The organism is Dysgonomonas sp. ZJ709 (assembly GCF_011039195.1).
Lineage (GTDB): Bacteria > Bacteroidota > Bacteroidia > Bacteroidales > Dysgonomonadaceae > Dysgonomonas.
This window is the reverse complement of sequence record NZ_JAAKEM010000023.1, coordinates 1-57,671: the sequence shown is the minus strand read 5'-3', so window position 1 is coordinate 57,671 and position 57,671 is coordinate 1. Positions and strand designations below refer to the sequence as shown.

41 protein-coding genes (1 of these 41 running past the window's edge) are annotated in these 57,671 nt (G+C 37.9%); 15 read left to right on the top strand and 26 right to left on the bottom strand.

Going from position 1 to position 57,671, the window contains the following annotated elements; genetic code table 11:
- The 4 genes from G7Y56_RS14150 to G7Y56_RS14135 form a co-directional block, all read left to right on the top strand.
- Positions 1-356, top strand: the final stretch of a protein-coding gene (locus G7Y56_RS14150) for an NADP-dependent oxidoreductase (protein WP_165044421.1). It extends 637 nt beyond the left edge of the window; 356 of the gene's 993 nt are visible here — the last part of the coding sequence; its start codon lies beyond the left edge, outside the window; the stop codon is at positions 354-356.
- A 437-nt stretch (positions 357-793) separates the two neighbouring features.
- Complete coding sequence (locus G7Y56_RS14145) at positions 794-1,390, top strand: hypothetical protein (protein ID WP_165026505.1); 597 nt, start codon at positions 794-796, stop codon at positions 1,388-1,390.
- Between the two features lie 20 nt (positions 1,391-1,410).
- Complete coding sequence (locus tag G7Y56_RS14140; protein ID WP_165044419.1) at positions 1,411-2,847, top strand: DUF5723 family protein; 1,437 nt, start codon at positions 1,411-1,413, stop codon at positions 2,845-2,847.
- A 55-nt stretch (positions 2,848-2,902) separates the two neighbouring features.
- On the top strand, positions 2,903-3,511 hold the full coding sequence (locus G7Y56_RS14135; RefSeq protein WP_165044417.1) for a nitroreductase family protein: 609 nt from the start codon (positions 2,903-2,905) through the stop codon (positions 3,509-3,511).
- Between the two features lie 83 nt (positions 3,512-3,594).
- Here G7Y56_RS14135 and G7Y56_RS14130 read toward each other — a convergent pair whose 3' ends face one another.
- The 6 genes from G7Y56_RS14130 to G7Y56_RS14105 all read right to left on the bottom strand — a co-directional run bounded on the left by G7Y56_RS14130 (position 3,595) and on the right by G7Y56_RS14105 (position 13,926).
- Positions 3,595-5,244, bottom strand: a complete 1,650-nt coding sequence (locus tag G7Y56_RS14130) for an amino acid permease (RefSeq protein WP_165044415.1) — start codon at positions 5,242-5,244, stop codon at positions 3,595-3,597.
- Between the two features lie 162 nt (positions 5,245-5,406).
- Positions 5,407-6,864 carry an amidohydrolase gene (locus G7Y56_RS14125; protein ID WP_165044414.1) on the bottom strand — a complete coding sequence of 486 codons (1,458 nt, stop codon included), beginning with the start codon at positions 6,862-6,864 and terminating at the stop codon, positions 5,407-5,409.
- A 345-nt stretch (positions 6,865-7,209) separates the two neighbouring features.
- Positions 7,210-8,214, bottom strand: a complete 1,005-nt coding sequence (locus G7Y56_RS14120; protein WP_165044412.1) for a TlpA disulfide reductase family protein — start codon at positions 8,212-8,214, stop codon at positions 7,210-7,212.
- Between the two features lie 4 nt (positions 8,215-8,218).
- Positions 8,219-9,700 carry a RagB/SusD family nutrient uptake outer membrane protein gene (locus tag G7Y56_RS14115; RefSeq protein ID WP_165044410.1) on the bottom strand — a complete coding sequence of 494 codons (1,482 nt, stop codon included), beginning with the start codon at positions 9,698-9,700 and terminating at the stop codon, positions 8,219-8,221.
- Between the two features lie 12 nt (positions 9,701-9,712).
- The gene (locus G7Y56_RS14110; protein ID WP_165044408.1) at positions 9,713-12,901 is read right to left on the bottom strand and encodes a TonB-dependent receptor; all 3,189 of its coding nucleotides are present in this window, start codon (positions 12,899-12,901) and stop codon (positions 9,713-9,715) included.
- 95 nt (positions 12,902-12,996) lie between these two features.
- Complete coding sequence (locus G7Y56_RS14105) at positions 12,997-13,926, bottom strand: hypothetical protein (protein WP_165044406.1); 930 nt, start codon at positions 13,924-13,926, stop codon at positions 12,997-12,999.
- A gap of 182 nt (positions 13,927-14,108) precedes the next feature.
- Between G7Y56_RS14105 and G7Y56_RS18660 the strand changes: the two genes are divergently transcribed.
- Complete coding sequence (locus G7Y56_RS18660; RefSeq protein ID WP_255498765.1) at positions 14,109-14,234, top strand: hypothetical protein; 126 nt, start codon at positions 14,109-14,111, stop codon at positions 14,232-14,234.
- A gap of 243 nt (positions 14,235-14,477) precedes the next feature.
- On the opposite strand, the gene G7Y56_RS14100 is transcribed toward G7Y56_RS18660, so the two are convergent.
- Complete coding sequence (locus G7Y56_RS14100) at positions 14,478-16,412, bottom strand: heavy metal translocating P-type ATPase (protein WP_255498764.1); 1,935 nt, start codon at positions 16,410-16,412, stop codon at positions 14,478-14,480.
- A gap of 269 nt (positions 16,413-16,681) precedes the next feature.
- On the opposite strand from G7Y56_RS14100, the gene galA reads away from it, so the two are divergent.
- A complete protein-coding gene (galA, locus tag G7Y56_RS14095) occupies positions 16,682-19,501 on the top strand; it encodes a beta-galactosidase GalA (protein ID WP_255498763.1) in 2,820 nt (939 codons plus the stop codon).
- Between the two features lie 26 nt (positions 19,502-19,527).
- Positions 19,528-21,951 carry a glycoside hydrolase N-terminal domain-containing protein gene (locus G7Y56_RS14090; RefSeq protein ID WP_165044404.1) on the top strand — a complete coding sequence of 808 codons (2,424 nt, stop codon included), beginning with the start codon at positions 19,528-19,530 and terminating at the stop codon, positions 21,949-21,951.
- Positions 21,952-22,027: 76 nt separating this feature from the next.
- Here the strand turns inward: G7Y56_RS14090 and G7Y56_RS14085 are convergent, their stop codons facing one another.
- Together G7Y56_RS14085 and G7Y56_RS14080 are read right to left on the bottom strand one after the other, a co-directional pair.
- The gene (locus tag G7Y56_RS14085; RefSeq protein ID WP_165044402.1) at positions 22,028-22,738 is read right to left on the bottom strand and encodes a trans-aconitate 2-methyltransferase; all 711 of its coding nucleotides are present in this window, start codon (positions 22,736-22,738) and stop codon (positions 22,028-22,030) included.
- A 70-nt stretch (positions 22,739-22,808) separates the two neighbouring features.
- A complete protein-coding gene (locus G7Y56_RS14080) occupies positions 22,809-23,711 on the bottom strand; it encodes a LysR family transcriptional regulator (RefSeq protein ID WP_165044400.1) in 903 nt (300 codons plus the stop codon).
- A 111-nt stretch (positions 23,712-23,822) separates the two neighbouring features.
- Here G7Y56_RS14080 and G7Y56_RS14075 point away from each other — a divergent pair, with 111 nt between their 5' ends.
- Together G7Y56_RS14075 and G7Y56_RS14070 are read left to right on the top strand one after the other, a co-directional pair.
- Entirely contained in the window at positions 23,823-24,431 is a 609-nt protein-coding gene (locus G7Y56_RS14075) for an NAD(P)H-dependent oxidoreductase (RefSeq protein ID WP_165044398.1), read from the top strand.
- 55 nt (positions 24,432-24,486) lie between these two features.
- Positions 24,487-25,308 (top strand): aldo/keto reductase, encoded by an 822-nt coding sequence (locus G7Y56_RS14070; protein WP_165044396.1) that lies wholly within the window; start codon positions 24,487-24,489, stop codon positions 25,306-25,308.
- Between the two features lie 269 nt (positions 25,309-25,577).
- Here the strand turns inward: G7Y56_RS14070 and G7Y56_RS14065 are convergent, their stop codons facing one another.
- The 11 genes from G7Y56_RS14065 to G7Y56_RS14015 form a co-directional block, all read right to left on the bottom strand.
- Complete coding sequence (locus tag G7Y56_RS14065) at positions 25,578-26,423, bottom strand: endonuclease/exonuclease/phosphatase family protein (RefSeq protein ID WP_165044394.1); 846 nt, start codon at positions 26,421-26,423, stop codon at positions 25,578-25,580.
- Between the two features lie 15 nt (positions 26,424-26,438).
- Positions 26,439-28,229 carry a RagB/SusD family nutrient uptake outer membrane protein gene (locus G7Y56_RS14060; protein ID WP_165044392.1) on the bottom strand — a complete coding sequence of 597 codons (1,791 nt, stop codon included), beginning with the start codon at positions 28,227-28,229 and terminating at the stop codon, positions 26,439-26,441.
- A 13-nt stretch (positions 28,230-28,242) separates the two neighbouring features.
- Positions 28,243-31,791, bottom strand: coding sequence for a TonB-dependent receptor (locus tag G7Y56_RS14055; RefSeq protein WP_255498762.1), 3,549 nt, complete (start codon positions 31,789-31,791; stop codon positions 28,243-28,245).
- Between the two features lie 309 nt (positions 31,792-32,100).
- Positions 32,101-33,252 (bottom strand): FecR family protein, encoded by a 1,152-nt coding sequence (locus tag G7Y56_RS14050; RefSeq protein ID WP_165044390.1) that lies wholly within the window; start codon positions 33,250-33,252, stop codon positions 32,101-32,103.
- A gap of 91 nt (positions 33,253-33,343) precedes the next feature.
- The gene (locus G7Y56_RS14045) at positions 33,344-33,949 is read right to left on the bottom strand and encodes an RNA polymerase sigma factor (RefSeq protein ID WP_255498761.1); all 606 of its coding nucleotides are present in this window, start codon (positions 33,947-33,949) and stop codon (positions 33,344-33,346) included.
- Between the two features lie 278 nt (positions 33,950-34,227).
- The gene (locus tag G7Y56_RS14040) at positions 34,228-35,436 is read right to left on the bottom strand and encodes a cofactor-independent phosphoglycerate mutase (protein ID WP_165044388.1); all 1,209 of its coding nucleotides are present in this window, start codon (positions 35,434-35,436) and stop codon (positions 34,228-34,230) included.
- A gap of 144 nt (positions 35,437-35,580) precedes the next feature.
- The gene (gene thrA / locus G7Y56_RS14035) at positions 35,581-38,022 is read right to left on the bottom strand and encodes a bifunctional aspartate kinase/homoserine dehydrogenase I (RefSeq protein ID WP_165044386.1); all 2,442 of its coding nucleotides are present in this window, start codon (positions 38,020-38,022) and stop codon (positions 35,581-35,583) included.
- A gap of 12 nt (positions 38,023-38,034) precedes the next feature.
- The gene (locus G7Y56_RS14030) at positions 38,035-39,507 is read right to left on the bottom strand and encodes a S41 family peptidase (RefSeq protein ID WP_165044384.1); all 1,473 of its coding nucleotides are present in this window, start codon (positions 39,505-39,507) and stop codon (positions 38,035-38,037) included.
- Between the two features lie 95 nt (positions 39,508-39,602).
- Positions 39,603-40,211, bottom strand: coding sequence for an L-threonylcarbamoyladenylate synthase (locus G7Y56_RS14025; RefSeq protein WP_165024097.1), 609 nt, complete (start codon positions 40,209-40,211; stop codon positions 39,603-39,605).
- An 86-nt stretch (positions 40,212-40,297) separates the two neighbouring features.
- Complete coding sequence (locus G7Y56_RS14020) at positions 40,298-41,116, bottom strand: enoyl-ACP reductase (RefSeq protein WP_165024095.1); 819 nt, start codon at positions 41,114-41,116, stop codon at positions 40,298-40,300.
- Positions 41,117-41,217: 101 nt separating this feature from the next.
- A complete protein-coding gene (locus G7Y56_RS14015; RefSeq protein WP_165044382.1) occupies positions 41,218-42,114 on the bottom strand; it encodes a DMT family transporter in 897 nt (298 codons plus the stop codon).
- Between the two features lie 175 nt (positions 42,115-42,289).
- Here G7Y56_RS14015 and G7Y56_RS14010 point away from each other — a divergent pair, with 175 nt between their 5' ends.
- Entirely contained in the window at positions 42,290-43,180 is an 891-nt protein-coding gene (locus tag G7Y56_RS14010) for a bile acid:sodium symporter family protein (RefSeq protein WP_165044380.1), read from the top strand.
- A 19-nt stretch (positions 43,181-43,199) separates the two neighbouring features.
- Here G7Y56_RS14010 and G7Y56_RS14005 read toward each other — a convergent pair whose 3' ends face one another.
- From G7Y56_RS14005 to G7Y56_RS13995, 3 genes are all read right to left on the bottom strand, one after another.
- Positions 43,200-44,315 (bottom strand): hypothetical protein, encoded by a 1,116-nt coding sequence (locus tag G7Y56_RS14005; RefSeq protein WP_165024088.1) that lies wholly within the window; start codon positions 44,313-44,315, stop codon positions 43,200-43,202.
- A gap of 202 nt (positions 44,316-44,517) precedes the next feature.
- The gene (locus tag G7Y56_RS14000) at positions 44,518-45,012 is read right to left on the bottom strand and encodes a GtrA family protein (protein ID WP_165044378.1); all 495 of its coding nucleotides are present in this window, start codon (positions 45,010-45,012) and stop codon (positions 44,518-44,520) included.
- 9 nt (positions 45,013-45,021) lie between these two features.
- Positions 45,022-46,803, bottom strand: coding sequence for a glycosyltransferase family 39 protein (locus G7Y56_RS13995; protein WP_165044376.1), 1,782 nt, complete (start codon positions 46,801-46,803; stop codon positions 45,022-45,024).
- A 179-nt stretch (positions 46,804-46,982) separates the two neighbouring features.
- Here G7Y56_RS13995 and G7Y56_RS13990 point away from each other — a divergent pair, with 179 nt between their 5' ends.
- Positions 46,983-47,570: a bifunctional nuclease family protein gene (locus G7Y56_RS13990; RefSeq protein WP_165024080.1), complete on the top strand. Its 588-nt coding sequence runs from the start codon at positions 46,983-46,985 to the stop codon at positions 47,568-47,570.
- Between the two features lie 56 nt (positions 47,571-47,626).
- Here G7Y56_RS13990 and G7Y56_RS13985 read toward each other — a convergent pair whose 3' ends face one another.
- Entirely contained in the window at positions 47,627-50,269 is a 2,643-nt protein-coding gene (locus G7Y56_RS13985) for a glycoside hydrolase family 2 TIM barrel-domain containing protein (RefSeq protein ID WP_165044374.1), read from the bottom strand.
- Positions 50,270-50,397: 128 nt separating this feature from the next.
- Between G7Y56_RS13985 and uvrA the strand changes: the two genes are divergently transcribed.
- Together uvrA and G7Y56_RS13975 are read left to right on the top strand one after the other, a co-directional pair.
- The gene (gene uvrA, locus G7Y56_RS13980; RefSeq protein ID WP_165044372.1) at positions 50,398-53,184 is read left to right on the top strand and encodes an excinuclease ABC subunit UvrA; all 2,787 of its coding nucleotides are present in this window, start codon (positions 50,398-50,400) and stop codon (positions 53,182-53,184) included.
- Between the two features lie 10 nt (positions 53,185-53,194).
- Entirely contained in the window at positions 53,195-53,611 is a 417-nt protein-coding gene (locus G7Y56_RS13975; protein ID WP_165044370.1) for a hypothetical protein, read from the top strand.
- Positions 53,612-53,619: 8 nt separating this feature from the next.
- Here the strand turns inward: G7Y56_RS13975 and G7Y56_RS13970 are convergent, their stop codons facing one another.
- Positions 53,620-53,994 carry a DMT family protein gene (locus G7Y56_RS13970; protein WP_165024070.1) on the bottom strand — a complete coding sequence of 125 codons (375 nt, stop codon included), beginning with the start codon at positions 53,992-53,994 and terminating at the stop codon, positions 53,620-53,622.
- Between the two features lie 214 nt (positions 53,995-54,208).
- On the opposite strand from G7Y56_RS13970, the gene G7Y56_RS13965 reads away from it, so the two are divergent.
- Both G7Y56_RS13965 and G7Y56_RS13960 read left to right on the top strand, forming a co-directional pair.
- Positions 54,209-55,636, top strand: a complete 1,428-nt coding sequence (locus G7Y56_RS13965) for a tol-pal system YbgF family protein (protein WP_165044368.1) — start codon at positions 54,209-54,211, stop codon at positions 55,634-55,636.
- Positions 55,637-55,927: 291 nt separating this feature from the next.
- Positions 55,928-56,797 (top strand): OmpA family protein, encoded by an 870-nt coding sequence (locus tag G7Y56_RS13960; protein WP_165024063.1) that lies wholly within the window; start codon positions 55,928-55,930, stop codon positions 56,795-56,797.
- A 96-nt stretch (positions 56,798-56,893) separates the two neighbouring features.
- Here the strand turns inward: G7Y56_RS13960 and G7Y56_RS13955 are convergent, their stop codons facing one another.
- On the bottom strand, positions 56,894-57,487 hold the full coding sequence (locus G7Y56_RS13955; RefSeq protein WP_255498760.1) for a hypothetical protein: 594 nt from the start codon (positions 57,485-57,487) through the stop codon (positions 56,894-56,896).
- Between the last annotated feature and the right edge of the window lie 184 nt (positions 57,488-57,671).

Here is a 57,671-nt window from a genome sequence, read left to right as displayed (position 1 = left end):
TAGACTGCTATTACGATAATGTGGGTGGAGATATTACCGATGCCGTAATCGCTCATTTCAATAAGTATGCCCGTATGGCTCTTTGCGGACAAATATCATTATATAATGAAACATCCATTCCGATGGGACCACGTATCCTAACAAGTATACTCAAAACGAGTGCTTTAATTAAGGGATTTATTGTGAGTGATTATCAAACACGTTTTCCTGAAGGAATTGCACAATTGGTGCAATGGGTAAAAGAAGGTAAATTAAAATATACAGAAACAACAATAGAAGGTTTCGATCAATTGCCAAAAGCCTTCCTTGGTCTGTTTGATGGCTCTAATACCGGTAAGATGATTGTAAAAATATAAACAATAAAAAAAAGAGTGTGTCATAAATAAAAATACACTGTAAAAGTGTTACACTCTTTTGTCATTCTGAACGAAGAGAAGAATCCCAGCTTTCCATAAGAGATCCTTCTCTCCGTTCAGAATGACAGAATCGTACGAAAATTTACTTATGACATACCCTCTTTTTTACTTAATACATAAACTAAGACAAACTGACCCTTTATATAGTATTTCTACCTCCATCTAAAAAGACCTTCTCATCACAAACTATTATCAGGATACAAATAAAGAATAACACGATTAACAACTATTTACTAAATGAGATTGTTATTAATAAAATGATGATGAAATTGTCACATTTATTAGAAAAGCTTATAAAACAATATTTATTAGAGATTTATAAGTAATTTTATATCAAAATCAACACAGCCCATCGTAAAGAATAAGGAATCAGATATATGAAAAGGAATATTTACTATATAGTCGGAATATTTATTTTATTGCTTTCTATACAATCATGTGTAGAAGAAGAATACGATTCTGACAATTTAAATACTAATATAGAACTTAATATTCCGCCCGTTCCTCTCGGCGGTCTGGACACATTTCATATAAACTTCTTGCCATCAATTCCACCCGAAATAGTTATCGGGGCAAGAGTTGCTTTAAGCGATACTGTCAGGGGACTATTCAGTAATTCTACTATTTCGAGATTCTTTTATGAAGGTTCGAGCGGTGTGGTGTTCTCCGCCAAAGTAGATGCAATGGTTATGCCTCAGGAGTCAGGTTTAGAAATAGAGGTTATACTAAACATCATAAATGCAGACAAGACAAGAAACGAATTTGTCAAAATACCTCCGCAAAGACTGGTATCTGCAATGAATCAGAATTTTGAAATCAGGATAGGACCCGAATATATGAAATATATGAAGGATGCACGCGACTTGCAATTCATATTTGGGATAAGAGTCGCAGCTATTAATTTTACACGGCAAGACTATATCTATTTAAGACAAGTCACTCTTTTTGCCGGAGGTTTACAACTTGAACTTTAATATAATGCCCAACAAACAGAATGAAATTACATTATATTATTAACGGTTTTACCATTGTTATAATAGCCTGTGTTCTGTCTTTAGATGGATTTGCACAGTCTTCCCGTTCTTCATATTTCATGAAGACCTCTTATGCACGGACTAGCCTCAATCCTGCCCTCAGGCCAGACCAATCATATATTGGTGTGCCATTCCTGTCGAATATCCATACCGAAATTAATACTAACACATTAAACTTAAGCAATCTGACATTCCCGTTGAACGGAGAACTTGTTACATTTATGCACCCTCAGGTTTCTGAAGCCAGAGCTTTAGCCAATATTGAGGATGATAATTATATAACAGGAAATGCCGCTCTTGATATATTCTCTGTAGGGCTGTTCAAAGGTGATTCGTACTGGAATTTCAATTTTGGGCTAAGAACTTATGCCGATGCAAATGTGCCTAAATCGTTATTTGAACTATTGAAAGTAGGATTTAATGAAACGGAAACAGTCACACACGATCTCTCTAAGATAAGTCTTACTCAAAGTGCATTTGCCGAAATAGGTTTAACTAATTCGCGTACATTTCTAAATAACAGTCTCACAATAGGTGCACGAGCCAAATTTCTTCTTGGGATTTCTTACGCTGATTTAGATGCTAAAAGCTTAAATATAACTGCGGGGAGAGAGTTTTGGACTGCCAAATCGCAAGTGATATTGAAAGGTGCAGGTCCCGGTATAACTACCCGATACTCGCAAAGCGATTATGACCCCGATAGAAATAATTTTGACGGATTCGATTTTGGTAGTTTTAGTATTCCGGGATATGGACTCGGCTTAGATATAGGGGGTGTATATGATTTTAAAGATTCGCCTGTCAATTTTCTACGAAGTCTAAGAGTATCTTATGCCTTAAACGATATAGGTTTTATTTCATGGACAAAAAAAAATGTTGTGCAATTAAGTTCCCAACAAACGGCAGTAACTATATCACCGAATGATTATACCATACACACTGATGGAAGCACATCGATAACCGATATATTCGACAATGCAGTGGATGACATAAAACAAGCGATCAACCTGCACGAAGACGCGACAGAAAGCGGTTATACAACAACCCTGCGAGCAAATATGATTGTAGGACTGGAATATGAAGTATGGAAAAATAAAATGACAACAGGTTTTCTATATTCAACTCGATTCGGAAAATATTTTACAACAAACGAATTTACTCTATCTGCAAATTACATGCCTAAATCATGGCTTGCAACAAGCTTAAGCTACTCTTTTGCCCACAGCCAATTCAAAACGTTCGGCTTAGCCGTACACTTAGCCCCATCCCGGGGAATTAACTTTTTCTTAGCCAGCGACTACACTTTAATTCATATTTCGCCCCAATTTCTACCAACATCGAGCAGAGCCTTAAGCCTTCAGTTGGGCTTATCAGTCCCTTTTGGAGGAAAGAGATAATGTAAGTTCAAATATCTTTCTCTATCTTTGAAAAATCAGTATAATAGAACCATGTATGAAGAATAGAGTTAAGATTTGCCAATTAGCCTGTGTATTAATAGCCACTATTAGCTTGTTATCCTGTACACAAGACAAAGGTTCGGAAGAAGTATCACGTAAGGACGCAGCACTTTCAGTTATATATAACAGGAAAAGTGTACGCGACTTCATTAAAGAGAGACCTGTAAGTAAAGAAGATATAGATGCCATCCTAAAAGCCGCCATGTCAGCTCCCTCAGGAAAAGACACCCGCCCGTGGGAATTTTTAGTAATCAACGACCGTGAAACCCTCGATAAAATGGCTGCTGAATTGCCTACGGCTAAAATGCTCGCCAATGTACCCATGGCTATTGTGGTATGTGGAGACTCTGTACGTTCCTCGTATTGGTATCTGGACTGTTCAGCAGCGACAGAAAATATATTATTGGCTGCCGAAGCTCTGGATCTGGGTGCTGTATGGACGGCAGCATATCCTTACGCCGATAGAATGGAAATAGTTATTAACGCAACGGAACTACCTGCAAATATACTTCCATTGGTAGTTATCCCTATTGGTTATCCTAAAGGTCAACAGACCGTGAAAGACAAGTACGATGAGAAGAAGATTCATTATAATAAGTGGTGAAATCAATCTTTTATTAGAATAACAAAATACAAAGGGTCGTCAACATTGGCGACCCTTTCCTTTTAAAATAAACTAAACAATTACTACCTATTCCTAATAACCAAAACTCCGTATCCGACAACATGAACAACAGCAAGCGATAACGATAATATAAACAACGCTATTCCATTATCCCAACCTTCGATCAATTGGTGTATGAAAGCAATACTACCCAAAAGAATCGCAATACCAATAGTAATCAGATACAGTGTAGTTTTTTCTTTATCTGTCGCACCTTTTCCCTGCTGCTGTAATTTGCTATTTTTCAGACCATAACGAATATAAATATCTAATCCGAGGAGCATCCATATAATCAATCTGATCCAAGTATCAAATGGTAGAAACACCATCATAAACAAGCATGTAGCAATACCCAGAATAGGTATAAGGGGAACCCATGGCACTTTAAAAGCTCGGGGTAAGTCAGGCATTTTTCTTCGCATAATCAATATCCCGGCACATACAATTATGAATGCAAACAGTGTACCTATACTAGTTAATTCGCCTGCAACCCTAGCCGGAACGAAAAGGACAAACACACTCACTACTATAAGAAAGAGCAAATTACTCTTGTATGGTGTTTTGAATTTACTGTGTACTCCTGAAAAGACTTTAGGCAACAAACCGTCCTTACTCATACTATAGAAAACACGGCTTTGCCCCAATAACATAACAAGAATAACAGATGAATAACCTGCCAATATAGCGAGTATAATAGCTTTATTCAACCAAGGATAGGCCGGTTGAATAACTCCGTCTGCACCCATTATACCCATATTCTCTATCGCTACCGCAACGGGTGCAATACCATCGTGCCCTTTGAAAGATGTATAAGGAGTAACTCCCGTCATAACATGAGCGAAAAGAACATATAAGACACTACAAATAGCTAAAGAGCCTAATATTCCAATCGGCATATTCCGTTTCGGATTCTTGGTTTCCTGCGCAGCAGTACTTACGGCATCAAAACCGATGAAAGCGAAGAATACGACCGCTGCCGCTCTGATTATACCACTAAAACCATATTCGCCGAATGTACCTGTATTCTCCGGTATAAAAGGAACATAATTATCTGTGTTGATAAATTTCCATCCTAGAATGATAAAAACTAGAACAACAGCTATTTTCAATGCAACAATTATTGTATTCACAAGAGAACTGTTACCTGTACCACGTATTAGTAATAAACTCATTAATATAATTATTACCGCTGCCGGAAGATTAATTATGCCTCCATCCCACGGACAAGCCGTGAGTTCGACAGGAAGATAAACATCGAATCCTTCGAGTAATTTGACTACATACCTACTCCAACTGATACTAACCGTAGCCGATGCGACTGCATATTCAAGAACCAAATCCCAACCGATAATCCAAGCAACAAATTCACCCATAGTTGCATAAGAATAGGTATATGCACTCCCTGCAACAGGAATCATAGAAGCAAATTCAGCATAGCATAGCCCGGCAAAGCAGCAGCCAGCCGCAGCTATGATAAACGATAATGTAATGGCAGGACCAGCATAATCGGCAGCAGCATTTCCTGTTATCGAAAATAGTCCGGCACCTATAATGGCACCTAAGCCTAAGGCTATCAAACGGTATGGACCGAATACTTTCTTCAATGTATGTGCACCGACTTCATTTGCTTCAGCCTGCAAAACACTTACCGCTTTTGTTGAGAATAATCCCATCTTTCTATTTTAATTAATTGTTAAAAGGTAACAAAAGTGACATTTTTTATCCTCTTTTTAATTGTAACCTTCTTCTGTTTTATCTCCTTCAATCATATAACTTACTCTGTATAGATAAAGTTCAGAACAATTGACATTCTGTCCTTTAGAATCTAATATGATTTATTTCTTCACACGATAATCTAACGCAGGGGCTCTGTCTCCCAACAAAAGAGTATATTCGAAATCGGGTCCTCTCCTCTTTCCAAATTCATCTTTTATATCTTTTAAAAGTTGTGGATCGGTATAAAGATCTATTGCCGAAAGAGAAAATACTTTAGCTGTATTGATCAGTGATTTCGTTCCGATAGTAGAACCACCCGAAGCCACATTCTGCCAGCTATGACCCGAACTGCCCGGAACAAACGTTGCCGTATTGAATGTAACAGTAGGAACTACCCAACTTACATCGCCCACATCGGAAGAACCACCGCCGAGAGAAGGCTTTTCGTTTTCGAGCGGTTTTACAGTTTCTGCCTGCTTCAATGTGGCAATATCTTTATTAAGACCTTTTACAATCTCTTCTGCAAAAGCTCTTTCGCGTGCATCGTAATGAACCCCTCCTACTATTTCAAGATTTTTCTGAACCAATTCCGCTAGTTTACGGTTATTCAATTTTTCGTAAAACCCTGATATAATTTCAGACTTTACTTTGGTTTGAGTACCTAAGGCCGCACCTTCTGATGCCTGTCCTACCCACTCTACAAGGTCTTTCAGGATTTCTCTTTTAGGACTGCGGATATAGTAAGATACCTTTGCATAGTCGGGTACAACATTCGGTGCCTCGCCTCCATTTGCTATCACATAGTGAATACGCGATGAAATAGGAACATGTTCGCGAAGCATATTAACCATATAATTCATTGATTCGACACCATCGAGAGCCGAACGTCCCTTATCGGGGCTACCTCCTGCATGAGATGCTATTCCGAAGAAACTATAATCGACCATCAATATAGCTGTGCCTGTATCGGTTGTTACCTGATTACCTGTACCCGGATGCCAGTCCAGCACAACATCTACTCCATTAAATAAACCATCACGAACAAGATACACCTTGCCACCGCCACCTTCTTCGGCCGGTGTTCCGTACACCTTAATCGTTCCCACATGATTATTTGCGGTGAGCCATTGTTTGATGGCAATTGCTCCGGCTACTGCGCCTACTCCGAAGGTATTATGTCCGCAACCATGACCACTACCGCCTTCTATCAATGGTTTGCGGTATGGAACTGTATCTTGCGACAATCCGGGAAGTGCGTCATATTCAGCCAGTACAGCTATTACAGGGCTACCCGAACCATAGCTTGCTACAAAAGCGGTCGGCATACCAGCCACTCCTGCCTCTACTTTAAAGCCGTTTTCTTGCAAATGTTTTTGCAAAAGAGCCGAGCTGTTTGTTTCTAAAAATCCTAATTCGGGATTAGCCCATATAGTCTTCTGCAACTTGTCATAAACAGCGAATGAATTGTTTAAGTATTCAACGGCAGCATTATTTAACGGATTCTTTTTATCCTTCTTTTGGGCATATATATTATGACATAAGATTGTCAAGACACATATAAATAATATTCTTTTCATCGTTAGTATATTTATATTTAAGTAATTTAATTTGAGTTCAATACAAGAGAAAAATAACTAATAAAATCTTTTAGAAGAACCTGTCATTCCGATAGATTAACCCCTCGCAGCCTCCTTAAAGGAAAAATCTAAAAAGGGATTCTTGTCATCCCGAACTGAAAGGAGGGATCTCGACTTCTCTTTGCTATAGGATAATAGATCGCTCCTTTCAGTTCGGGATGACAGAGATAAAGAGATTAGCTAATTGTACATAATTATTTCGCAAAGCCCCTCTTAGCTTCTATCTTCGAGAAGTTATGGCGAACTTTCGTTCCTAAGCATGACGGAGAGAAAATAAATCATTAATTATAGCTTTTCTTTTGATGTCAAAAATTCGTTTAATACTTTATCCAATTCTTCACCTCTAAGGTTTTTGGCAACGATCACTCCATCTTTGTCAATTAAGAAATTAGCAGGTATAGCTCTTACTCCATATAATTTAGCAGGCTGACTATCCCAAAACAAAAGATCGGAAACATGAGTCCATGTAAGATTATCTTTCTCAATAGCTTTCAGCCACCCATTTTTATCCTTATCCAGCGAAACGGCAAAAATATTGAAGCCTTTATCTTTGTATTTATCATACACCTTTACCAGATTTGGATTTTCTCTGCGACAAGGACCACACCATGATGCCCAGAAATCGAGCAGAACATAACCTTTACCCAATTGATCGGAGAATTTTATGGGATTACCTTCCGTATTATTCGCTGTAAAATCAGGAGCCGCCTTTCCTACGGACACTATTTCAAGTGTTTTGGTTAGGTCTTCAAGCGTTTTTACATAAGGAGTATTCCATAGAGAAGAATCGAGCAAAGCGATATTTGATTTGATTTCTTCGGGAGATAACCTATATGAAAAATCACGATACAGAACATAAGCAGAGACTAAAGATTTTGGATTTTGCTTGATAAAATCAGAGATTTCAACGCCTTTTTGTGCCTTATATGCAACGAACAAATCTTGTAACTCTGACCCGGTTACTGTACTATTACGATAATATGACGATGAATCTAATTTGATTGTCACCGGATTATTATCAAGGAATAATAGTAACGAACTTTTAATGGTATCAAGTGATAGGGCATAGATCTCGGGTAACGCTACCTCTTTAGAAAAACTGAATTGCCCGTTTTCGATTTTAGCCGAATCAATTACATGATACATCTTATTATTAAACTTCTGCAAGTAGACTGTTCCCGAAGGAATGTTCTCTACTACACCACTAATTGTCAACCCACTTTTTGTTTTTTCTCCGCACGATGCTAATGCTAAAGAAAATATGATTGCTGATAATATATACTTTCTCATTATATTAATTATTTAAATTCGGATTGTTATTAATCTCGGTCACAGGTATTGAGAAAAGATAGTAAGGACTATTAGGAACCAATTCTGTTTTGTTAGGAAAAGTCCATACATAATGCCCTCTTAATACGATAGTGCCGTTTCCTGTATCGTATGTCTCCGTAGATTCGTTCCTTAGAGGAGCACGTTGAAGGCGCAGAATATCTTGTAAGCGGAAACCTTCACCCCAAAGCTCACGACGTCTTTCGAGTAGGATTTCTTCGATCAATTGGTTTTCATTCAAACTGGCAGTAGTTAATGCTGACAGGTTTCTATTCTGACGTATCTCATTCAATGTCGTTACAGCACCATTCAGATCGTGGTTGCGAGCTTTACTTTCTGCTTCGATAAGAGCCATTTCAGAAGAACGCATTAATACGATATGTGCCGATTTATCGGATTTATTTACAAATTTCTTATATTTCAACCAGCGAAACAATGGATCTGAACTATTGGTTACTGCTTCGAAAAGTGAAGCTCTGATATCGTTCTTTTTATCGAACAAGTTATAGAAATACGGATCGGGCATAATGCTGCGATACCCTGTACTAGGTGTCACATCGAGATAAGCAAAATAAGATGCTCCGCCTAAATTCTGATCGGCTGTTTGAGGGTGTCCCCATATCCATTCCACATTGCTCACATCGTTAAATCCTTGAAGGTATTGTGCTGCCTGCATAATCGGATATCCCGTTCTTGCTTTAGCGGCATATTGAGCGGCCAAAGTCCAGTTTTCCATCGTAAGATAGGTGCGGGCAAACAGTCCGTTGACTACGTTTATATCGGGACGGTTCTTTACCGAACGTTTAAAGCCTGTCAATAATTTTTCAGCTTCTGTAAGATCATCGATCACACGGTTATAGACATCTTCGACAGATGCTCTCGATTTAGATACCGAACTTGGAACAGTAGGTTCTGTGTAGATAGGTACAGCTTTAGCTGCTTTATCTTTAGCATACGTAAACTGATATTGACGAACCAAATTTAAATACACAAATGCACGCAAAGCATAAGCCTGTCCCTTTATATATTTTTTCTGATCCTCTTCGCCTTTTGCAGCATCTACTTTTGCAATAATATTGTTACAGTTGTCAATCACTTTATATTGTAGCGTCCAGAAAAACAAAGCTCTACGCGTGGTATTATCATACGGATCTCTATATGGATAAGAATCTCTGAACCCATAGACTCCATCACGAGCAATGGCATCATCGCCCATCACTTCCTGAGTCAGCATAATGGCCGCATATCCGGGGTTATCCTGCGATGTGGCACTTTCCATCAGATAGCGTAATGTGCCGTTTACAACAGCATCTACATTCGAGACAGTCGAGTATGTTTCATCACCTGTCAGATCGTCCGAAGGCGAGGTTTCAAAGAACCCATCACTACAAGAATTGAGCGTAAATAAAGAGATAAAAACGAGGTATATAATTATTTTCGATTTCATGACTGTTCTTTTTTAAAATGTTATATCTAAACCAAATGAGAATGATTTCTGTGCCGGATATCGGTAATATGTTACACCATCGACAGATTGCTCCGGATCCATTCCTTTATGACCGAACCATGTTAAGAGATTCTCTCCATTTACCCGCAGCCTCACATCTTTCAATCTCAATTGTGATAATATCGAGTTAGGTAGAGAGTAGACGAAATTTATATTCTTCAAACGTGCATAAGAAGCATCGTATAAGAAACGGGACGAAATAGAGTTCCAATTGGTTGTAGTTGTTGTCAAACGAGGATAGTTGGTCTGTGTATTTTCGGGAGTCCAACGATTAAGAGCTTCCTCTGTCCATGTACGCCCAAGATTATTACCGGTATGGGCAATCATCACCTCATCCAAATCCAGCACTTTACCTCCTATACTATACGAAATAAGAAATGACAATTCAAAATTCTTGTATCGCACGGTATTGGTCACACCTCCATATACATCGGGCAGAGAACTTCCTTGAAAATACTGGTCAGCATCGGCATATACATTTGTAGTGGTACGACCCGTAATACTTTTATTTCCATTGCCATCCGTGGTATATTCGTTTTTGTACCACAACGGATCACCATTTGCAGGGTCTACTCCTGCCCATTCTCTGATAAAGAAATCGTAAACCGATCCACCAACAGTCATTTTCTTAGTTGAACCTAATTGACCGATAGATCCCGATATAATTTCTTTTTGAGGCAGTTCTGTTATTTTATTTTTGAAATGGGCAATATTGAAGTTTACATCCCATTTCAAATCTTTATTTATGACAGGTACTACTATTATCTGAGCTTCAATACCTCTGTTGCGAAGAGCCCCAATGTTGGCATCTATTTCTCCAAATCCCAGTGAGGGCGCTAATGGTCGGCTAAACAACAAGTCTCGTGATTTTCTTTCGAAAACATCAATAGAGGTAATAAGTCGGTTATTGAAAGCTGCAAAATCAAGACCGAAATTCAAGTTTAAGTTAGTCTCCCATTTCAAATTGGGTGTTGGTAGTCTGGAACTAACCAATCCGGCTTGCCCTAAACTATTATAGATAGAATATAAATCCTGATAAGCATAATAAGTACCGAGATTGTCGTTGCCCTGCGCTCCGTAACTTATTCTTAAATCTAAGTTGTCAAGCCATTTTACATTCGACAGAAATGATTCTTTCTTCGCATTCCAAGAAGCACCTACCGACCAGAAATTACCCCAACGCGACTCTTTACTGAATCGTGACGATCCATCGCGGCGATAACTGGCAGATAAATAATAACGATGTAGGTAATCGTAATCAACTTTAGCAAGGAAACTAGATAGTTTATAATTGTCGGCAATACCTGTAAAGCTATTAAGCAACGAAGCAGCAGCAGGTTCTTCTTTTCCCAAGAAACCGAAATTGCTACGACTTCCCGATAATGTAGAAACATTGTAGCTGTAAACTTCGGGACCGGCTAAGATATTGAAAAAGTGAGTTTCATTAAATTTAGCGGTGTAATCGATAAAACTGTTTACTGTATACCCTATAGACCTGTTTGCACTTTTACTTACCGATCCACCGTTACTGATACCGGAACCATATGCCGGATTTGTATACGAATGAGTTGAACGGTTGCTATAATCGGCATTTGCACTGTTTCTTAATTTTAACCCATCAAGGAATGTAATAATAGCACTGGCACGGAATGAAACTATATCCTGCTTATTATCATATGTATTATACTTAGAAGAGCCTATCAGATTATTTCCTGTTGCGGCAGAACTCGGACGATAGTTACCAAAATCATACACCTTGTTTCCATCGGCGTCGAATATGTAAGAACCATCGGCATTGCGTTCAAATACAGGATATATATTGGCTACCAAACGCTGGAAGTTCGCATAGTTACCTTGACTACTGTCTGTTTGGGGTGGAGAACTTTGACTACTTGTAGATGCAGCCAAACCAAAACCCGTTTCTAACCATTTGTTTACATTCGATGTAATATTGGTTCGCGCATTGAAACGCTCAAAATCCGAACCTATTATAAAGCCTTTTTCTTTAATGTATCCTCCGGAGAAAAAATATTTTGAATTATCACCTCCGCCATTTATACTAAGGTCTATTTGCTGACGCACTCCTGTACGAGATAGGGATTCACCCCAACTATCATCCCACAAAGGGGTTGCTCCGGCTACAATTTTGCCATCTGCTCCAACAGGGTTAGGAAAATTAGTTCCATAGGGATTAATTTTCAAAGCATTTGCTACTTCGCCCGAAGCATAAGCTGCCGCCTCAGCACCCGATCTGCCTTGATCGAGTTGATTATTGCGAATGGCTTCCCATTGCAGCTCGAAGTAGTCGTTAGTAGCCAACGTTTTGTAATCTTTCACGGCACGTGATGTGAATCCGATAAGTGTTGAAAGAGAAACCACAGGTTTCGATTTTAATGTTCCTTGTTTCGTTGTGATAATAATTACACCGTTAGCGCCACGTGATCCATATAAAGCGCTTGCAGTGGCGTCTTTCAATACGGAAATAGACTGAATATCGTTTGCTGCAATGGAGCTGATACTTCCCGAAAAAGGTACTCCATCTACAACATATAGCGGATTACTCGACGCATTTACCGAGCCCACCCCTCTCAGAAAGATAGTGGCATCGCTACCCGGCTGTCCGGCAGACGATATAGATTGGAGTCCGGGAACTGTACCTTGCAAGGCATTAGTTACATTCGTTATCTGGAATTTTGCTAAATCTTTGCTCCCGACCACAGCTATGGAACCTGTATAGGTCGATTTGCGGGCAGTACCATAACCTACTACTACAATTTCATCGAGAATATTCAGATTCTCGGAAATTGTTACTATAATAGGTTCTTCGGCATCGTATACATCAATCTCTTGTGTTCTGTAACCAATAAGATTAACTGACAATGTAACAGGAAGCTGCCTGTTTGTTGTGAATACAAATTCACCATCCAGACCAGTCAATACACCATCGGTGGTAGACTTAAGAGCAACGGTCGCTCCTGCCACAGGTGTATTTGTTCTTTCATCGATCACCTTACCTCGTATCGAAGTCTGGCTATACAAACTAAATGAAGAAAAAAGAAAGAGTCCTAAAAAAACATAAACATGTTTCTTCTCCGGCAGGAACAACAGATTGTTCCTGAAAAAATTCAATATATTTGTCATATTCTAAATTATGTTTAGATCAAGTGCTCCTTTCTCCGACGGCAAATTGGTATGGGAGCACTTACTCTTTTTTATTGGGATTTATCAGCAGGTTATTATTTGGTGAGAGTTAGGAGTTTGTCTTCAACTTTTTTTGCTTGAGACACCAGTGTCTTTTTATCGGGATTCAAAAAACCATAGTCGTGGTTAAGTTGCTGTCCTTCTGACAATACCCATTTCAAGAAACCATTAAGTGCAAGACTATTTTCGGTGTTATATACAAAACCAATATTCTGAACTGGGATAAGGTCTATCGACTCATTTTCGAGTAAAGACAGCACCTGATCTATAGCAGCCCCATCTAATGCTTGTCGGTATTCTTTCTTAATATCCAATGGCAGTAAAACAATATTTTCTTTCAGGTGGCGGGTCTTAACATCGTAAATATAATTCAGCGTATTAAACGTAATTCCTGTATTATCTTTTTGAATAGCATTCAATAGAAAAAGGTCGTCACCCGATACTTTCTTCCCTTTCAGATTAGTGGTCTTATATCCGAAATATTCTGCGAAAAGTAGGGACACCGATGTTTTATTATTGCCCGAATAAACGGTTACATTGTATTTCTCTTTTGTTTTTTTATTTGCTTCATCCAATAGGTCTTTCTCGAAGAATAGTTGTTCTATATCTTTTTTGGAGAATCTATTATCACCCGATTCGCTGATCAGAGTATTTTGTGGGGTAGTGATAGGCAAAAGGGCATAACGACCGACATAAACGACTTGTTGATTCCCATGCAAATCATCGTTCGATAATTCGGTGGTAACAAATTCGAGATCGATATCTTCGGCTTTAGTTTCCTTATCAGCCAATGCCAATTTTACATTATCGTTTTCTTTTGCATACCCTTCAATCCATTTTTGGATTAATGGGGTAGTGAATTTACTGGCTTTAATATAAATAACATCATTTTGCTTTTCTTGAGCTGATATGGATAAAACAAAAGACAGTAATATGGATAGGGGTATAAATCTTAACTTTTTCATCTTTTCTATTATAAAATAAATATATCCGGTACAGGTATTTTGGAGTCAAAGACTAATTATTCAATTGCTTTAATGCAATCTAGCTTAACTATTTTGCTATATTTGAAATACTAAAAAGTCATTACTCTTCACTACGAAAGAATAATTTGAATGTAATCGGGAGATGTAAACAGTATTAGTACATGCGACAGCAGCACATTCGCATAGAAAAGGGAGAAAGGATAGTGCGGAAAGAAGAAGTAGTAGTTGTGGAAGGAATAGTAGAACTGGAAACTTCGCGTTTCTTAAAAGCGGCAAATATCTTCTGAGAAGAAGGCCGCAATCGTTCGGGGGTTTTGAATAGGATTTTCATAAACATTTTTCTTTTAGATTAATTCTGCCAACTGTTTATTTTTGTTGTACAAAGTTATTGATCTTTAAAAGCATGAGAAATACCATATCCATGGTATTTTTATCCCATAAGTAAGGTATTATGATAAAAAGGCCTGATTCTCCCATTAAGAACCAAGCCCTTTTTATTCACATAAACGCCATATATAAAACTAGGAAACTTAAAACTTCTTATTTAAAATTCGTACCGCATTTAATATAGCAAGCAGTGCTACGCCAACATCTGCAAACACAGCTTCCCACATTGTAGCAAGTCCGCCCGCCCCAAGTATTAAGACCAAAGCTTTCACCACAAAAGCAAGAATAATATTCTGAACAACGATCCGCTTCGTGTACTTTGCGATCTTTATAGCGGTTACAATCTTAGAAGGTTGATCTGTCTGAATGATGACATCCGCTACTTCGATAGCAGCATCGCTCCCCATACCTCCCATAGCTATTCCTATATCGCTAAGCGCTAGAGATGGAGCATCGTTAATACCATCGCCAACAAAGGCTATAACATTCGATTTATCTGCTTTCAGATTTTCAATATACCCTACTTTATCTTCGGGTAATAAATCGCCGTAAGCTGATTTAACACCTAACCTTTCGGCCAGCTGTTGTGTTATAGACATATTGTCACCGCTTAGAATCACAGTCTGTTTAATACCGTTTTTATACATCTCGCTGATAGCTAAAGCAGCATCTTCTTTCTCCTCATCGGCAACAGTAATATATCCGCTATATTTATTATCGATGGCAATCACTACAACCGTTTCGACAAGAGTGTCAATATTTCTATCATAATCGATATTGTATTTTTGCAGCAATTTAGAATTGCCGGCTAAAACATTTTTAGAATCTACCTCCCCTTGAAGTCCATAGCCGGAAATCTCTTTCACATTTGCTACTACATGCTTTCTCTTTGATTTTCCTCTATATTCGCCAATGGCTTTTGCGATTGGATGATTAGAGTGACTTTCCAAAGCTGCAACAATGCTCATAAAGGTTCGTTCGTCATAGTCTGGAGAAACTATATTCTGCACTTTAAACACTCCTTTGGTGAGTGTGCCCGTTTTGTCCATCACCACTGTATTCACTTTTGTCATAAGGTCTAAATAGTTTGCACCTTTAAACAAAATGCCGTTTCGCGATGCTGCCCCTATCCCACCGAAATATCCTAAAGGTATAGAAATGACCAAGGCACAAGGGCATGAAATAACGAGAAAAACCAAAGCACGGTACAACCAATCTTTAAACAAATAACCATCGACTAAGAAGTAAGGTACAATAGTAATCAGCAACGCTAAAAGAAACACAATCGGAGTATATATTTTAGCGAATCTTCTTATCAACAGTTCTGTCTTGGCTTTTCTTGATGTAGCATCCTGAACCATTTCAAGAATTTTGGCTAAAGAGCTATCTGAATATTCTTTTTCAACTTTTACTTCAATCACATTATCTAAATTTACCATACCCGCTAAAACGTTCTCCGCTTCTCTGATTGTTTTAGGCCTACTTTCACCTGTCAAGGCTGATGTATTAAAGGTGCTTTGAGCTGATAATAAAACTCCGTCCAAAGGCACTTTTTCTCCGACCTTTACTTGAATCGTTTCACCAATAGCCACACTTTCGGGCGATACGGTTTTATAACGACCATCGCGTAAGACAGAAGCTGAATCGGGTCGGATATCCAATAATGCTTTGATATTGTTCTTTGCTTTATTGACTGCCGATTCCTGAAATAATTCACCAATGCTATAAAAGAGCATTACAGCAACCCCCTCGGGATATTCGCCAATAGAGAAAGCCCCCAGGGTAGCAATACTCATCAACGAAAACTCATTAAAGAAGTCCTTCTGCATAATTGCTTTCACAGCTTCTTTTATAACGGGAAATCCAACTGGAATATAGGCAACGAGATACCATATCAGTCGGATATAACCTGTAAAGAAATTATTCTGTATATAATTATCAAAAGCAATACCTATAAGTAATAATATAAAGCTCAACACGGCAGGAGCATATATCCTCCATGTTCGTTCCGAACCATCGTTCTGACTACATCCGCAACAGTTTGATTCTTGTTCTTCTGCATGTATCATTTTTCTCATATTTAATTAATTAGTACAAAGGTAAGGATTACAGTTTGCAACTTAGTTGCAAACATTAAGTACCGATAATAAAATATTATATTATCTTTACATCAATACCTGACTAGCTAATGAAAATAAATGTTTAACCTTTTATCTGAATCAGATAATCAAAAAACCATTCCTTGAAAAATCAATTGTCTTTCAAATAGATTCGATAATAAATCAATCTCAAATAATAAATAGAAGCCTATTGGTCTTCGATAGACCCAATAATTCAAATAAGTTGCATGAAAAAAATTACATTACTCGTTCTCTTCCTTGGCTGTATGATAAACAGCTATAGCCAACAACCTTCAAGTACAAAAGCAGAGCGCCTCTCTCTTGATAATGGCTGGAAATTTCATTTGGGTGATATACCTTTCCCTGTTATTAAAGGGCACAACAATAGCTACAATAATGCAAAAGCCGCAAGAGCATCGGGCGCAGCATCTCCCACTTTCGATGATAAGGAATGGAGAACATTAAATCTCCCGCATGATTGGGCAGTAGAAATGCCTTTCGACTCCACAGAAAACTTATCACAAGGTTATAGAAAACGTGGATTCGGATGGTATCGCCGATATTTCAAAGTAGATACTTCCGATAGGGGTAAAAATATAGAACTCCAATTTGACGGTATTGCAACTCATTGTACCGTATGGGTAAATGGCACTGTTATACATCGTAACTGGTGCGGCTATACTTCTTTTTATGTTGATATAACCCCATTGATAAAATATGGGGACGAAATAAATAATATTGCAATACGAGTCAATGCAGAAGCACAAGAAGGATGGTGGTATGAGGGAGCAGGCATTTATCGCCATACATGGCTGGTTAAAAGATCTCCGGTTCACATAATTACTGATGGGCTATATGCTAATCCAATAAAAAAAGCTGATGGAACCTGGGAAATACCCACGGAAATAACATTAGCAAATTCAGGAAAAGAAGATTCAGAGATAGAAGTTGAAGTTGGTTTACTTGATAAAAAAGGGAACCTTATTTGCAAAAATCAAACTACGACCCAAGTAGAAGTTTTCGGTCAGGCTATAGCCAAATTGAATCTTCCTGTTTCTAATCCGATGTTATGGTCGACAGACGAACCTACTTTGTATAAAGTGTATGCCAAAGTAAAACAAAACGGAGTAGTTATAGACGAGACAATTACCTCTTGTGGATTTCGTACCATGCGATTTGACAAAGACACCGGTTTCTACCTCAACGATAAACCAATGAAGATTAAAGGTGTATGTAATCATCAGGACCATGCCGGAGTTGGTGTGGCTGTTCCTTCATCGATATGGGAATTTCGTTTGCGCAAACTTAAAGAGATGGGTGTAAACGCCTATCGATGTGCGCACAATCCTCCTGCCAGAGAATTTTTGGAAGCTTGCGATAGCATAGGTATAATGGTAATGGACGAAAACCGCCTCTTCAACTCTTCACCCGAATATATTTCACAACTACAATGGCTAATTCGTAGAGACCGCAATCATCCAAGTGTGATAATGTGGTCTGTATTCAACGAAGAACCGATGCAAGGAACAGAGGTCGGCTATGAAATGGTTCGTAAAATGACTGCAGAAGTGAAAAAACTCGATAATACACGCCCTGTGACGGCTGCAATGAATGGCGGACTTTTTGCTCCTATCAATGTATCTCAGGCAGTCGATGTTGTAGGATTCAACTATCAGGAATGGGCATACGATGACTTCCGAAAAGCAAACCGGGATATGTGCCTTACAAGTTCGGAAGATGTATCCGGTACGATGGTACGCGGCGAATATGTTACTGATGCCGACAAACGCCTTCTTGATTCGTACGATACCCAACATCCTAGTTGGGGAACAACACATCGAAAAAGCTGGAAAGATATAAATGAACGCCCTTGGCTGGCAGGATGTTTTATTTGGACAGGATTCGATTACAGGGGAGAACCAACTCCTTATACTTGGCCCACTGCAAGTTCTAATTTTGGAATTATGGATTTGTGCGGTTTTCCTAAAATGGCATTTTACCTGCATCAGGCACAATGGATACAAGACCGCCCTATTATTCATTTAGTACCTCATTGGAACTGGCCTGTCGACAGTATTGGTAAAGAAATTAAAGTCATGGTATTAAGCAATGCCGACAAAGTGAAACTCTTACTGAACGGAAAAACGATCGGAGAACAGATCGCTGACAAATATGAAATGAATACATGGCTAGTTCCCTATGCACCAGGAAAACTTGAAGCTATCGGATATAAGCAAGGGAAAGAAGTATCGAGAACGAAAGTAGAAACAACAGGGAATCCTTCACAATTAAATTTAATAGCAGATAGAAGCGCCCTAAATGGAGACGGCCGTGACGCGATGCCCATTACAGTAGAGGTATTAGATACAAAAGGCAGGCATGTGCCGACAGCTAATATTCCAATTGAGTTCGAAATAAGTGGACCAGGAAGAATTATTGGATTAGGAAATGGAAACCCGAATTCTCATGAACCCGAGAAAGGTACAAAACGGAGTTTATTCAATGGCTTGGCACAAGTCATCATACAAAGTGATGAGAATTCGTCGGGTGAAATAATCTTAACCGGAAAATCTTCGAATGTTAAACCCTTTACTATAAAGATAAAAGTGAATAAATCGGAGCAGATACCATCTGTTGCAACAGTATTTCCTGATTTAGTTCTTGACAAGTGGTTAGCCTCACCGGTATTTCTATCTAAACCCGATGCAACCATTGAAATAGCAGATAATGACATGAATAGTTGGGAGGCAATCAGACCCGGCCAACCTACCGAGATGAAAGATAATGGGTACATAATGTATCGTACAAATTTCATTCCTTATTCAAATCAACAGGGTAAAGAAGGAAATATTGTAATTAAAAAGCTAACAGGTAAGGCGCAAATCTGGCTCGATAGTGAATTGATCGCTACAAAAAACGAGGATGAAAGTAAAGATCTAGATATACCGTTTAAACCAAAATCGCAAAAACAGACTTTAAATATTATTATTGAAGCCTCGAAAGGAGATAAAGTCGGTCTTGGTGGTATGGTGACTGTTTCTGATTAAAGCTTATAATTATAAAATATATCGTAATGAAAATATACTCAAATATACTGACCTGCTTCATTCTATCGTGTTTTTGTTTATCTGCAACGGCCAAAGAGAAGCCATACAAACTATGGTACGACAAGCCGGCATCACGGTGGGAAGCATGTGTACCATTAGGCAATGGTCGCTTAGGTGCAATGCCTGATGGAGGTGTTTCGCACGAAAAGATTGTATTGAACGATATCACCTTATGGTCGGGCAGCCCTCAGAATGCTGATAATCCGGAGGCGTTTAAACATCTGCCTACAATACAGAAACTACTACTGGAAGGTAAAAATATATCGGCGCAAGAGGTGATGGGTAAAAACTTTATTTGTCTTGGAAAGGGATCAGGCTTGGGCAATGGGGCTAATGTTCCTTATGGCTCATTTCAATTAGTGGGAGATTTGTTGATTGATTATAATTATGGAATAGACTCATCCAAAATACAAGTGCAAAACTATTATAGAGATTTGGTATTGGATGATGCGATTGCCAAAACAGAATTCTCGATTGATGATACCAAATATACTCGCGAATATTTCGCCAGCTTCGACAATGATGTTATTATCATACATTATACGGCTAACGGCAAAAATAAAATTAATTTCTCGGCATCTCTCGACCGCCCCGAAAATTTCGCAGTAAAGACTGAAGACAATCAATTACAAATGTCGGGACAGCTAAACAATGGTGTCGATGGAAATGGAATGAAATATATCACCCGCCTTGAGATTAAACCTAAAGGGGGCAGAGTAATAGCGAAAGATAAATCGTTGCAAGTAGAAAATGCCGATGAAGCAACAATCTATATTTCCATTGCTACTGATTATAAAAACCCGTCCTATTTGGAATCTTCGCAGAAAAAGTTAGAGATTGCCCAAAAAGTAGACTATAATAGAGAAAAGATAGAACATACTAAAAACTTCCAGACATTATTCGGTAGAGCAGACATCAATATAGGGGGTATAGACAAATATGATCTGCCGACCGATAAACGATTAGAGGCATTTGCTACCAGTCCAAATGATAATGGATTAATTTCTCTTTATTTTCAATACGGCAGGTACCTCATGATTTCGAGCACAAGACCAGGGCTTTTACCCCCTAATCTGCAAGGACTATGGGCTAACGAAATAAATACACCATGGAACGGTGATTATCATTTGAACATCAATATCCAAATGAACCACTTTCCTCTTAATGTGACTAATCTGGGGGCTTTAAACGGACCATTTTTCGACTTGGTGAAAAGCATTGTGCCCTCCGGCGAAAAAACAGCAAAAGCCTATTACTCAGGCGACGGTTGGGTAGCACATGTTATTACAAATATATGGGGATATACATCTCCCGGTGAAGAGTATACATGGGGTTCATTTAATTCGGGATCGGCATGGCTATGCCAAATGCTTTGGAATCATTACGAATATACAAAAGACAAAGAGTATTTGAAGAAATTATATCCAATCATCAAAGGCTCTGCTGAATTCTATCTCAGCACAATGATCAAAGAACCCTCTCATGGATGGCTCGTAACAGCACCATCCAGTTCTCCCGAAAATGCTTTCATAATGCCAACCGGACAGCAGGCACATGTATGTATGGGCCCAACTATGGATAACCAGATAGTGAGATACTTATTTTCTAAGACGATAGAGGCTTCCACTGAGCTCAACAAAGATGAGAAGCTTCGCAAAAAGCTGAAAGATGCCATTGTTTTACTCCCTCCTAACCAAATTGGAAAAGACGGGCGATTACTGGAGTGGCTCGAAGAATATAAGGAAGTAGAACCTAAACATCGTCATATTTCGCATCTTTGGGGACTCTATCCCGGTGATGAGATAAATTCATCTACACCCGAACTTCAAAATGCTGCGCGAGCAACTATAAACGGCAGAGGCGAGGATGGCACAGGGTGGTCTTTGGCATGGAGGATGAATTTCTGGGCACGGTTGGGCAATGGCGAAAGAGCATTCGCTTCTCTGCAAAAGCTATTGAGTCCAACTCAGAGTAATTCAATATCGATGAATAGTTCAAGTGGAACGTATGATAATCTGTTTTGTGCCCACCCACCCTTCCAGATCGATGGAAATTTTGGTGGTACAGCAGGTATTGCAGAGATGCTTGTGCAAAGCCATCAGGGTTATATTGAGCTACTACCGGCTTTACCAAAAGGTTGGAAAGATGGAAATTTCTCAGGATTATGTGTGCGCGGAAATGGAGAGATCGATCTGGATTGGACTGATTCAAAACCAAACAAAATGAATATAAAAGCTCATTCGAAAAGTGAATTTAAAATAAAAATACCTGCTGGCATCTCCAAAACTGAAATAACAAAAAAAGGGAAAACAGAATTGGTAAATACCAACGATGAATTTATGATAATCCCTGTAGAAAAGGATGAGATTGTAAGTATTCAATTTATTTAAATCTGCATAATAAAAATGGAAAAAGGAGGTAATTAATTACCTCCTTTTTTTTATAATATTGCAAATTCCCGTTCTATTATTTTATACCGCCATACGCAGCAAAGCAAAGATTCTTATGCAAAACTTCGACTTTTCTAAAGCCTGTATTCTTCATCAGATCAAGCTGGAAATTCAAAGATCGTGGCGAATCCTCTATCTCGATATATTCTAAAACTTTATTTTTGTATTCCTCTCCGCCAATTTCGATTAAGTAATCACTATATTTTTCCCATATATAAGCTGTCAGAACATCAGAATCCTGAACTATAAGATCAGAGATCATCAAACATCCTCCCGGTTTCAACAAACGGTGTAGTTTCGAAAACGTAAAAAGCCAATCCGACTCGTCCCTAAGATGATGCAAAACTGCTCCTGCAAGAATAATATCATAGTGTTTGACAGGCAATTCAACTTTACGAAGGTCACCCTGAACGATTTCAACAGTACCTTTTGTTTCAGCCGAAACTCTTTCTTGTGCCTTTTCCAACATAGGCAGACTTAAATCTAAAAGCGTACAATTTAGATCGGGTAATTTAGAAAGCATCTTTAGTGTGTAGTTTCCGGCACCACACCCGACATCTAAAAGATTTTCGGCCTGAGGCCTTAGCCTTTTTGCCGATTCTGTAATTAATTCGAGTGAAATATTTGCATCAATAGTCGAAACTTGCCCGGTTTCGAGATTGGAGAATCTCTCAACATCTTTGTCGAACCTCTTCCTTATGTCTTCTATCGTAGATTTGTTGTCCATATACTGCAAAGATACCTAATTATAATTGTATATAAAGTGTCTAAATGCTGCTTTATTAGCAAAATATTTATCAAATTCCGTTCTTTAACTCTTTCGTAAAAATATCTTGCAACACCTTTAGCTCCTCGGTATAAATAGTCTTCTTTCTCTGTGCAAAATATAAAGTATTCTCCAATGGCTTATTACCCTCCCACACAATTTGAATATCACCGTTTTCAATTTGTTTTCTGCACAGGAAATCAGGTACAACAGCAAAGCCTTCCCGACCGGAGATACATCGAATAATAGAACTCATATTAGGCACTATAAAGTTCGGTTTAAAATCAGGTCTTTTATTGAAGTTCTGCATCCAGAAGTTTCGCAAATGCTCCATATCGCCCGTAGTGCCAAACCACTGCTGCTTATTAAGCCAATCCTCGCAATCTTCCACATTAGATATAAGTATATCACTAAACCCAGACACATCGTTTTCAGAGCCTGCAATCACAATAATACGTTCTTTTGAAAAGGGTGTAAATAAAATATTCAGTGCATCATCCTTTTGTGGTGTAATAACAAAGTCGAGAAGCCCTTTGTCAAGATCATTCAACATATCGGAATAATCGCCAAATTTGGAAATAAGATTAAAAGGCAGCTTACTTATATAAGGTTCGAGAACAAACTGAAATGTCTCGAAACACATTCCTATACTTATCCCTGTTTTATTAGCATCGCAATTACGAGAAAAATGCCTCTCGATAGTTTCCAGTTTTTTTATTTCGTCCACAACCGAATTGTATAACATTTTACCATGTTCGGTTGGCAGCATTTTACGCGTACCTCTATCGAAAAGCTTGTTTCCTACATGCGCTTCTAACGAATTTAGATGAAGACTGACTCCCGGTTGAGATATATAAAGTTTGTTTGCAGCAGACGTTAAAGACCCTGTTTCGTATATTGTTTTGAAGGTTCTGAACCATTCTAGATTTATCATAAAAACATACATATAATTATTATGATACAAATATATGATTTATATTATTTTATTTATCAAATATAAACCGTTAATTTTGTGCTATTATAATTAAAAAATAAAGAATCATTTATGAAAAAGATATTTATAATCAATGGAGGTCAGCACTTTGCACACTCCGGTGGTACATTTAATGCGACACTAACCAACTGGACTGCGGAGTTCTTCAAGAATGAACTGTCGGCCGAAGTTAAGATAACTAACATCAATGAGCCTTACATACCCGAAGAAGAAGTAAAAAACTTTGTGTGGGCAGATCTAATCATCTATCACACCCCTGTTTGGTGGTTTCACCTACCTTATAAACTAAAAGAATACATTGACCTTGTTTTCACAGCAGGACACAAAGCCGGTATTTATGTGAGTGACGGTAGAAGCCGACACAACGATAGCCCTAAATTGCATTATGGAACAGGAGGTTCATTACACGGACGAAAATACATGCTTACTACAAGTTGGAATGCGCCTATAGAGGCATTTACTGTGCCGGGCGAATTCTTCGACGAACATAGTGTAGATAATGTAATGATGGGTGTCCATAAGATGAATCAATTCACTGGTCTATCAAAGGTTGAAGGTTTTAACTTTCACGAAATGGAAAAAGATGTTACTCCCGAAAAGATAGAACAAGATAAAAAGGAGTATATTGAACATCTTAACATTATTTCAAAATCATTATAAACAGATTTCTAAGTAAAAGTTTAACTTTGGGTAATAACCTGATAAAAAGAAGAATATGAAAGAGTTTATTTTAAATAATGGCATAAAGATTCCGGCAGTGGGAGTCGGTGTATTCAGAGTAGAAGATGCTAATATAGCATACCAAACTGTCAAAACAGCATTATCTGTCGGATACAGACATATAGATACTGCAATGATATATGGCAATGAAGAAGCAGTAGGCAAAGCAATAAAAGATTCGGGCATTCCCCGCCAAGAGATATTCCTGACTACTAAACTTTGGAATGACGATCAGCGCTCCGGTAAAGTACAGGAAGCTATCGATGCCAGTTTGAAAAGACTAGGTACCGACTATATCGATCTGTACCTCGTTCACTGGCCTGTGAAAGAGAGTTATGTAAGTATCTGGAAAAAGATGGAAGAGGTCTACAAAAGCGGTAAGGCAAAAGCGATTGGTGTAAGCAATTACAATACACATCACTTGGATGATTTATTGAAAGAAGCCGAAATCGTTCCCGCTGTAAACCAAATAGAATGCTATCCTTATCTCACACAAGAGTCTGTGGTGAAATACTGCAAAGAAAAAGGTATCCATCCTCAAGCATGGGGACCTTTGGGCGCAGGCCAATCGGATGTTTTATCTAATCCTGTTGTAGTAGAAATAGCAAAGAAACATGGAAAATCGCCGGCACAAGTTGTACTTCGCTGGAATGTGGAGCGTGGTGTTATAGTGATACCTAAGTCGGTACACGAAGCAAGATTGATAGAAAATCTTAGCATCGACAATTTCAAACTAACAGATGAAGAAGCTAAACAGATAAATGCTTTAAATAAGAACTTACGCTTGGGAGCCGATCCCGAGACTTTCAACTTTTAAGTATATTTCTTATTCGGAATAGTCCGAAATAATTTAGGTCGTAAAGTAATACTTTACGACCTAACTATTTAAATACCTCTCTTGATTTAGCGTGAGTTCGATATAGCTAATATTGAATTTGTCATCCCGAACTGAAAGGAGGGATCTGTTATTCTATAACAAGAAATGGTCAAGATCCCTTACTACATATCGGGATGACAGAAGAAACGAAAGATAGATCGAGACTCATAACTATAATTATATTATGTTTATTTCAAGCTCACATTAATTTAGAAAATGACAGTTGCCATTATCGGGAAATGATCAGAAGGAAAACGCCCATATTGTGACTCGTTTAGCGTTGCATATCTGCTAACCGTAATCCCCTTAGTAACCCAAATATAATCGATACGATCTTTCATATTGGGTTCCATCTTAAATTGGCTCACAGTACCCAATGTGCCGTAAGGAGGAGTTTTAGTTATTTCGCGCGAGTCCAGAACAAAATCTGCTCCTTTTATTATTTGGATAGGTTCATCAAAAGGCTTGGAATTAAAGTCGCCCACACAGATAGTCGGAATATTCCCTGCAATTGCCTTTATTTTATCAATAAGCAACTTTGCAGATTCACGACGAGCCTCAACTCCCTGATGGTCGAAATGCAAACTAAAGAAATAAAATTCTTTACCGCTGCTTTTTTCTTTCAGTTTTGCCCACGAACAAATGCGACGATGTTTCACTGCATCCCAACCATAAGACGGGACATCGGGTGTTTGCGAAAACCAAAAATCTCCCTTATCTAAAAGTTCGAACCGCTCCTTTTTATAGAACACAGCAGAATGTTCGCCCGCTTCTTTTCCGTCGTCACGACCACCACCGACATAAGCATAAGTATCGCTTTCTGCAATCGCTTTTATCTGATTAATTAAACCTTCCTGAGTACCAAATACATCGAAATCGTGAAACTGAATAAGTGAGGTAACCATATCCTTACGATTAGACCATGTATCTATACCATCTCCGGGATTATCGTAACGAAGATTAAAACTAGCTACATTCATTTTTACTTTCTGCTGTGCGGATAAAGATCCGCACACAGAAAATAAAGAGATTAAAAGAATAATTACATTTTTCATAGTGTATATTATTATTTACCAACCTGTATTTTGAGGTTTCAGGTTAGGATTCATTAATATTGCGGATTCTGGAACAGGGTATAGATAGAACTTGTTATTCCATTTACGAGGAAGATTGTTCAGCCATGTTAATTCCCCACTAGTTCCATTTTTAAGTTGCTGTGGATTCACTTTACCACCCTTGTTCGGGTCGACATTCACATAAGTAACACCTTTGATCGGATCTTTAACAGGATCCTGATAGGTGAAGCAAACATCCAGGATTCCATCATTATTCAAATCCATAGGTACTTCTGTAGCCGGAACATAGAAACCGTTCCAATCCATTTCTATCAATTTTCCCTTGTTCCATCGTATAATATCGGGGAAGCGCAGACCCTCGAATACAAGTTCGATAGAACGTTCTCTTCTTATCTCCAATAAAGTAGGATCAGATATTTCGGGGAAATAACTAGCTTGAAAATAAGCATCGATAGTTGTTGGCTTGGCATTCAATCCACCTGTAATACCAGCCCTTGCCCGTAAGGCTCCAACAGTCTTTTCCCAATCCGAATTGGTAAGTGTACCCAGTTCAGCTTTAGCTTCAGCGTAATTCAACAGCACTTCAGCATAACGTATCAAAGGGATTGTGTTATCATTATTAGAACCACTATCATAATATACATCGTCCAGACAGAACTTAATCGGTTGATAACCTGTATAGGTGTACGAGAATATAGGAGGTGCGGCAACAGCAACCCCACCGTCTATTCTTTGATATCCGGGAGTGCGAATTGTTTGTTCAAGGCGTTTATCCCTATTCTTCACCTCATCTGAGAACGCCATTGTTTTATAACCCGGATTACCTGTAAATGCCGTTCCATCTAAATTTAAATAAGTATTCACAAAAACACGACTCAAACTGATACGTGATCCATAAGTAGAACTTGTCCACCACCAGTTAGCATCATTCAATACACTTTGCGATTTATCGCATACAGAAGCAAGTATCACTTCGGACTGGATTGCTTTCTGGCTTGTAAATAATTCACGATAGGCTTTAGATATACCGGAAGCAGTATATACAGTATATTTAAATTTAGCATCGGTCATTAATTGGTTTGCAGCATCGACAGATTCTTTTAGCCATTCATCAGCAGTTGACGACAGATTATACTCTGTATGATATTTTCTGAAAGTACCCTCAAACAAACAGACTCTAGATTTAAAAGCATATACAACTGCTTTAGTTATCAGCGAAGATGTCGGATCGGTATCCATAATAATATGTTTACTCGCATAATCCAGATCGCTCAAAACCGAATCCATCACTAAGGTTCTGGAATCACGTTCCGAATACAGATCGGGATCTTCTGTTTCCATCGCTTTATTAATCCATGGAACATCGCCATAACGCTTCACCTTATCGAAATAATAGTAAGCACGAAAGAAACGGGCTATTCCTATATAATTCTGTTTCACAGCATCCGGCAAAGAGGGGCTATTGCAGTTCCCGATAAAATAATTGATATTACGCAACCTCTGCCAATCTTGCCAGTCCCAACCAATATCGCTTCGCTGTGAGCTATATGCGCCTTCGCGAATAAAGTCGGGAACCTGAGTTCTTACCGAATAATCACACATATTATCCATTTGAGTAGCCGCAGATGCACTCGGCAAAATATTGTAGAATGAATAAGTGTATAACTTCAATCCATCTTCACTGTTAAAAACAGGTTCTTTTGTAACATTCGATTTAGGATTTTCGTCCAAATTACACGAAATGAAGCCACAAATCATCAATAATGCAAATATTATCTTTTTCATATACATATTTATTTTAAAATGTAAGAGACAGACCAAACGTAACACTCTTCAGCAAAGGATAATTCCATCCATTACCACTTGTACCACTTGTTAAATCTCTATCCGATCCATCGATTGAACTTACATCCATATTATCGGTATGCTTATACAAAGGCGACCAGCACCATAAGTTTTCACCGGTAAGATAGATGCGTGCATTCTGCATTTTTATCCTCGAAATAAATTTCTGTGGCAAATTATATCCGATCTGAATATTTTTGAGACGCAAATAAGCCACACTTTGCAGATACTTTGTCTGAGGCTGGCGCAAAGTTCCCGATCCGTTCTGAGCAATGTAGCCACGATAGCGAGGGAAATAAGCATCGGGATTGTCCTCTGTCCATATATTACCAAGCTGAGATTTAGGCATATCATTATACGGGCGATTGTACTGCCCCCAGAACAGTCCGGCTTCTGGACCGGGATACCAGTCTTGTTTTCCTACACCTTGAAAGAACGTAGAGAACGAAAAGTTATTCCACTCGGCATTCAACATGAAATTATAGACATAACGAGGTTCGGTATTACCAATAACTTTTTTGTCACCCGGGTCATCCACAGTATTCTTTCCATAGTCTATAACTCCATCACCATCAAGATCTTTGAACTTAATGTCTCCCGGTAGCCATTTACCACTCGTGCTCGATTTGAAAAGAGATTGGTCTGCATGGTTTGCAATGTCTGCTTCCGATGTAAAGAAACCTTCGGTCACATACCCCCATATTTCGCCGACCCTCTGTCCTTCATAATATATACCATCTCCCAATTTTCTTTCGGGATTATTATACTTATCGATTGTAGACCTTGCATCAGCTAGAGATGCACGTATCTCATATCGGAATGGCTTGTTGGCCAATGTAAACTTATCGTTCCACGCTACGGATATTTCATATCCCTGCGTCGTCATATCGGCATTATTTCCATAGGGTACCTCTTCTCCGAAAACATCGGGTAATGTCATACCGGGAGTAAACATATCTGTTGTTTTACGAATATAATAGTCGGCTGTTAGGCGCAAGCGTCCTCCCAATGAGCCAAAATCGAGACCAAAATTGGATGTTGTCGCTGTTTCCCATGTCAGACCTAATGGAAGTACCTTTGGATTACTTATCGCCTGAGGACGTCCGCCATTTAATATCCTGCCTGATTGTGCTATATTCAATAATTCCAAGAATCTAAATGGAGGAATATTACCATTACCCAATGATCCATAAGAAGCACGAATTTTCAGATCCGATAGAACCTGATCGTTAACTTGCCAGAAAGGTTCTTCCGATATACGCCATCCGGCAGAAACGGAAGGGAAAAATCCGTATTGTTCATCAGTTGGGAACTTAGAAGAACCATCCAAACGACCGTTCACTTCCAACAGATAACGGTTATCAAAGACATAATTCGCACGGAAAAAACCTCCTGCTATCTTCCACTTCTGATAATCACCTGATGTAGTAGTAAGACTACCCAATGCTAGATTCAAATCATCAGCATCACTATAAATCAAGCCATTTCGCTGAATATTAGCTCTATTGAATGTACTCTCCTCATAGTTGAAACCAACCATTCCTTTCAAATAATGCTTTTTAGCAAAAGTATTCTCATACTCACTATAAATATTAGATGCCAAATAATTGGTCGTTCTGTTTATCAATTCAATATCATTGGTACTGCTACCCACATATTCTATTACTCCCGGTTTGCGGCTGAAAGGAACCGGAACACGTATTCGTTTACGATCGTCATCTTTATTCTGAAATGTAAAATCACCTTTTACACGAAACTTGTTTTCAAGGAAAGTTGCTGTAAAACTAGTCGTATTTCTCACTATGCGTCTTTCCGTATCCTGCCCGTTTTTCCCATACCAGAAATCACCAACTGTGTATGCAGCACTATGTGTCAATGTCCCGTCGGGGTTAAACATAGGAGAAAGAGGATGCCCCTCATCGGCTATATTTCTCCAAATACTACCACCTTCACCCACATTAAGCGGATTATGATATTTCATCAATGAGTATTCGATATTATTATCGACCTTCAACCAATTAAAAACCTGGACAGAACCTTTAGCACGTAAATTATACATACTATAGTCATCCGTATTATATCGGAATATACCGTCCTGACCATAATATCGACCTGTAACATAATAACTAGCCTTACCACTACTGCCTGTAACCGTTAAGTTATGATCGTTGGCGAAGGTGTTGTTTTTATATAGTTCTTTATACCAGTCTGTACTACCATAGTAAACATAATCGCCATTGGAATTAACTTCCACATCAGGAAGACCCGATTGGGTAGATCTGCGTTGAAGCTCTTTCAAGTAATCGTCTGAAAACTTCAAGGTTTTATTTACATTCTGTGGGGTTTGCGAATAGTCATTCCATGCACTCCACGAATCGTTGAAATAATTGGCAAACGTATATCCATCGGTAACCAAATCGGGGACTATAACCGGTCTTTTTATAGAAGCATTACCCGAATAAGTAATAGATACTTTGTCTTTAGCAGGGTCTTTAGTGGTAATGAGTACCACTCCAAATGATCCCCGCGCACCATAGATAGCAGCAGAAGCGGCATCCTTCAAAACAGTTACACTGGCAATGTCATTGGGATTAAGCATAGATGGCTCTCCCTCTACCCCATCGATAAGTACAAGAGCACTCCCCTCTTGCCCGATAGAGGTTTTACCACGAATATTATACGATGCCGTAGTACCGGGCTTACCATCCGTTAATGAAATATTAAGATTGGGAATTGCCCCCTCTAATGCCTGTGTAACATTGGGAACATTCCGGTTTTCAAAAATCTCGCTAGTTATTTGATCAACAGCTCCTGTTAGATTTGCCTTTTTCTGTGTTCCATACCCAACAACTACCACCTCGTCCATAATATTCTGGGTTTCGGTGAGAACAATGTTGATCTCTTTATCTATTGAGGCTAAATGAACCTCTCTAGTATTAAAACCAATATAGGAGCAAACCAAGACGTCTCCCTTCTTTGCATTGAGCGAAAAATGTCCTTCGATATCAGTCATCGTACCGGTAGTTGTTCCTCTTATCGATACCGAAGCACCAATAAGGGGTTCTCCATCTGTACCCAACACTACTCCTTTAACGGGGGTAGATTGTACAACTTCCTGAGGAGCGATAACAGGGCTTTCATTTTTCTTTGTAATTATAATTTGTTTTCCATTTATATGGTAAGCAAGATTTTGTGAATCGAGTGTGTTGGTAAGAATAGTTTCGACACTCTCGTTCGTAGTATTCACAGAGACTCGCTTGTCGCTGACCAGATTTTGTTTATACAGAAAAATGTAATCTGTGGATTTCTCTATCTCAGTAAATAATGTCTCCAGGCTGACATTTTTTAACTGCAAAGAAATACTTGTTGTCTGAGCCACTGCGTTATGTGCTTGCAAGCTACACATGTAGCCGAGAAGTAACAAGAGCGAACAGACCCTTTTCATTCGTAATAAGATACGATTCTCCGATTTTTCGACCGGCATCATTACCTTGTCTTCCATAAGTTTAAGTGTTTGTTTGTTAGAAATTAGTACATTAAATACGGTGTTTTTTAGCAATGCAAAATTCTTTTTTTATTATTAAGTAGAGGTTACACAATAATTAAAAAATTGAGCTATTCTATTAACACATCGTAACAATAAGGATATCTTCTTATTGGTAAAAATGATACAATTATGTACTGATTATTATCAGTATCAGATCGTTAACAACTATTTTTTATTTGTCAATCCAGACAATGCTACGGAGGATAAGTAAGTACTTCGTTATTTTTCATAAATTAAAGATTTAAGGTTTAAGATTAAGATTAGTCATTTAATGTATATCGTATTGCCATTTCTAGTGTAAGACAATGGCGTACTTAAGGATATGTTGTTGAGTATTGTCTCTATTGAATCGTTCAGATTAATTTTGCCTTTATAAACCTCATTTGAAAGCCTGTTGCTGAATCTTATATCAAGTTTGTAATAACGAGAGAGGTTATTAAGTATAGTACTCAAGTGGTCACCCTTCAATTTCATAATTCCGTCTATCCAAGAGATATAGAACGATACATCCACATCCTTCAATTCTGTCTTACCATCTTTATAAAAAAGACCCTGATTAGGCTTCAACAATCTTTTGTTTTCTGATGAAGCGACTTCTACACTCCCTTCTACCAATACGACAGAACCTTCTGCATCGGCACTGTATGCATTGATATTGAACTTAGTGCCAAATACAGCGACATCGAGCAATTTGGTATGAACAAAAAAAGGTTTTGTATCATCCGATGCAATTTCCAGATACGCTTCTCCATCTATATAAATATCCCTTGAGGTACTACTAAATTGTTTGGGATATATTATCTTAGAACCTGAGTTCACTTTTATCAATGATCCGTCGCTAAAGCGGATGCTCGTTCGTTTACCGTTTGGCACAACTACTTGTAAATACTCATTTTCAATATCAGACGATTCGATTTTTTCGTCACCCCTGATTATTACGCCACCATCTTCCTTTTGCTCTATTGTTTCATTATTATCGATATAAGTATTCGACTTACCATTCACTATATGCACTTCATCCATATCTACATTCATCTGATCTAAAAGAGAAAATATTTCAATTTTTGCCTCTTTCGGTTTATCTGTATTTGAATATGGTATAGTGAAAAGGAATACAGCGATACTAGCAGCCACAAGTGAAGTTACAAATAGCATTCGCTTCTTCTTTTTATTTCTTTGTCTTATTTGATGAAGTAAATCCGTCAGATCTTCTTCTATTTGCCCTTCTTCTATTTTTTCTTCTTCAATTGTAAAATATCGTAATAATAATATTGCATCTTTTACTAACGCTTCTTTATCGGGAAAAGAGGCTATGATACTCTCTATTTCTCTCTGGTTATTTTTTTTGACTAATTCAACAAATTCAGAATCGAAAATAAAGTCATTAATACTGTTATATTTGGAGTAATCTTTCATATTTAGATAATCTACTTTATATACTAATACAAGGAAAGACTGATTTTGTAATCAGCCTTTCCTCCTTATTTTTAATTTTCTTAAAGTATTATTAGAAATCAATTGGCAATAAGACCATAATAGAGAGTAAACTCATATAATTCGAATCATTATCACGCATCTTCTTCATAGCCCTATGTATAAGATTTCGTGCAGCCTGATCCGACAAATTCATTATCCGTGATATCTCCTCATACTCCATTTGGTGCAAGAATCTCAAATAGATAATCTCTTTTTGTCGTGGCGTCAGGAGTTTTAGCAAGCTATCCAATTTTATTTTTATAGCTTCCTGCTCCTCTTTATCTTCCATTGCTACGTTATTTATAGAATATTTCAGATGGAACTCTTCGCCCTGTTCAAGGCAAAGTTGCCTTTGTTGAATCTTCTGATAATTGATGAATGAGTTTCTCATAGAGGCATATAAATAAGCACGAAGCGTGGCAGGATCTTTCACAAGTTTGGGTCCCGAATAAAGCTTTAAGAATAATTCCTGAATTGTATCCCGTATCTGTTGATCTTCTATTCCAAAACTAATACCATACGAATACAATGACTTATAGCTTAATCTGTATAAAGATGAAAAAGCTTTTTTGTCGCCCTCTAAATACGCAAACCATAAAGCTGAATATTCATTCATATTATGGATATCATTACTCATAAAAATGTGCTGTTTTGGTATTAGCTCTATAACAAATATAAACATTTACAATTAGTCGGTAAAATATCTATATCAAAAACAAGGTCTATCAAGATAACCCTTATTCTAAAATCATATAATGCTATTTTTCAGGTGAATAAACTACTACATATAATTATGGTGTTTCACCACAAGGTAAAACACCATAAATGTAATAATAATATTGTTGCTTCGTTATTTATTTTCTTTGTCTAAATGAGATCTTAGACCTTTATAATTTACCAACTGAGGATTCCAAATTATTTACCAAACAAAGTCTCCATAAATTCGCGACCTTTCAGTAAGCCATAGGCACCCTTAGGCGATTCGAACTCATCATATACCTGCACATCATCAGCCTTACCATTTGAACGGTAAATCAAAAATGGTATAGGTTTATTAGTATGTGTTCTCAGGGCACAAGGTGTCGGATGATCGGGTAGAATTGCAATTGTTACAGGCTCATCCCAATCTTTAGTCACCTCATATATCGTACGCACTACGCGATTGTCGAGATATTCTATTGTTTTTGTTTTTAATTCTACATTACCATCATGTCCAGCTTCGTCGCTTGCTTCGATATGCAGGTAAACAAAATCATCATTCTTAAGAGCTTCAATAGCAGCTTCTGCTTTTCCTTCGTAGTTGGTATCATAAAGACCTGTTGCGCCTTCTACATGTATCACTTTCAATCCGGCATATACACCGATACCCATTATAAGATCGACAGCCGATATTACAGAACCACTATTGATACCGAATAGCTCTTGTAATGTTTCCATTTGCGGACGATAGCCCGGAGACCAAGGCCATATACTATTCGCAGGGTCTTTACCTTCTGCAATACGCTTCTTGTTTATAGGATGATCTTTTAAAAGCTCTTGTGATTTTAAAATAGCTTTATTCAGAAAATCAGCAGATTCCTGTGCTTCGGCTGACACTGCTTTGATCATTACCTTCTCGAATGGAGTTCCGATAACATCGTGAGGAGGGGTACAATCTAAATCTTTATTTCCACCCTTCAGCTTCAGTAAATGACGGTATGATACTCCCGGATAGAAGCTCAATTTATCATCGCCCAGTTCTTTATCGAGAAAGCGAATTAGTTCTGCAGCTTCTTCGCTTGAAATATGTCCTGCCGAATGGTTTTTTATTTTCCCATCTTCAATGCAGATCAAATTACAGCGCATAGCCATTTCTCGGGGAAGAATGTCAATGCCCATACTTGCTGCTTCGAGTGAACCTCTACCTTCAAATACTTTGGGTACGTCATAACCCAACACCGAAAGATTTGCAATCTCGCTGCCCGGTTTAAATCCCGCAGGAATTGTATCTAATTCACCACTCATACCCTTAGCTGCAAGCAAATCAATGTAAGGTTTGTGCGCAGCTTGTAACGGAGTTTTATTTCCTAATGAGGCAATCGGCTCATCAGCCATTCCATCTCCTAAAATTATAATTGTTTTCATTCTAAATATAGCCCCTCCTAACCTCCCCATAGGGAGGAATTATATTTCTCCACTATGAGTCAAATATTGAGAGTTTGTTTTAATTGTTATTCTATTATGTATTATGCGTTAGCCTAAGCCCCTCTTTTGGAGGGGTTGGGGAGGCTAGCGTATATTAGCAATGCTGATAATATCTGAGAAAACACCTGCCGCCGTAACTGTTGCTCCGGCACCATATCCTTTTATTATCATCGGATATTCATTATAACGTTCGGTGGTAATCTGGATTATATTGTTGCTTCCTTCAAGATCGTAAAACGGATGATTTTGTCCTACTTCCTGAAGTCCTACTTCACATTGTCCGTTTTCGTATTTAGCTACAAAGCGGAGGCGCTTATCTTCACTTTCCAGTTTTTGGCGACGCTCTTCAAAGCTTGTATCCAGTTCGTTGATAGTCTCCCAGAATTCTTCTATCGAGCCATCGAAGTATTTTTGAGGAACAAAAAGATTCTTTTTCACATCGGCTTGTTCTACTCTGTAACCTGCTTCACGGGTAAGAATAACCAACTTGCGAACAACATCCATTCCGCTGAGGTCGATACGAGGATCAGGTTCAGCAAAACCCTTTTCTTTAGCCAGATAGATAGTTTTACTAAATGGAATATCCTTACTCATCGTGTTGAATATAAAATTGAGTGTACCCGAAAGCACAGCTTCTATTTTTATAATCTTATCACCCGAGTTGGTCAACGAATTCATTGTATTGATAACAGGTAGCCCTGCTCCCACATTAGTTTCGAATAAAAATTTGATATTTCGCTCGCGGGCTATATTCTTAAGATTTATATAGTTCTCGTAACTGGACGATGCAGCGACTTTATTGGCGGTCACCACGGAAATATTATGAGTCATCAGATCGGAATAGATACTTGCCACAGAATCACTTGCCGTACAATCAACAAATACAGCATTGAAGATATTCATCTCAATAATGCGCTCACATAGAATATCAGGCGAACTGGCGATTCCCTCGTTATCTAAGTCACTTCTATAAGTATCCAGATTAATTCCTTCGCGACAAAGTAATGCTTTACGCCCCCTTGCAACGCCTACCACATTTAGCTTCAGCGAATATTGTTTTATAAGTTTGGGCTGCTGTTGTTTTATCTGCTCTATCAAGTTACTGCCAACAGTACCTATTCCTGTAATGAAAAGGTTCAATACTTTATATTCGGATAGGAAGAACGAATCGTGAATGGAATTCAATGCTTTGCGTAAATATTTCTTTTTTATTACAAAAGAGATATTTACCTCAGATGCTCCTTGTGCACAGGCAATAACGCTGATCCCACTTTTCCCAAGAGTTTCGAACAATCTGCCCGCAATACCGGGAGTATATTTCATATTTTCGCCTACTATGGCAACTGTTGCCAAGTCTTGCTCTAGTTGCACTCTATTTATACTGCCTAATGAAATTTCGTGCGCAAACTCTTCTTCGAGCGCGTGTACCGCAGGTTGAGCATCGGCAGAACCGACTCCGATAGAAGTACTGTTCTCTGAAGATGCTTGCGATACAAGAAATACACTAATTCCATTTTTAGCCAGTGCCTTGAATATACGGTAATTGACTCCGATAATACCTACCATACCCAAACCAAGTACAGTGATAAGGCAAGTGTCATCGATAGATGATATCCCTGTAATCAGAGCTTTACCTTTTTGCTCTCCGCCATCGTGAGAGATATAGGTGCCCGGTGCATCCGGATTGAATGTATTTTTTATTCGAATAGGTATATTCTTATGATAAACAGGGAAAAGGGTTGGCGGATAAATGATTTTAGCTCCATAGTTACACAACTCGGTTGCCTCTGTAAATGTTAGCTTGTCAATCACATGAGCACTGCTGATTACATTAGGGTCAGCCGACATAAATCCATCGACATTAGACCAAATCTCTAAAATACGTGCATCAAGTGCCGATGCGAACAGAGATGCAGTATAGTCAGAACCTCCACGACCTAAATTTGTATATTCGTATGTATCCCTACATCTCGATATAAATCCGGCAACTAACACTTTCTGAGTCGAAGATTTAAATGCGGCTTTTATCAATTCGTTCGACAATTCGATGTCGGGGGTATGCTTATTAAATTCTGATGTTGTTTTTATTAGTTTGGTTACATCTAATAACTGGTAGTCGGTAAATACATAACTAATAACAGTAGATGAAAGCCTTTCTCCATAACTCACAATTTTATCAGAAGTCTTGTGCGAAAGGTCATTGATAAGAAACACACCTTTAAATATATTACTCAATTCTTCGAGTAGTAAGTTAACCGATGTGCTCACTTTTGCTTTTGTATGCGCATCGAAGTTAAGCTCATCGAGAATAGTAAGGTGCTCAGATACAATCTCTCTGAATTCTTTTTCGTAAAGAGTATCTCCGGCTGCAGCCAAACAAGAAGTCTTTATTAATTTATCAGTTATGCCTTTGAAAGCTGAAACAACTATCACACTGGGCTCATCTACCGAACTAATTATTTTCTTTACATTGTATATATTGGTTGCAGTTCCGATAGAGGTTCCGCCAAATTTCATTACTTTCATAAGATAAATGTACTAATTATTCTTTAGTGACGTTGTTTTAAGTTTATTAAATTGAGCAGGATTTATAAGTATTCCCTTCGTACCTTTCTTATTAAGAGATGATCCTATTGGTTTTAAATCCGGTGAATTTTTCTTCGCACTAGGTAGTGGACTTCCTGTTATTTTAGCAATTGCCGTAGCTAAAAACATTTCATCAGTATCTCCCAATGGTGCCATATTTTCATAAACTTCAAATCCGTCATCCGGTATAAACCCTGCTGCATATTCTGATTTTCCTAGCGAGTTGTATGTTTGGAAACAGATGGGTTGTAGTCCCCATTTGTTACGTGAATCATTAGGCTCATAGAATGAAAATGATCCTACATTTTTACCGATCGTAGTCTGACCTATCAAAACAACATTCATATATGGCCGTAAACCATTTATAATTAACTCGCTGGCAGACATTGTATTTCTGGTCACAAGCACGTATAGAGTATTGTTTAGTTTATCGCCCAACTTGGGTATCGGATAGGTAGTCCTGTTCGATATGGCGATTTTGTCGGCAAAGTAATTATTAAAAACTTCTTCGCCATAGTTTTCTTGGTAGGCCTGCTGTATTAGGTCATTGTATTTATAATATACATATAATTTGGATATGTCTCTGTTGGGAACTATCGCACTAGCTATATATTTAGAGCTTTCAACATATCCTCCCGGATTATATCGCAAATCTAATATCAAGTCAGTGATACCTGCGCTATAAAAGTTACTAAATTCATCAGCAAGTGCCGTATCATAACTTTTAGTACCGTCGCCTTTATCTTGAGAAAAGAAGTTGTAGATTAAATACCCTATTTTGTGAGAGCCTTTTGTGTAAATATTACTGTAATAAATAGGATTTTCTATATAGTTAGAAGTTACTTCTACTGTGATAGGATTAGATTGATTTACTAAACTGAATGTATAGCTATTTTTATTCTGATATAAGAGTGATGACCAATTGTCTAAGGTAACAGTTGTATTATCGACTTTTTCTATGATATCACCTCTTTTGAGTCCGGACTTCTCGGCTTTCGTATTTTTTTTAATATATAAGACCTCATATATTACTTCTGTACTACCTTCTGCTTTTAAATAAACATTGTAATCGAACCCTAAATCGGAAGATGAGACTCCATTTAATGAATTTACAAGATCTACATAACTTTCCTGTATCCATGAAAAGCGATCGCCTTCGTGTGTTTGCTCATTGAAGGGATATATAAGACCGTCCAAAAAATCGTAAGGGGAAGAGTCGAAGTTTATGTTTTCTTTCGCAGGGAGTTTGTCTCTCCATAAATAGAACGAGTCCATTTTCTCATAGACCCAATTGTTCACATATTGATTATCTGTCTGCTGACCCGATGGCCTGGTTCTACCATTCTCTATGTCATCATCGCTACAAGAACTAAAAAGCACCATGCTTACAAGTGTCAGAAAAAATACCTGAAATATAGCTTTCATAAAAATCAAATTTTAATAAAATTACCACGCATACTACATTCGGGAATATTTTCTGTTATACAGCTATTTTGCAAATGTATGTATTTAATACTTTTTCACAAAATCAATTCCCCTTTACCCTGCCTTATTATTTCGGGCTCTCCGTCAGTACAATCTACTACAGTAGACCCTTCTATTCCACCAAATCCACCGTCGATTACAACATCTACAATATCTTGGTATCTTTCGTAAATCAATTCGGGATCGGTTGTATATTCTATAACCTCATCGTCGTCTTTTATGGAAGTTGTCAGTATAGGATTCCCTAAACTGTGAACAAGTTCACGAATAATATTGTTGTCGGGAACACGTATTCCTACCGTTTTTTTATTCTTGTATATTTTAGGGAGAGTAGAGGTTGTATTAAGAATGAAAGTGAATGCTCCCGGCAGATTTTTTTTCATTGTTTTGAAAGTAGCATTGTCAACCTTGGCATACTCGCTAATATTACTCAGATCGTAACATATAATAGAAAGATTGCTCTTTGCCGGATTTATATTCTTCAATCTGCAAATTTCCTCTACTGCACGTACGTTCATAGCATCGCAACCAATGGCATATACAGTATCCGTCGGGTAGATAATAAGACCGCCATCCTGCAATATTTTGACAATCTTGTCCAATTCTTTCTGATTGGGGTTTTCGGGATATATTTTTACTAACATATAAATGTCTTTGTAAACAAAAAAACAGTTACCGGATATTTTAAATCTCCGATAACTGTTTTGTATTTAGTTTATCTTGTGGCGATTTATTTCTTTTCGATATAATCCGTAACGACAGCAGATGTTAGTCCCATATTGGAGAAGCCTCCATCGTGGAATAAGTTTTGCATCGTTACTTTACGAGTAAGATCAGAGAACATAACAATACAATAGTCAGCACATTCTTCAGCGCTGGCATTGCCTAGAGGAGACATTTTTTCTGCAAAGTCGAAAAATGCACCCATTCCGCCGATACCTTGTCCGGCAGTTGTCATTGTTGGCGATTGAGAGATTGTATTTACACGCACTCCTTTGTCTCTACCGTAAACATATCCGAAGCTACGTCCGATAGATTCAAGCAATGCTTTTGCATCGGCCATATCGTTATATCCTGTAAATGTACGTTGAGCAGCAATATGCGTAAGTGCAAGAATAGATCCGCCATCAGCGATAGCATCCATTTTTTTAGCTACTTGCATCATCTTGTGAAAAGATTGGGCAGAAATATCTAGCGTCTTATCATAGAATCCATAATCAAGATTATCGTAATCTCTTCCTTTACGTACGTTAGGAGACATTCCGATAGAATGAAGAACAAAGTCAATTTTTCCACCAAGGATTTCCATCGACTGTGTAAATACTTGCTCAAGGTCTTCTACTATTGTAGCATCGGCAGCTATTACTTTCACATTAAGTTTTTCGCTTAATGCATTTGTTTCTCCCATTCTTACAGCCATTGGCGTGTTAGACAGAGTTATAGTTGCTCCTTGCTCTACAGCTTTTTCAGCCACTTTCCAAGCGATTGACTTATCGTTCAATGCACCGAAGATGATTCCTCTTTTGCCTTTTAATAAATTATTACTCATTTCTATTATTATTTAAATAGTTATCTTGTTGTTATGGCACAAAAATACTAAAAATGTGCAATAGTTGTTATCTTTTGTTGTAAAAATATCTGCTTATGTCTCTAATCTGTGATTATTTGACCTTTCTTTTCTCGTTTATTGTTCATCATAACCACCAACACAACCGATGCAATAATGAGTACTAATCCTGCGAAGCTATTCCATCCGAATGATTCGTGAAAGTAGAATATGCCCACAATTGTAGCCACCACAGGCTCCATCGAACCGAGAATAGATGTTATAGTAGATCCTGCATATTTTACGGCAGTTATCAATGACAATCCTGATAAGACAGTCGCAAAAAGGACTAAACCGACAATGTTGAGCCATGCATTTCTATCAGGCAGAATCTCGATACCTGTTGTAAATGAAGCATAGATGGAAAACATAAAAGCACCAAATAGCATCACATAGAACATCAAAACTTCAGGTTCGAGTTTCTTAAATACAGGTCTACCAAGATTTACAATGTAGACGGCATAAGTAAATACGGTGATCAACACAATAAATAATCCACGGGTGCTTATGAATCCGTTGTCGCTCCAGCAGAGCAAACCTACTCCAACGAGAGATGTTACGGCCGCAATAAATAAGGTCAGTGACTTCTTCTCCTTATAGAATATAATCATAAGACACGATACAACGATAGGATACAGGAAATGAAGAGTCGTAGATACTCCGCTCGAAATATAAGTATAAGAATATATTAAACCCATTGCTGTAATGGTGTATAACATCCCCATAACAAAGAGTTGGATAGCCGTCTTAGGTGGTATTCTGAAATCTTTTTTTCTAATGAGACAGATTGTGCCTAAAAGAATAGCGGCAAGCAGACTGCGGTAGAATAGAATAGATGGGGTATGTACTCCTGCTTTGAGTAATGGTATAGAAAAGAATGCAATCAAACCGAATGTCCCCGATGATAGCAATGCAAGTATAATACCTTTTGTTTTTTTCATTTATTTTTTTCTAAAAAGTACACAAAGGTAATATAAAGAGACAGTTCAAAGAATGCCTTATAATTAAAATGAATAACAATTAGTATATTTTGGCATCATCAGTCCATATTCCTGTTAGGCTTTATTTAGTATAAAATATATACCTTTGAGCAATAATTTAATAAACGGGCTGATAATGTTCAAAAAGATAAAGTCTTATATGATGCCTCTAGCCATGATTACAGGAGGCTTATTCTACCAATATACGTCATTATTATCTTTTATCACACCGTACCTTATTGCATTAATGCTATTCATTACCTATTGTGGCATTTCACTTCGCGATATTCGCTTTTCCCGCTTACATTTTTTTCTGCTACTTATCCAGATATTAGGAAGCGTAGGTGTCTACTTATTATTAGCACCTATCCATATTATTCTTGCACAAGGGGCTATGATCTGTATTTTAGCTCCAACAGCTACGGCGGCTCCTGTTATTACAGGTATGCTGGGAGGCAACACGGGTAGTTTGACCACGTATAGTTTACTAAGCAATATAACGGTTGCCATTCTTGCTCCTATTATATTTGCTGCATTTGGTAATATTAATGCCGATTCATTTGTAGAGTCGATGCTAATTGTATCCGAGAAAGTCTTTATTCTTTTGCTACTACCTTTTATTTGTGCACTACTACTAAGCAGACTTTTACCCCGGGTACATGAAATCATTAAGAAAAACCGAGGATTGTCTTTTTACCTATGGTCCCTCGCTTTAGTCATTATAACGGGAAAAACTGTATTTTTTATACTTAATCAAGAAAATCCGAACCTTCTGGTTCAAGTAGCCTTAGGCATCGGAGCATTTGTTATATGCGTAATCCAATTTTTAGTCGGACGTAAGCTAGGGAGCAAATATGACGACACCATAGCCGGTGGGCAGGGATTGGGTCAGAAGAATACTATTTTAGCCATCTGGATGGCACAAACCTATCTAAACCCCATATCGTCTATTGGACCAGGAGCATACGTTCTTTGGCAAAATTTGGTAAATTCTTATCAGGTATGGCGCAAGCGTAAAGATTTGTAGTAAGTCGAACTGTTAATATTTACAGATGATCGATAGGTGCCAGCACCATATTCTTCAAATATTCGAATTCCAACTCGAATGGCTCGCTAAATATCTCGTCGGCAAAAGCCGCTTCAATCTGTTTTACAGACCAAAACTTACCATTCATCTGTTCCGTTCTTTTTATTGAATATTCATCTTCTATCTTAATTATAAACAGAAAAGTAAGACGCTTAGTTTCTTCATTTTCAAAAACATATTTCAACAAGAATTTTAACGGAAGATCCATTTCATCCCCCATCATCTTTTTTATACTGTTGCGTGCAGCCAAATTGATTTCATGATTGAACAACATATACTTTTCGAAAGGATAGTCCAGCTTTCTAGGGCTAAGGGTATCCGCATTCGCTCTTTCTTGCAAAAAAACCTTACCATTAGATATGAGTGCCACTCTAACTATAGGATGCAGAAATTTATTCTTCATCTTTAGAGAAACTGATTTGGCTATTTTACCCGTTACTTCACCCTTTTCTGTAACTATAGGTAACCACTCTTCTTGTTTTAATTTTGCTACAATATTTCCTGTACGTGCAATCTGATAAATTCCGATAGCTAGTATTCCTACTATCGGTAGCACTGAATAAACAACTATATCCGAAATCCTGTCATCATAAATTGTCATTTTGAAGTGCTCGTACATCAACACAAAAAAGATGTGCATAGTGAGCGTGTACTGAAGCAAAGAAGCGATATGATAAAATTCATTCAAAAAAGCTTTTTGTAAAAGACTTCTTTTTCGAAAGAATTTAGTCGCAATAAAAGTTTTACTCAGCCTTATTCCAATAAGCATCGAAACAATACATATTTCACAAAAAGAGGAATAGGTATTAGGCACTTGCAAATAATTGTGAGCAAATAACCAAAAAATTAATGTAAAAGCCAAAGCTAAAGTAGATACATAAAATGTTATGCTAAACATTCTACTCTTAGATAAACCTCTAATGAGTATTTCAGCTATAATTGCAATCGCCAAAGATGCCATTAGTGCATACTGTTCCTGTATTCTTGATAATGAATGTAGAATCAGGTACAATACGAACGGAAGCAAGCCGATTACAGAATTAGAAATGTATCTTCTTATACCACTGTTAAGCATAAGTTATAATCCTTTAATAAATAATGTTACTAGGTAAGGCTTGGAGATATCTCTTATCTTAATGTGTAGGAAATATTGTAGAGCCTGTCGGTTTTTTTAATATAAAATAAACAATCAAATACAAATAAAGTTCTTCAAATTGCATTTAAATGTGTTTAATATACGCTTTGTTATTTTCTCCTCTAACTCATTGCTAGAGAATCTATTCTTTTTTTTCTCTAAATGTAAATAATTTATTTATAACAAACTGCATCATCGCAACTATTAGTACAGCAAAAACTTTTGCCACCATATTATTTAGTCCAATCACTCCTATAAAAAGGGTTAGGAGTACAGAGCTAACAACCATGCCAATACAGGCAATACCAACAAATGAGAAAAATCTTTTTATCTTATTATCCGTTACTTTAAATGTAAAATAGCTATTCAGCACGAAGTTGTTAATAACAGCCAGAGTCTGACTAATAATATTAGATATGAGAATATTGAGCATAAGTACCGACATATTCCCTCCCAACAAATTACTTATATGTGGTGAAAAAGCATAATGTACGGCAAATTTATTTACTAACAGGTAATAAATACTCATATCTATAATAAGACCTACAACCCCAACCATACCGTATTTTACCAATTGGCGGAATGACTTCTGTTGTGTGAGTTTGTTCTTAATCAGTTTATCGAAAAGGTTCTTCATTTGTTAGCTTTAATTAGCAAGCATTTGCTTTCTCTTTAATTTGAATAAGAGCATATGATCTTTATTTTCATTGAATTTATCACTCGATTCGAGCTGGATAAATTCATATTTTTCCTTATATTTTTCCTTTATATCATCAATAGATTCAATCATGATTATAAAGAAACCACTATCAGGTTGTTCTTTTTCAAAATTTTTGAAATTATTTCCCAAGTAAAAATTTAACCCATACAAATTCTTATATTCCAACAGATTATTCATTACATATGTATTATCCTTAAGCTCGTATTTGTCCGAAATATAATCGGCAAAATGTCGGGGAGAATACGTATTTTTAAATGTAGGCAAAAGGAAAGAATCCATAAATATATTTATAGCCAGCATTACACCAAAACCAGCCATAAGAACTTTTACATTCATTTTTCTCTTTAATAAATATATGCTGTTACCTATTGCCAAAATAAGAATAGTTATACCAAATAGACCTATCCATCCGGGATTCTGGAACAAGTCTGAGAATATCTTTATATCACGCAAAGTTCTTTCTCTTTTAGAAAAACTGTGCGAAATTTCTTCAATATTAATTATGCCTGCATAGGCCAGACCTACCACCAAAACCATCAGCACACAGATTCCAACAAGAATCAATGTCGAAATACGCACCGCTTTAGGCTTCATTTCTGCAAGATATATGAAAAATCGAGCAATAAATATGCTGATGAAAGGATATACCAACATAATATATGTACTCCGTTTAGATGCCGGTATAGTAAAGAACAGGAGAGGAATAACAATTGCAATAAAGCTGAACAATAAGACTTTATCCATTGCCATTATTTTATTAAAGCACTTTATGCAAATAGCCTTGAAACCTCCTTGCGGTTTAGTATACTTGATGAAGAATAAGGATATCACTAATAGTATAGTCCACGGTAAAAAACCTGCTAAAAGGATAAAAGGATAATAACACCACGGATTTTCAACTCCCAGATTATAGTCAGTACCCAATGTTTCAGTATCCATACGAAGGAAACGACCAAAGTTCTCTGCGAAAACTTTATCGAAAAAGGCATCTCCTTGCACTTGATAAGCAGCATAATACCAAACTAGCGGAATAAGTAACGCAGGAAGAGCAACAATAACACACTTCCCTACCGCACGGAAAAAATTGACTTTCTGTGTCAATAATAATGTACCGAAAACGAGACACGGAAGAACTATCCCTACAGGCCCTTTCACTAGTGTAGCCATACTTAATAATATCCATGCCGAAACAAGCTGTCCGAATCGCCGCTTTTCAGACCATGTATATAGTTGAATAGTACCTGCTACAAGAAAAAACGTCAATAACATATCCACACGCGTAGTCATCGCAGCCCGATGTATTTCAAAACATGTAATCACAATAAGGCAGGCTATAAAGGACTCAAGAATAGGACGTCTTCGTGCAAAAAACATAAAACTAACACCTATCATAGCTATAAAAGCTAAAGCAGATGGTAGTCGCGATGTAAAAGGAGTAACTTCTCCACCATTCAGAGCCAACGAAAATCCCGATATCAACCAATGATTCAAAGGGGGCTTATAAGCGAATTCATCGGCATAATTAGATGGAATAATCCACTCACCTTTTTCTATCATCGATATTGCTAAAGCAGCTTCACGGGGTTCACCTTTTGTGTAGAAATCGCCCAAACCCAACCAAGGCAGAGTCGATAGTGCCGCTATTAAAAGAATTAATATTAGCGGCTTTTGGAGATAAAGTGTTTGGAGAAAATGAGTTTTCTTCATGTTTTACTTTATAGTAATAGTTGCCAAAGATACAGTTTATTCTGAATACTTTAAGAGTCTGGAATTAAAAATTAAATATCCGGAGATCAAAAAAAGTGATTCGGCAATGAAAAACAAAAAATAATTGGCTACTTTTGATTTTATAGTGTAGAATTTGTATTGTGTAAATATGCTTAGTAATGGACGACAAAGTAAGACTTTCTGTATTAGGTTTTTCCTTTAACCAAACTCAGACCGGAACCTATGGATTGGTTCTGGCCGAAGAAGACGGACAACGTAGACTGATGGTTATTGTAGGAACACCTGAGGCTCAGTCGATAGCCTTCAAGCTGCAAAACTCAGCTCCGCCACGCCCGTTAACACACGATCTTTTCCAAATGTTATTGTCGAGCTTTAAGATAACTTTGTTAGAGGTTGATATATATAAATATGAAAACGGTGTTTTCTTTTCCCAATTATTGTTGAAGCAAGGTGAAGAAACCATTACAATTGAATCTCGCACATCTGATGCTGTTGGCATAGCACTAAGAACAAAATCACCGATATTCACAACTGAAGCCATAATGAAGGAGCTAGCAGTAATCTTAGATGACAATGCTGCATCTGATGACTTCGGTGATGATGAAAGAGATAATATAGCTCTTGATTACTCGCTTTTGAACGAAGAAGAGCTAGAGTCTTTACTCGAAGATGCTGTAAATGGAGAGGATTACGAATTAGCTTCAATCCTGAGGGACGAACTGGAAAAGAAAAAAGGAGACGAATAATATAATTGTAATGTAAAAAATAAAGGCATCCCATAATTGAGATGCCTTTTTAATTTTCATTTTATACTTACAGATTTCTGTTTCACATTCCAGCCCTCAATCATAATTTCGAGCGATGCATCCGATGTTTTCGGATTATATTCTACTATTACGGTTTTTTTATTGTCGGGAGTAACCGAAATATAATTATCCGAATAGAATGCAGGAAGTATCCGCTCTTTCGTTTTACTATCGACTAATGAAATACGATTAAAGAAAGCAATTGTATTACCTGCTTTATTAGACACACTCACTTCTACTTTACTATCATTTATTCTACGGGCAGAGATTTCGACATCTGTAGCTCTCATTTTTTGCAAACCGCTGTAAATACCCTTTGCATTTGGTAACCAATAGAAATTTTCACTTAATATAGTACCATTAGCATTAACCAACTGTAACGTTATAAACCCACCATCTTCATTACACAATCGAGGGATTAATCTCTTGAGAGACGAAAGCGGCTTAGCAGAAGACGCATTCATATACATAATTTCGCGAGAAATAACTTTTTCCTCTCCTGCCATAGTATGAGTTTTCACAACGGCCATTACATTATTCACATTCTCAAAACCATTATTTACAACCATCACCATACTATCCACCGGATTGTACATGATATGCAATGGTTCACTACCCGAACGCAGCCCATACAGACAAGCATTAGGATCGAGATAGTAATCATACATTTGCCCACGCATAGCAGTCCACGGATTTTGCGTTTTCCAGATAATACTTCCGGTATACCAAGTCCACATATGCGAACTGAATCCTTCCATCAATGCCCGATACTGATCGTAATTTAACAACTGCGCTTTCATAGCAAAATCTTTCGCATCTTTAGCTTTTCCATATGGCTCAACATATTGGTCGTAGCCTATATATTTGTGATATTGCCACACAGAATCGACTTTATGTCGAGGTGTCGCTGCCGGATTATACTCAGGAGCTATAAGATTTTCAGTTGGAATAAATCGAAGCAAAGATTCATAGTCACCTACCCCTACCGATCCTACTTCCGAATTGAACGGAAATGTGCGATCTCCCCAGAATGTTCTTATATCTTGAATGCCGTAAGGACCGTCGCCATTACCACCGATAGAATTGAAAGACATCTCGTCTGAATTGGAATAGTCTATAAACCATCGCGTACCATCCAGTTCAGGCAGTATAGAATCACGAAGAGATACAAGTATATCATCCGGTGGAGTAATCTCATTTCCGCCACACCATATAGCCAACGAAGCATGATTACGTATCATTTTTATCATATCCGCAGCCGATTCCAAGAATAAAGAATGATTGTCGGGATATTTACGTCGTGTCCACTGATCTTCAAGTTTCATCGGATCTACCCAGCGACCATTACAATCGCCCGACATCCAAAAATCTTGTATAACAAGCAATCCATACTTATCACACGCATCATAAAATTCGGGACGTTCGGCTAAAGCTCCTCCCCATATTCGGATAAGATTGAGATTCATATCCCGATGGAATCGTATTTCTGTGTCATATCGCTCTTTTGAGAAACGCAACATTGCATCCGAAATAATCCAGTTACCGCCTTTTATAAATATTTTTTGTCCATTTATAGCTACCTGCATGCTTCGGGTGGTAATATTCCACTCTTGCTGCATTTCTCTAACACCAAAAGTAACACTTTCGGCATCTGAGGTTTTACCATTTGCAATAAACTCAATTTTAATATTGTACAGATTTTGATCACCGTATCCGGCAGGCCACCACAACTTAGGATTTTCCATTATAAAGTTAGGCAAAGCAATTTCTTTCGTCGAATTAGCAGCTAACGTTACATCCTGCGATACCGTTTGACCATTCAAGCTATATTGCAGTTTACCTTGCACACTTTTATTACTTGCATTCTCCAACTCGGCAGTTACTTTTATTGTAGCTGGGGCTTGTTTGCCTTCAACTTTGCGCTTGCCGGGTACAAGTGTTATAATATGCGGGTTTTTCAGATTAACACTTCCGGTTTTTTCTATAAATACTTTATCCCAAATACCGGTATTCCTGTCTCTTATTGGTTGTATCCAATCCCAACCTGCAACATACTGATGCGCAACACCTTTGGCAATAGTGCCGTCGCCTCCTTGCCCTCCATTCGGATTCCCTACAGGATCAGGAGGATATACAATTACTGCTAGACGGTTATTCCCGTCTTTTGCCAAATATGGACTAATATCGAATGTCTTTCGAAGAAACATACCCTCGTAAGGTTCTGAATTAATTTTCTTACCATTTATAAAAATATCGCAGCTATAGTTTATTCCTCTGAAAGTAAGCCATACACGATCATCGTTTTGAGGTACACTTTCTTTGAAATCTTTTACAAACCAATAGGTATAATATTCCCTTCCTGTATTATAAATATCAGGGATACGTTCATTATTCATTCCGTAGAATGGATCAGGTACTTCTTTATTTGCAAGTTGAGTCGTCAGCACAGTCCCGGGAACTACGGCTGGTTGCCATTTAGACAAAGAGTAAGATTGTTTCGAAATTGTCTCACCTACATCTTTCGTTTTTTGAGATGGCAAACATTTCCATCCATTGTCAAGTTCATACTTGTCTTGTGCTAAAATTGCAGACACGCCTACATATAATAGCATTAATACAGTGGTAATTAGTTTTTTCATAGCTTAGGCAATTATTATCTGATGAATGTATGTACAAATATAAGATTTTGTTTTGTTATTCTTTAACCAATTTGTACTGATAATTCCTTGTTTTTTGCCTATTTTTGTATCCCTTTTTAAGAAAAAACATGTCAGAAGAGAAAAGCATATTAATCAAAGGGGCACGTGTCAATAATCTGAAAGATATTGATGTAGAAATCCCACGAAATAAGTTTGTTGTAATTACCGGTCTATCTGGTTCCGGCAAATCGTCATTGGCATTCGACACTCTCTATGCCGAGGGTCAACGCCGCTATGTAGAAAGTCTTTCTGCATATGCTCGTCAGTTCCTCGGACGAATGAATAAGCCGGAGTGCGATTACATAAAAGGCATACCACCTGCTATTGCTATCGAACAGCGTGTAGCATCACGTAATCCACGGTCGACAGTAGGAACCTCGACTGAGATTTATGAATACCTGCGACTCTTGTTTGCTCGTATTGGCAAAACGATTTCGCCTGTTTCGGGTGAGGAGGTTAAGAAACATCAGGTAAGCGATATCGTAAATAAGATGCTGACTTATCCGACCGATACGCGTTTAATCATCTTAACTAAAATAATATTACGCGATAATCGTACTATCAATCAACAATTAGACATTCTTGGCAAAGAAGGTTTCTCTCGTGTAGAAGTAGACGGACGGTTAGAACAAATAGAAGATATTATTGCATCGGATAAAGTGTATGATCTGGACAACATGTTTCTCTTGATCGATCGTTTGACATGCGACAGCGACAATGCAAATATAAGCCGTTTCTCTGAATCGATAGAAACAGCCTTCTTCGAAGGAGAAGGTGATTGTATCATCCGCTTCTATGCCGAAAAAGGTGTAGAAACAATTGGCTTTTCGAAACGCTTCGAAGCAGATGGCATTCAATTTGAAGAGCCTAACGATATGATGTTCAGCTTCAATAGCCCCACCGGAGCGTGTCCTGTATGCGAGGGATTCGGCAAAGTAATGGGTATTGATGAAGATTTAGTTATTCCCAACAAGAGCCATTCGGTTTACGAAGATGCAGTAGTATGTTGGAAGGGAGAAAAGATGAGCGAATGGAAAAATCAGTTCATTCTGTCGGCAGATAAATACAACTTCCCTATTCACCGCCCTTATTTCGAATTAACAGATAAAGAACACGATTTGCTTTGGCATGGAGCTAAAGGATTACATGGTATTGATGATTTCTTCAAAATGGTAGAAGAGAATCAATACAAAATCCAATACCGTGTCATGTTAGCCCGCTATCGGGGAAAGACAACCTGTCCGGCCTGTAAGGGTGCACGGCTTAAACCGCAGGCACTATATGTAAAAGTTGGAGGAAAAACAATTTCGGACATAGTACTAATGCCTGTTTCAGAAATGAAAACCTTCTTCGATCACTTAGTTTTAGACGAAACAGACGCAGCAATCGCAAAGCGTCTATTAGTTGATATAACAAGCCGTATTCATTATATAACAAGTGTTGGATTAGGTTATTTAACGCTCAATAGATTATCCAACTCTTTATCAGGAGGAGAAAGCCAGCGTATTAATCTGGCAACATCTTTGGGCAGCAGCCTGATTGGCTCTCTATATATACTCGACGAGCCAAGTATCGGTCTTCACTCGCGCGACACAAACCTACTGATCGATGTTCTAAGAGATTTACGATCTATAGGCAACACCGTTGTAGTGGTAGAGCATGACGAAGAAATTATCCGTGCAGCCGACTATATAATAGATATTGGACCTAAAGCAGGACGATTAGGTGGTGAAGTTGTTTATCAGGGAGATGTTGCAGGGCTCGAAAAGCAAACCGAAAGCTATACTGTCCGCTATCTGAATGGAGAGGAAAAGATAGAAATACCTCAAAAGCGCCGTAAATGGAATAACTATCTGGAGATAAAAGGAGCCAGACAAAATAATCTGAAAAACATCGATGTAAAATTCCCTCTCAATGTAATGACTGTAGTAACAGGCGTTAGCGGTTCGGGAAAATCATCATTGGTTTGCGATGTACTTTACACTGCTCTCAATCGTTATTATAATGAGAAGGGCGACCAGATTGTTCAGTATAATGGATTAGAAGGAGATCTGAAATTGATCAAGGTTGTAGAAATGATCGATCAGAATGCAATCGGACGCTCGTCCCGCTCCAATCCTGTAACTTATATAAAAGCTTATGATGAAATCCGCAAACTGTTTGCTGATCAACCTCTAGCGAAACAAATGCATTTTACTCCCGCTTTTTTCTCTTTTAATGTAGAAGGTGGGCGATGTGAAGATTGTGCAGGAGAAGGTAAGATTCTGGTAGAAATGCAGTTTATGGCCGATGTATCACTTGTTTGCGAAACATGTGGTGGTAAACGGTTCAAGCAAGATATACTTGATGTGTTGTATCGTGATAAAAACATCTATGACGTTTTAGATATGACTATCGATGAAGCTATCGACTTCTTCGGAGAAGGAAAAGGTAGTACCGAAAAGAAAATAGTAAAACGATTAAAATCGTTACAAGATGTGGGATTGGGCTACGTAAAACTCGGGCAATCATCATCATCTTTATCGGGTGGTGAAAACCAACGGGTCAAATTGGCCTTCCATTTGGTTGATGAAAAATCAGACCCTACACTCTTTATTTTTGATGAGCCTACAACCGGCTTGCATTTCCACGACATCAAAACTCTGCTCAAGGTTTTCGACTCTTTGATCAAAAGAGGGCATACTATCATCATTATCGAACACAATATGGACGTTATCAAATGTGCAGACCATATAATCGATATAGGCCCTGAGGGTGGTAAAGAAGGTGGCTATGTTGTATGCGAAGGTACTCCCGAGCAGATAGTAAAATGCAAAAAGTCTCACACAGGATTTTATCTGAAAGATAAATTGTAATTTCAGAGCGATGAAAAATGCCGTAAAATCATCTATAAAATGGTATTTATTATCATTCGTTATCTGTTGCGCTGCTTTTATCGGTATCATGACAGGGCGAGAAGCACTATTAGACAAAGATGGGGTTATAACTTGGGCAAAAGTAACCGGAACGCATAGCGAAACACATTATTCGGGAGGACGACCCAGAGGTAGCAAAGTCACAAAAAAATATATTGATATTGTCTTTCAGACAAAAGACGAAATAATTGAAGATCAGGTAAAAAATGAGGTTGGAAAGGTTATGGCAGGCGATTCTATAAAGATAATATATGTTGCTACTTTCCCATCAATAATGGAGATTCATAAAGACGATAATGGTAATATCGATTGGAAAAAAGCTCCGCGCCCTAAGCACACAAAATTCTTTGGATCGTCAGGTAAATAATTCTTTACTTACTTCTTAAATACAAGATAAACGGCTGCGATAAGGAAAAAGAAAGCTAATAAGTGATTCCACTTAAGCGTTTCCGTTTTGAACGCCAATGTGCTGAAAAGCACAAAAACGACAAGGGTAATTACCTCTTGGATAATCTTCAATTGCATTAATGAGAACGGTCCTCCATTACCTTGAAAACCCAATCGATTAGCGGGAACTTGAAAACAATATTCAAAGAAAGCAATTCCCCAACTTATAGCAATCACACCAAACAATGGCAATGCGGCGAACCACGAATACTCCCTTAACTTGAGATGCCCATACCAGGCAAAAGTCATAAAAACATTTGAAACAATGAGTAAAAGAATTGTATAAAATCCCGATAGGTTCATAATAACAGCGCCTTGCATTGATAATTGAAAAAAACAGCTGCAAAATTAATCAAAATTCATTATCTATGTTCTTTTATAGCAACTTAAGATGTTAAACTATTCACTTTTACTCCATCTATTTTTATTTCTTATTCCTACTAAAATATCAAATCAGTCTGTGACCTTAATTTTATTCTTATCTTTGAAACATATAAATTAGAAGATAATAGTCCTTATGAGAGCAGTTATTTTATACATTTTATTATCGTTAGGTTGTGCAACCGTAATGTTGGGACAAACACTAACCGAAGCTAAAGAATTATACAACAAAGGGGAGTTTGAAAAGGCTTTACCCCTATTCGAAGGCGAATATAATGCAAAACCCACAGATGCATCTATAAATTTCTGGTATGGTGCCTGTTTATTCGAAACAAATCAAAACCTCAAAAAAGCAGAAGAAGCACTTCGTTTTGCTTCCACCAAAAGAATACAAGACTCTTTTCTCTATTTGGGAATGCTTTACACCAATCAATACCGTTTCTCAGAAGCGAGAGATATGTTCAGTAAGTACGAAGCCTTGCTAAAAAAGAAAGATGATGCAGCCCGTGCCAATCTCGAAGAGAAAAGAAAGCTGACATCTCGATTGAATCGAATGGTTTCTAACACCGAGGATGTACAAATTATAGACAGCATAGTTGTTGATAAAGCAGAATTTCTTTCTGCCTACAAAATGAGCACCAGTTCGGGGCGTCTCGACTATTTTAATAAAGTATTTACAAGTAGCAGACCTGTTGAGTCTACGGTTTATTTCAATGAGAAAGGAACAAAGATATATTACGGTCAACCCCTCGAAGGCATTTCGTATAGCTTGTTCTCGATGGAAAAGCTTCTCGATGATTTTGGCAATGAAAAAGAACTATCTGCAACCAACTTCGGCTTGGAGGGCGACGTAAACTATCCATACATGATGGCTGACGGTGTTACGATATACTTTGCAGCCCGAGACGAAGAATCAATCGGTGGATACGACCTGTTTGTTTCCCGCTATAATATGAATAATGATACATTTCTCACACCCGAACGCTTAAATATGCCGTTTAATTCGCTTTACAACGACTATATGATGGTGGTTGATGAAGAAAAAGGAGTCGGCTGGTTCGCTTCAGATCGCTTTCAACGCGAAGGAAAAGTATGTGTCTACACATTCATTCCTAATGGCACAGTCAAAATAATAAGTAGTGATGACGAACAATATTTGGCAGGAAGAGCGCATATATCATCAATAAAAAGTTCATGGATACCAGGCACAAACTATTCCAAACTAATAACATTGGCGAGGAAAGACGCGGAAGTAAAAGAAAAAGTTAATCATGATTTCGAATTCGTAATCAACGATACACACACTTATTATTCGCTGGGTGACTTTAAGAGCAAGCCTGCACGAGAGGCCTACACCAAGGTACAGCAATTAAAAAACGAATTAAACACTTTAGATGAGAAGCTGGAAAGCGAACGAGTAAACTATATAGGTTCGTCGCAAGAAGGCAAACGCCGAATAAGCGCTTCGATTTTAAATATGGAAAAGCGGCAAGAGCAACTGCAAAAAGAAATTCCACTGATGGAAATTCAAGCCCGCAATCAAGAAATACAATTACTGAAATAGTTAGTATGAGGGTGTGTTGTAAGTAAAAGCACACTGCCTAAAGTGTTACTCGCTTTTGTCATTCTGAACGGAGAGAAGAATCCCGACCCTTCATTGAGAGATCCTTCTCTCCGTTCAGGATGACAGAATCATACGAAAATTACTTACATCACATTCTCATTTAAGATATAAAGTAGAGCATCATTTCAATAAAATATAAATAGATAAACCCCATCCCACTTCAAACTAATTAGCTAGCATTATTGTTATAAATATTGATTACATATTAAATTTAACAATAAGATTTAGTTTATGAAGTATTCTTTTTGGTCGCTGTTCATATTAACAGCAAGTATAATGTTTACGAGTTGTGTTAGTAGGGGTAAGTTTCGGAATTTAGAAACAGACTACAAACAACTACAAACAGAATTTCAAGGAAGTCAATTGCAGTTGACAGAGAGCCGCACCCGCGTGACAAGTCTTGAAGATAGACTGGCTGAAGCCCGAAAAAACAATGATGAATTGCGTGCAGCTCTAACTGATATGCAAAATTCGTTGAATAAGAGTCTTTCGCAAAACTCTCAAGGTAATTTGAATATTGGAAAGCTGGTCGATGAAATCAATGCATCTAACCGCTTTATCCAACATTTGGTACAAGCTAAAAACAGATCTGATTCTTTGAATCTTGTAATGGTTAATAATCTTACCCGTTCACTATCTCGCGAAGAAATGAAAGACTTGGATATTCAAGTATTGAAAGGCGTTGTCTATATTTCTTTGTCAGATAACATGCTGTATCGTTCCGGAAGCTTTGAAATAAGTGACAAAGCAGGTCAAACTCTTAGTAAGATCGCTAAAATCATCCTAGATTATAAAGACTATGATGTATTGGTGGAAGGAAATACCGACACAGATCCAATTTCACGTCCTAACATCCGTAATAATTGGGATTTGAGTGCTTTGCGTGGTTCATCCGTTGTTCAGGCATTGCAAGACAATTACGGAATTGATCCTAAACGTTTGACTGCTGCCGGACGTGGAGAGTACAATCCGATTGTAAGCAACAGTACTCCTGAGGGGAAAGCTCGTAATCGTAGAACTCAGATAATCATTACTCCTAAACTGGATCAGTTCATGGAATTGATCGAACAGGCTCCGCCAAGTTCTCTTGACGCAAATTGATTATCCGCCTTACAAATGGCTGTCATAAATAAAGGTTGTCTCATTTTTTGAGACAACCTTTTTAGTATATTAACCGATATAAACTGCGGTGCTAATTTACTTATTTTCGTTAGCCCATTGATTAAACATTTCTATTGATTTAGCCAATACCCCTGCCGAACCTTTAAAATGACCCGAACCAGCGGGCTTACATCCTTTGCCATACCACTCGTAAAAACCTTGATTTTTTATAACACGGTCTATCATTGGGCGAACCTCGTCATAGGCTTCCTGTGTAAATCCATTGGCTATGAGCTGCTGTATCATACGCCCGCCAAACCAAGTCCAGTCACCACCATTCTGATACACAAAGGGTGTACCCATTCCTCCTCTGAAAAAACCTTCAGGATAGGTAGGATAAAGCGTCAATCCGATACTAGGCATTCCTGACAAACGAACATTTTCGACCATTTGCTTATTAACGGTGGCAATTTCTTCTTTCGATAACAAGCCCGCCTCTATTGCAACGGCTGTACCTCCATGATAATGAATAGCCAACTCGTCAAATCCTTCGGGAATAGGAGATTTGTCAAGATAAATATGAGGAATGAATTTTTGTCTTTCTGTATCCCACAAATGCTTTCTTACATTTTCAGCCAAACTGGTGCGCAGGTCTTTCCATTCTTGCTTTTTCACACTATCATCAGTCATTTCCTGAAGATAATCGAGCGCAATGTGTATAATATAATTGAAAAGTAGTCCACTTAGTAATTGAAAAGTATACCACTAAGTGTCTCGGATGAGATTGGCTAAAGATATTTATTCTTCATCAGGTTGTAACATTTTTTTAGTTTCTTTAACTCTGTACGACTGTCCATTCATGTTGATAAGGTAT

Bases quoted from the DNA above. Each gene is read 5' to 3' on its own strand.
- G7Y56_RS14145 (WP_165026505.1), top strand. From the start codon at position 794: ATGAAAAGGAATATTTACTATATAGTCGGAATATTTATTTTATTGCTT.
- G7Y56_RS14140 (WP_165044419.1), top strand. From the start codon at position 1,411: ATGAAATTACATTATATTATTAACGGTTTTACCATTGTTATAATAGCC.
- G7Y56_RS14135 (WP_165044417.1), top strand. From the start codon at position 2,903: ATGAAGAATAGAGTTAAGATTTGCCAATTAGCCTGTGTATTAATAGCC.
- G7Y56_RS14130 (WP_165044415.1), bottom strand. From the start codon at position 5,244: ATGGGATTATTCTCAACAAAAGCGGTAAGTGTTTTGCAGGCTGAAGCA.
- G7Y56_RS14125 (WP_165044414.1), bottom strand. From the start codon at position 6,864: ATGAAAAGAATATTATTTATATGTGTCTTGACAATCTTATGTCATAAT.
- G7Y56_RS14120 (WP_165044412.1), bottom strand. From the start codon at position 8,214: ATGAGAAAGTATATATTATCAGCAATCATATTTTCTTTAGCATTAGCA.
- G7Y56_RS14115 (WP_165044410.1), bottom strand. From the start codon at position 9,700: ATGAAATCGAAAATAATTATATACCTCGTTTTTATCTCTTTATTTACG.
- G7Y56_RS14110 (WP_165044408.1), bottom strand. From the start codon at position 12,901: ATGACAAATATATTGAATTTTTTCAGGAACAATCTGTTGTTCCTGCCG.
- G7Y56_RS14105 (WP_165044406.1), bottom strand. From the start codon at position 13,926: ATGAAAAAGTTAAGATTTATACCCCTATCCATATTACTGTCTTTTGTT.
- G7Y56_RS18660 (WP_255498765.1), top strand. From the start codon at position 14,109: ATGCGACAGCAGCACATTCGCATAGAAAAGGGAGAAAGGATAGTGCGG.
- G7Y56_RS14100 (WP_255498764.1), bottom strand. From the start codon at position 16,412: ATGAGAAAAATGATACATGCAGAAGAACAAGAATCAAACTGTTGCGGA.
- galA (WP_255498763.1), top strand. From the start codon at position 16,682: ATGAAAAAAATTACATTACTCGTTCTCTTCCTTGGCTGTATGATAAAC.
- G7Y56_RS14090 (WP_165044404.1), top strand. From the start codon at position 19,528: ATGAAAATATACTCAAATATACTGACCTGCTTCATTCTATCGTGTTTT.
- G7Y56_RS14085 (WP_165044402.1), bottom strand. From the start codon at position 22,738: ATGGACAACAAATCTACGATAGAAGACATAAGGAAGAGGTTCGACAAA.
- G7Y56_RS14080 (WP_165044400.1), bottom strand. From the start codon at position 23,711: ATGATAAATCTAGAATGGTTCAGAACCTTCAAAACAATATACGAAACA.
- G7Y56_RS14075 (WP_165044398.1), top strand. From the start codon at position 23,823: ATGAAAAAGATATTTATAATCAATGGAGGTCAGCACTTTGCACACTCC.
- G7Y56_RS14070 (WP_165044396.1), top strand. From the start codon at position 24,487: ATGAAAGAGTTTATTTTAAATAATGGCATAAAGATTCCGGCAGTGGGA.
- G7Y56_RS14065 (WP_165044394.1), bottom strand. From the start codon at position 26,423: ATGAAAAATGTAATTATTCTTTTAATCTCTTTATTTTCTGTGTGCGGA.
- G7Y56_RS14060 (WP_165044392.1), bottom strand. From the start codon at position 28,229: ATGAAAAAGATAATATTTGCATTATTGATGATTTGTGGCTTCATTTCG.
- G7Y56_RS14055 (WP_255498762.1), bottom strand. From the start codon at position 31,791: ATGGAAGACAAGGTAATGATGCCGGTCGAAAAATCGGAGAATCGTATC.
- G7Y56_RS14050 (WP_165044390.1), bottom strand. From the start codon at position 33,252: ATGAAAGATTACTCCAAATATAACAGTATTAATGACTTTATTTTCGAT.
- G7Y56_RS14045 (WP_255498761.1), bottom strand. From the start codon at position 33,949: ATGAGTAATGATATCCATAATATGAATGAATATTCAGCTTTATGGTTT.
- G7Y56_RS14040 (WP_165044388.1), bottom strand. From the start codon at position 35,436: ATGAAAACAATTATAATTTTAGGAGATGGAATGGCTGATGAGCCGATT.
- thrA (WP_165044386.1), bottom strand. From the start codon at position 38,022: ATGAAAGTAATGAAATTTGGCGGAACCTCTATCGGAACTGCAACCAAT.
- G7Y56_RS14030 (WP_165044384.1), bottom strand. From the start codon at position 39,507: ATGAAAGCTATATTTCAGGTATTTTTTCTGACACTTGTAAGCATGGTG.
- G7Y56_RS14025 (WP_165024097.1), bottom strand. From the start codon at position 40,211: ATGTTAGTAAAAATATATCCCGAAAACCCCAATCAGAAAGAATTGGAC.
- G7Y56_RS14020 (WP_165024095.1), bottom strand. From the start codon at position 41,116: ATGAGTAATAATTTATTAAAAGGCAAAAGAGGAATCATCTTCGGTGCA.
- G7Y56_RS14015 (WP_165044382.1), bottom strand. From the start codon at position 42,114: ATGAAAAAAACAAAAGGTATTATACTTGCATTGCTATCATCGGGGACA.
- G7Y56_RS14010 (WP_165044380.1), top strand. From the start codon at position 42,290: ATGTTCAAAAAGATAAAGTCTTATATGATGCCTCTAGCCATGATTACA.
- G7Y56_RS14005 (WP_165024088.1), bottom strand. From the start codon at position 44,315: ATGCTTAACAGTGGTATAAGAAGATACATTTCTAATTCTGTAATCGGC.
- G7Y56_RS14000 (WP_165044378.1), bottom strand. From the start codon at position 45,012: ATGAAGAACCTTTTCGATAAACTGATTAAGAACAAACTCACACAACAG.
- G7Y56_RS13995 (WP_165044376.1), bottom strand. From the start codon at position 46,803: ATGAAGAAAACTCATTTTCTCCAAACACTTTATCTCCAAAAGCCGCTA.
- G7Y56_RS13990 (WP_165024080.1), top strand. From the start codon at position 46,983: ATGGACGACAAAGTAAGACTTTCTGTATTAGGTTTTTCCTTTAACCAA.
- G7Y56_RS13985 (WP_165044374.1), bottom strand. From the start codon at position 50,269: ATGAAAAAACTAATTACCACTGTATTAATGCTATTATATGTAGGCGTG.
- uvrA (WP_165044372.1), top strand. From the start codon at position 50,398: ATGTCAGAAGAGAAAAGCATATTAATCAAAGGGGCACGTGTCAATAAT.
- G7Y56_RS13975 (WP_165044370.1), top strand. From the start codon at position 53,195: ATGAAAAATGCCGTAAAATCATCTATAAAATGGTATTTATTATCATTC.
- G7Y56_RS13970 (WP_165024070.1), bottom strand. From the start codon at position 53,994: ATGAACCTATCGGGATTTTATACAATTCTTTTACTCATTGTTTCAAAT.
- G7Y56_RS13965 (WP_165044368.1), top strand. From the start codon at position 54,209: ATGAGAGCAGTTATTTTATACATTTTATTATCGTTAGGTTGTGCAACC.
- G7Y56_RS13960 (WP_165024063.1), top strand. From the start codon at position 55,928: ATGAAGTATTCTTTTTGGTCGCTGTTCATATTAACAGCAAGTATAATG.
- G7Y56_RS13955 (WP_255498760.1), bottom strand. From the start codon at position 57,487: ATGACTGATGATAGTGTGAAAAAGCAAGAATGGAAAGACCTGCGCACC.